The sequence below is a fragment of the Hymenobacter mellowenesis genome, assembly GCF_030581005.1.
GTDB classification, from domain to species: domain Bacteria; phylum Bacteroidota; class Bacteroidia; order Cytophagales; family Hymenobacteraceae; genus Hymenobacter; species Hymenobacter mellowenesis.
Map to the genome: position 1 here is coordinate 1 of NZ_JAUQSX010000013.1, position 57,671 is coordinate 57,671.

General features: G+C 63.1%; 45 protein-coding genes (1 of these 45 running past the window's edge). 31 read left to right on the forward strand and 14 right to left on the reverse strand.

Annotated features, from left to right (window positions below; all coding sequences use genetic code 11):
* From Q5H92_RS20820 to Q5H92_RS20835, 4 genes are all read right to left on the reverse strand, one after another.
* The coding region (locus Q5H92_RS20820; RefSeq protein WP_305013488.1) for a sensor histidine kinase at positions 1-1,996 on the reverse strand (1,996 nt) is incomplete at its 3' end.
* A 113-nt stretch (positions 1,997-2,109) separates the two neighbouring features.
* On the reverse strand, positions 2,110-2,232 hold the full coding sequence (locus tag Q5H92_RS20825; protein WP_305013489.1) for a hypothetical protein: 123 nt from the start codon (positions 2,230-2,232) through the stop codon (positions 2,110-2,112).
* Positions 2,233-2,304: 72 nt separating this feature from the next.
* Positions 2,305-3,495, reverse strand: coding sequence for a PQQ-dependent sugar dehydrogenase (locus Q5H92_RS20830; protein ID WP_305013490.1), 1,191 nt, complete (start codon positions 3,493-3,495; stop codon positions 2,305-2,307).
* A 68-nt stretch (positions 3,496-3,563) separates the two neighbouring features.
* Positions 3,564-5,693 carry a sigma-54-dependent Fis family transcriptional regulator gene (locus tag Q5H92_RS20835; protein ID WP_305013491.1) on the reverse strand — a complete coding sequence of 710 codons (2,130 nt, stop codon included), beginning with the start codon at positions 5,691-5,693 and terminating at the stop codon, positions 3,564-3,566.
* 223 nt (positions 5,694-5,916) lie between these two features.
* Here Q5H92_RS20835 and Q5H92_RS20840 point away from each other — a divergent pair, with 223 nt between their 5' ends.
* From Q5H92_RS20840 to Q5H92_RS20860, 5 genes are all read left to right on the forward strand, one after another.
* Entirely contained in the window at positions 5,917-7,281 is a 1,365-nt protein-coding gene (locus Q5H92_RS20840; protein WP_305013492.1) for a TolC family protein, read from the forward strand.
* Positions 7,282-7,448: 167 nt separating this feature from the next.
* A complete protein-coding gene (locus Q5H92_RS20845; protein WP_305013493.1) occupies positions 7,449-7,898 on the forward strand; it encodes a universal stress protein in 450 nt (149 codons plus the stop codon).
* Between the two features lie 57 nt (positions 7,899-7,955).
* The gene (locus tag Q5H92_RS20850) at positions 7,956-9,062 is read left to right on the forward strand and encodes an HlyD family secretion protein (RefSeq protein WP_305013494.1); all 1,107 of its coding nucleotides are present in this window, start codon (positions 7,956-7,958) and stop codon (positions 9,060-9,062) included.
* 151 nt (positions 9,063-9,213) lie between these two features.
* Entirely contained in the window at positions 9,214-10,782 is a 1,569-nt protein-coding gene (locus tag Q5H92_RS20855; RefSeq protein WP_305013495.1) for a DHA2 family efflux MFS transporter permease subunit, read from the forward strand.
* Positions 10,783-11,038: 256 nt separating this feature from the next.
* On the forward strand, positions 11,039-13,327 hold the full coding sequence (locus Q5H92_RS20860) for a GH92 family glycosyl hydrolase (protein WP_305013496.1): 2,289 nt from the start codon (positions 11,039-11,041) through the stop codon (positions 13,325-13,327).
* 257 nt (positions 13,328-13,584) lie between these two features.
* Here Q5H92_RS20860 and Q5H92_RS20865 read toward each other — a convergent pair whose 3' ends face one another.
* The 3 genes from Q5H92_RS20865 to Q5H92_RS20875 form a co-directional block, all read right to left on the reverse strand.
* Positions 13,585-14,622 carry a hypothetical protein gene (locus tag Q5H92_RS20865; RefSeq protein ID WP_369811169.1) on the reverse strand — a complete coding sequence of 346 codons (1,038 nt, stop codon included), beginning with the start codon at positions 14,620-14,622 and terminating at the stop codon, positions 13,585-13,587.
* Positions 14,623-14,776: 154 nt separating this feature from the next.
* Positions 14,777-16,201, reverse strand: a complete 1,425-nt coding sequence (locus Q5H92_RS20870) for a TonB family protein (protein ID WP_305013497.1) — start codon at positions 16,199-16,201, stop codon at positions 14,777-14,779.
* Positions 16,176-16,583: a BlaI/MecI/CopY family transcriptional regulator gene (locus Q5H92_RS20875; RefSeq protein ID WP_305013498.1), complete on the reverse strand. Its 408-nt coding sequence runs from the start codon at positions 16,581-16,583 to the stop codon at positions 16,176-16,178. Before Q5H92_RS20875 ends, Q5H92_RS20870 begins: the two co-directional genes overlap by 26 nt.
* 311 nt (positions 16,584-16,894) lie before the next feature.
* On the opposite strand from Q5H92_RS20875, the gene Q5H92_RS20880 reads away from it, so the two are divergent.
* The 6 genes from Q5H92_RS20880 to Q5H92_RS20905 all read left to right on the forward strand — a co-directional run bounded on the left by Q5H92_RS20880 (position 16,895) and on the right by Q5H92_RS20905 (position 27,302).
* Complete coding sequence (locus Q5H92_RS20880) at positions 16,895-18,898, forward strand: T9SS type B sorting domain-containing protein (protein WP_305013499.1); 2,004 nt, start codon at positions 16,895-16,897, stop codon at positions 18,896-18,898.
* Positions 18,899-18,956: 58 nt separating this feature from the next.
* Positions 18,957-20,609, forward strand: a complete 1,653-nt coding sequence (treF, locus tag Q5H92_RS20885) for an alpha,alpha-trehalase TreF (RefSeq protein ID WP_305013500.1) — start codon at positions 18,957-18,959, stop codon at positions 20,607-20,609.
* Positions 20,610-20,869: 260 nt separating this feature from the next.
* On the forward strand, positions 20,870-21,424 hold the full coding sequence (locus Q5H92_RS20890) for an RNA polymerase sigma factor (protein WP_305013502.1): 555 nt from the start codon (positions 20,870-20,872) through the stop codon (positions 21,422-21,424).
* Positions 21,421-23,214 (forward strand): hypothetical protein, encoded by a 1,794-nt coding sequence (locus Q5H92_RS20895; RefSeq protein ID WP_305013503.1) that lies wholly within the window; start codon positions 21,421-21,423, stop codon positions 23,212-23,214. The genes Q5H92_RS20890 and Q5H92_RS20895 overlap by 4 nt, the downstream gene beginning before the upstream one ends.
* A 966-nt stretch (positions 23,215-24,180) precedes the next feature.
* On the forward strand, positions 24,181-26,193 hold the full coding sequence (locus tag Q5H92_RS20900; protein WP_305013504.1) for a DUF7619 domain-containing protein: 2,013 nt from the start codon (positions 24,181-24,183) through the stop codon (positions 26,191-26,193).
* Between the two features lie 284 nt (positions 26,194-26,477).
* Positions 26,478-27,302: a porin family protein gene (locus tag Q5H92_RS20905; protein WP_305013505.1), complete on the forward strand. Its 825-nt coding sequence runs from the start codon at positions 26,478-26,480 to the stop codon at positions 27,300-27,302.
* Between the two features lie 197 nt (positions 27,303-27,499).
* Here the strand turns inward: Q5H92_RS20905 and Q5H92_RS20910 are convergent, their stop codons facing one another.
* Positions 27,500-29,500, reverse strand: a complete 2,001-nt coding sequence (locus Q5H92_RS20910; protein ID WP_305013506.1) for a vWA domain-containing protein — start codon at positions 29,498-29,500, stop codon at positions 27,500-27,502.
* 384 nt (positions 29,501-29,884) lie between these two features.
* Between Q5H92_RS20910 and Q5H92_RS20915 the strand changes: the two genes are divergently transcribed.
* Both Q5H92_RS20915 and Q5H92_RS20920 read left to right on the forward strand, forming a co-directional pair.
* Positions 29,885-30,574: an RNA polymerase sigma factor gene (locus Q5H92_RS20915; RefSeq protein WP_305013507.1), complete on the forward strand. Its 690-nt coding sequence runs from the start codon at positions 29,885-29,887 to the stop codon at positions 30,572-30,574.
* On the forward strand, positions 30,561-31,778 hold the full coding sequence (locus Q5H92_RS20920; RefSeq protein ID WP_305013508.1) for a TonB family protein: 1,218 nt from the start codon (positions 30,561-30,563) through the stop codon (positions 31,776-31,778). Before Q5H92_RS20915 ends, Q5H92_RS20920 begins: the two co-directional genes overlap by 14 nt.
* Positions 31,779-31,846: 68 nt before the next feature.
* On the opposite strand, the gene Q5H92_RS20925 is transcribed toward Q5H92_RS20920, so the two are convergent.
* The 3 genes from Q5H92_RS20925 to Q5H92_RS20935 all read right to left on the reverse strand — a co-directional run bounded on the left by Q5H92_RS20925 (position 31,847) and on the right by Q5H92_RS20935 (position 35,701).
* Positions 31,847-32,926 (reverse strand): proline iminopeptidase-family hydrolase, encoded by a 1,080-nt coding sequence (locus Q5H92_RS20925; RefSeq protein WP_305013509.1) that lies wholly within the window; start codon positions 32,924-32,926, stop codon positions 31,847-31,849.
* A 188-nt stretch (positions 32,927-33,114) separates the two neighbouring features.
* Positions 33,115-35,385, reverse strand: coding sequence for a M28 family metallopeptidase (locus Q5H92_RS20930; RefSeq protein ID WP_305013510.1), 2,271 nt, complete (start codon positions 35,383-35,385; stop codon positions 33,115-33,117).
* A 139-nt stretch (positions 35,386-35,524) separates the two neighbouring features.
* A complete protein-coding gene (locus tag Q5H92_RS20935; protein ID WP_305013511.1) occupies positions 35,525-35,701 on the reverse strand; it encodes a hypothetical protein in 177 nt (58 codons plus the stop codon).
* 152 nt (positions 35,702-35,853) lie between these two features.
* Between Q5H92_RS20935 and fumC the strand changes: the two genes are divergently transcribed.
* The 8 genes from fumC to Q5H92_RS20975 all read left to right on the forward strand — a co-directional run bounded on the left by fumC (position 35,854) and on the right by Q5H92_RS20975 (position 41,669).
* Positions 35,854-37,254 carry a class II fumarate hydratase gene (gene fumC, locus Q5H92_RS20940; protein WP_305013512.1) on the forward strand — a complete coding sequence of 467 codons (1,401 nt, stop codon included), beginning with the start codon at positions 35,854-35,856 and terminating at the stop codon, positions 37,252-37,254.
* A gap of 217 nt (positions 37,255-37,471) precedes the next feature.
* A complete protein-coding gene (locus Q5H92_RS20945) occupies positions 37,472-38,062 on the forward strand; it encodes a Crp/Fnr family transcriptional regulator (protein ID WP_305013513.1) in 591 nt (196 codons plus the stop codon).
* A gap of 64 nt (positions 38,063-38,126) precedes the next feature.
* On the forward strand, positions 38,127-38,714 hold the full coding sequence (locus Q5H92_RS20950) for a DinB family protein (RefSeq protein ID WP_305013514.1): 588 nt from the start codon (positions 38,127-38,129) through the stop codon (positions 38,712-38,714).
* Between the two features lie 110 nt (positions 38,715-38,824).
* A complete protein-coding gene (locus Q5H92_RS20955) occupies positions 38,825-39,418 on the forward strand; it encodes a GNAT family N-acetyltransferase (protein ID WP_305013515.1) in 594 nt (197 codons plus the stop codon).
* Positions 39,411-39,812 carry a diacylglycerol kinase family protein gene (locus Q5H92_RS20960; protein ID WP_305013516.1) on the forward strand — a complete coding sequence of 134 codons (402 nt, stop codon included), beginning with the start codon at positions 39,411-39,413 and terminating at the stop codon, positions 39,810-39,812. Before Q5H92_RS20955 ends, Q5H92_RS20960 begins: the two co-directional genes overlap by 8 nt.
* Positions 39,813-39,903: 91 nt before the next feature.
* Positions 39,904-40,362: a DUF6970 domain-containing protein gene (locus Q5H92_RS20965; protein ID WP_305013517.1), complete on the forward strand. Its 459-nt coding sequence runs from the start codon at positions 39,904-39,906 to the stop codon at positions 40,360-40,362.
* A gap of 93 nt (positions 40,363-40,455) precedes the next feature.
* Complete coding sequence (locus Q5H92_RS20970) at positions 40,456-40,953, forward strand: DinB family protein (protein WP_305013518.1); 498 nt, start codon at positions 40,456-40,458, stop codon at positions 40,951-40,953.
* A gap of 92 nt (positions 40,954-41,045) precedes the next feature.
* Positions 41,046-41,669 carry a thioredoxin family protein gene (locus Q5H92_RS20975; protein WP_305013519.1) on the forward strand — a complete coding sequence of 208 codons (624 nt, stop codon included), beginning with the start codon at positions 41,046-41,048 and terminating at the stop codon, positions 41,667-41,669.
* Positions 41,670-41,838: 169 nt separating this feature from the next.
* Here the strand turns inward: Q5H92_RS20975 and Q5H92_RS20980 are convergent, their stop codons facing one another.
* Together Q5H92_RS20980 and Q5H92_RS20985 are read right to left on the reverse strand one after the other, a co-directional pair.
* The gene (locus Q5H92_RS20980; protein WP_305013520.1) at positions 41,839-42,672 is read right to left on the reverse strand and encodes a DUF4382 domain-containing protein; all 834 of its coding nucleotides are present in this window, start codon (positions 42,670-42,672) and stop codon (positions 41,839-41,841) included.
* A 121-nt stretch (positions 42,673-42,793) separates the two neighbouring features.
* Positions 42,794-45,817, reverse strand: coding sequence for an AsmA family protein (locus tag Q5H92_RS20985; protein ID WP_305013521.1), 3,024 nt, complete (start codon positions 45,815-45,817; stop codon positions 42,794-42,796).
* 364 nt (positions 45,818-46,181) lie between these two features.
* On the opposite strand from Q5H92_RS20985, the gene Q5H92_RS20990 reads away from it, so the two are divergent.
* From Q5H92_RS20990 to Q5H92_RS21000, 3 genes are all read left to right on the forward strand, one after another.
* Positions 46,182-47,528 carry an OmpA family protein gene (locus tag Q5H92_RS20990; RefSeq protein ID WP_305013522.1) on the forward strand — a complete coding sequence of 449 codons (1,347 nt, stop codon included), beginning with the start codon at positions 46,182-46,184 and terminating at the stop codon, positions 47,526-47,528.
* A 92-nt stretch (positions 47,529-47,620) separates the two neighbouring features.
* Entirely contained in the window at positions 47,621-48,667 is a 1,047-nt protein-coding gene (locus Q5H92_RS20995; protein WP_305013523.1) for a PorP/SprF family type IX secretion system membrane protein, read from the forward strand.
* A gap of 68 nt (positions 48,668-48,735) precedes the next feature.
* Entirely contained in the window at positions 48,736-50,016 is a 1,281-nt protein-coding gene (locus Q5H92_RS21000; RefSeq protein ID WP_305013524.1) for an SUMF1/EgtB/PvdO family nonheme iron enzyme, read from the forward strand.
* Between the two features lie 74 nt (positions 50,017-50,090).
* Here Q5H92_RS21000 and Q5H92_RS21005 read toward each other — a convergent pair whose 3' ends face one another.
* A complete protein-coding gene (locus Q5H92_RS21005; protein ID WP_305013525.1) occupies positions 50,091-50,792 on the reverse strand; it encodes a ComF family protein in 702 nt (233 codons plus the stop codon).
* Between the two features lie 221 nt (positions 50,793-51,013).
* On the opposite strand from Q5H92_RS21005, the gene Q5H92_RS21010 reads away from it, so the two are divergent.
* From Q5H92_RS21010 to Q5H92_RS21040, 7 genes are all read left to right on the forward strand, one after another.
* A complete protein-coding gene (locus tag Q5H92_RS21010; protein WP_305013526.1) occupies positions 51,014-51,427 on the forward strand; it encodes a carboxymuconolactone decarboxylase family protein in 414 nt (137 codons plus the stop codon).
* Positions 51,424-51,801 (forward strand): hypothetical protein, encoded by a 378-nt coding sequence (locus tag Q5H92_RS21015; protein ID WP_305013527.1) that lies wholly within the window; start codon positions 51,424-51,426, stop codon positions 51,799-51,801. Before Q5H92_RS21010 ends, Q5H92_RS21015 begins: the two co-directional genes overlap by 4 nt.
* A 268-nt stretch (positions 51,802-52,069) precedes the next feature.
* Positions 52,070-53,083, forward strand: coding sequence for an ATP-binding cassette domain-containing protein (locus Q5H92_RS21020; protein ID WP_305013528.1), 1,014 nt, complete (start codon positions 52,070-52,072; stop codon positions 53,081-53,083).
* The gene (locus Q5H92_RS21025) at positions 53,076-54,452 is read left to right on the forward strand and encodes an HlyD family secretion protein (RefSeq protein ID WP_305013529.1); all 1,377 of its coding nucleotides are present in this window, start codon (positions 53,076-53,078) and stop codon (positions 54,450-54,452) included. Before Q5H92_RS21020 ends, Q5H92_RS21025 begins: the two co-directional genes overlap by 8 nt.
* A gap of 129 nt (positions 54,453-54,581) precedes the next feature.
* Positions 54,582-56,138: a TolC family protein gene (locus Q5H92_RS21030; RefSeq protein WP_305013530.1), complete on the forward strand. Its 1,557-nt coding sequence runs from the start codon at positions 54,582-54,584 to the stop codon at positions 56,136-56,138.
* 158 nt (positions 56,139-56,296) lie between these two features.
* Positions 56,297-57,067, forward strand: coding sequence for an exodeoxyribonuclease III (locus Q5H92_RS21035; RefSeq protein ID WP_305013531.1), 771 nt, complete (start codon positions 56,297-56,299; stop codon positions 57,065-57,067).
* 186 nt (positions 57,068-57,253) lie between these two features.
* Positions 57,254-57,671, forward strand: the beginning of a protein-coding gene (locus Q5H92_RS21040) for a DUF4175 family protein (protein ID WP_305013532.1). It continues 3,152 nt past the right edge of the window; the window shows 418 of its 3,570 coding nt (coding positions 1-418); the start codon lies at positions 57,254-57,256; its stop codon lies beyond the right edge, outside the window.

The window sequence follows — 57,671 nt, forward strand, 5'->3', positions numbered from 1 at the left end:
TCAGGGCGCCAGTGGCCGGAATCGGGGCGCCGGCCGGGGCGGCGGGGGCCGATGCGCCGGCCGACGCCCCGATTCCGGCCGGCAGCGTGAGCACGGCGGCAGTGCCCTGGCCGGGAGTGCTTTCCAGGGCCAGCCGCCCGCCCAGCACCCGCGCAAACACCACGCTCAGCCGCAGGCCCAGCCCGGTCGAGGTCGGCGCATGGGCCGGCCGCGGCCCCACCTCGCCGCTGAGCAGCTGCGGAATCCGCTCCGGGCTGATGCCCTGCCCGGTATCCGTCACCCGAATTTCCACCGTCACCGGCCCCGGCGCCCCGGCGGCCAGCGTGATGGTGCCGCCCGCCGGCGTAGCCTGCAGGGCATTGCTGACGAGGTTGCGCAGAATGGTGCGCGCCATGTTCACGTCGGCGCGGGCGTAAGTGGCGGCGCCGGGGGCCAGCACCAGCTGCACGCCCGCCGCCTCGGCGCCCGACTGGTACAGCTCGGCTACTTCGGCCAGCAATTTCCCAACCTCCACATTTTCAATGGTCGGCACCAGCTCGCCGCGCTGCGACAGGGCCCAGCTCAGCAGGTTGTCGAGCAGGGCGCGCAGGCCCTGGGCCGCCTGCCGCACGCGCCCGCCCAGGCCGGCCAGACGGGCGGTATCCTGCCGCTCAATGTAGCGGGTCATCAAATCGGCCAGGCCGCTGAAGGCCACCACCGGGCTGCGCAGGTCGTGGGCTACCAGGGCGTAGAGGCGGTCCTGCTCGGCGCGGGTGGCGGTCAGCTCCTCGTTTTGGCGGGCCAGCTGGGCGCGGCTGCGGCGCAGGCGCCAGCCCAGCACGCCCGCCACCAGCAGCCCAGCAATGGTCACGCCCAGCACGGCCATGGTCAGGAGCAGGTATTGGCGCTGCTTGCGGGCCGCCAGGGCCTGCAGGCGGGCCTGCTGGCTGAGGGCGCGCACGCGGCTGCGCTGCCGCTCGGTGTCGAACTGCACCTGCAGGCGCAGCAGCGCCTCGCGCTGCTCCGTGGTTTGCAGGCTATCGAGCAGGTGCTGCTCGCGGCGGGCCAGCCGAAACGCTTCCTGCCCCCGGCCGGTGGCCGCCATGTAGTCGGCCAGCAGCTCGTAGCCCTGCGCTTCCAGGCCGGGGGCCTGCAGCTGCCGCGCCTCGGCAATGGCCGTGCGGATGAGGGGCGCGGCCAGCGCCCAGCGGCCCTGCTTGCCATAGAGCACGGCCAACGAGAGCCTAGTCTGGGCGATGCCGAACCCATCGCCGAAACGCTGGTGCAGCTGCAGCGCCTGCCGGTGGCAGTACACCGCCGAGTCGTCGCGGCCGGCCAGCTCGTGCACCACGCCCATGATATTCAGCACCGTAGCCAGCTCATTTTTGGATGATTGGCGGCGGTAGAGCGCCAGGGCTACCCGCGCATACCGCTCCTGCAGGCGCGGCACCGAGTCGGGCACCGGCCCGCCCGCCCGCAGCCAGCCGGCATACAGCATGGCCATGTGGTTTTGGGCCATGGTTAGCTCGGCAGGCGTGGCCGCGTAGCGCCGCATGCCCGCCATGGCCTGCCGGAAAAACCGGTCGGCCTGGGCAAACTGCCCTTCCTGCGCCGCCACCCGGCCCAGCCCCAACCAAGCCTGCACGGCCAGCCGGGCGGCCCAGGGCCGGCGCTCGGCCCAGCGCACCACTTGCTGGTAGTGGCGGCTGGCGGCCACGTAGTCCTGCTGAAGCAGCATGGTGGCAGCCAGCGCGTTGAGGCATTCCAGCTCGCCGCGCTCGTACCCCAGGCGGCGCGCCAGGGCCAGCCCCTCGCGGCCGTAGCGCAGGCGCTCGGCCGCGTTGCTCAATTCCGACTGGCGGCAGAGGCCCAGCAGCAGCAGCACCCGCGTGGTGTCGGGCGGGGCGGTGGCCAGGCGCTGCCGCAGGCTGTCGACGGCGGGCACGCCCCCGTGGCCCGGCCAGACCACTGCCAGAAACATCAGGAGCAAAAGCAGCGGCCGTAGGCGACGAAGCATCGGAATGAGAGATACCTGCAATATGCCGCTTCCTTCCCGATTTCTGAGCCGACTCAAACCAAAAGAGCCCGATGCGTCAGACGCATCGGGCTCTTTTGGGGGTTTCGGGAAACCTATTTCTTCTGCGTTTTCACGGTCTTGCCCGAGGGCTTGTCCTTGATTTCGGTTTCGTTTTTCTTCTCGTCGCGCTTGGTGGCGGGGTCGGTGTGCTTCGGGGTGTTGGTGGTATTGGCCATGATGTGGAATTGCTATGGTGAAGGAACAAGCGGGTGTACGGCTGCCTGCGCCCGGCGGCTATTGCCTGGTGGTTATTTCTTGTAAGCCACCCGGTAAATCACGCCATTGTCGTCGTCGCTCATCAGCAGTGAGCCGTCGGTAGCCTGAATGAGCCCGCAGGGCCGGCCGAACTCCGACTTGTCGTTCTCCACCAGAAAGCCGGTGATGAAGTCCTCGAACTTCTCGGGCTTGCCTTGCGCATCGAAATGCACCCGCACCAGCTTGTAGCCCGAGGGCTGGGCCCGGTTCCAGGAGCCGTGCATGGTCACGAAAGCGTCGTTTTTATACGCGGCCGGGAACTGACTGCCTTTATTGAAAACCAGGCCCAGCGGGGCCGAGTGGGCCTTATACACCAGCAGCGGGCGCTGGTTTTTGGCGTCGAACTGCTCGTAGGTTTCGCCGGTCTTGGGCTTGTTGGCGGGGTAGTGCTTGCCGTCGGCAATGATGGAAGGCCAGCCGTAGCTGGCGCCGGGCTTTATCTGATTCAGCTCCTCCATCTGGTCCTCGTCGCCAAGCCAGTCGATGCCGTGGTCCATACCGAAGAGCTGTCCGGTAGCCGGGTGCCAGTCGAAACCAATCGTATTGCGCAGGCCCTTGGCGTAGATGCTCCGGCCCGAGCCGTCGGTTTTCAGCACCAGCAGGGTGGCGTTTTCGGGGTTGTCCTCGTCGCAGGCATTGCAGGTGCTGCCTACGGAGAGGTAGAGCTGGCCATCGGGGCCGAAGTGCAGCGTGCGGTTGGCGTGCTGGCCGGCGTCGGGCAGGTCTTTGTAGAGGACGCGGGGTTCGCTCAGGCCGCCATCGGGCAGCACGTCGGCCACGTACACTTCCCGAATGGCGCTGAGGTACATCTTGCCATCCTTCAGAGCTAGCCCGTGCAGATGCGGCTTCTGGGCCACCTGGCGCACTACTTCGGCCTTGCCGTCTTTGTTGGCGTCGCGCAGCAGGGTGATGGTCCCGCGTACCCGGTTGCTCACGTAGAGGTCGCCGTTGGGGGCCTGGGCCAGCATGCGGGGCATGTCGAGGCCCTCGGCGTACTTGCTGATGGTGAAGCCGGCGGGGACCTTCAGCGCGGCCACGCGGGCGTCGGTGGCGGGCAGCTTGTTGGGCAGGTAGATATTACCCGTCATCTTGAAGGGCGTGGCGGCCAGGGGCACGTTTTGGGCGGCGGCGGGCAGGGCGGCCAGCAATGTGGTGGCGAGGGCAGCGTGTCGAATAATGGACATGGATGTTGATAAGACGTTTGGACTCTTCAACTTCCATTTTCAGTCTGAGGTTGCGCGGTACAAGTATCCTACCCCACGCCCACCATGCGCCGGATGCCCAACTTCTTCATGCGGGCTTCCAGCGTTTTGGGGTTGATATCCAGCAGCAAAGCGGCGCCCTGCGCGCCGCTCACGCGCCCGCCGGTTTGCGTGAGAGCCGCCAGAATGTGGTCCCGCTCCTGCTCCTTCAGTGTCTTAATGCCCGTGGTAGTTGGCGCCGCCAGGGCCGCGGGCGCGGCCAGCATCAGCGGCGCACCGGCAAAGCCCGCGAACTCCAGAAACGGACCCTGGCTCACGATGATGGACTGTTCCAGCACGTGTTCCAGTTCGCGGATATTGCCGGGCCAGCTATAGGCTTGCAACGCCGCCAAATCGGCCGGCCGCACTTGCCGGATGGGCTTGCCCAGCCGTTTGCTCAGGCGCTGCACAAAGTGGCGCAGCAGGGGCTCAATATCCTCACGGCGCTCCCGCAGCGGGGCCAGCTCGATGGGGAAAACGTTGAGGCGATAATACAAATCGGCGCGGAATCGGCCGGCGGCCACTTCGTCGGCCAGCACGCGGTTGGTGGCGGCTATCACGCGGGCATCGGAGTGCAGCACCTTGGTGCCGCCCAGCCGCTCGAACTCCCGCTCCTGCAGCACCCGCAGCAGCTTGGCCTGCAAATCGAGCGGCAACTCGCCGATTTCATCAAGGAAAATGCTGCCGCCGTTGGCCAATTCAAACTTGCCAATGCGGCGCTCCACGGCACCCGTGAAGGCGCCTTTCTCGTGGCCGAATAGCTCGCTTTCAATGAGCTGGGCGGGCAGGGCGGCGCAGTTGAGCTTGATGAGGGCGCGGGCGTGGCGGGGCGTGGCGTTGTGCAACTCGCGGGCCACTAGCTCCTTGCCGGTGCCGGTTTCGCCCGAAATCAGCACGGTCGTATCCGTCGGGGCCACCAGGCTGATGCGGCGCTCCACCAGCTGCAGGGCCGGGCTGCTGCCGATGAAGGTACCCGAATCGGCCCCAAACCGGGCCGAGGTATTGATTTCATCCACCAGATAAGTCCGCTCCTGTTCCACCTGGGCCTTCAACTCTTCAATCTGCTCGAAGGCGAAGAGGTTGTCCAGCGCCAGGGCAATCTGGGGCGTGAGCGACACCATTGTGGCCAGGTCCTCGGTGCGAAAGCCCGTGGAATTCGACGAGGACAGGATGAGCACGGCGGCGCCATCGGTGCGCCGCCAGATGGGCACAATGAGCATGGCGCGCGTGCCGTATTCTTCATACACCCGCCGCATGAGCGGGTAGCGCCGGGCCAGCTCCCGAAAATCATCGGCCGAGTACAGCCCCGGCGACTGCAGCAGCTCGGTCATTTGCTGGTACATGGCGGATATGTCCAGCTGGTTCAGGCCGTGCTGGCGGTGAGGGTCAAGGGCCTGAAGCGGGGCGCGGGGGTCGTTGTGCCGCGAAAACTCGGCAAAGCCCTCGAACGGCTCCTGCCGCCCGGCCCGCTGCACCCGCAGGCCGAAGTAGTCGAAGGGTATCACCTGGCTCAGGCTCTCGGCCACGGCCCGAAACAGTGGGACGCGCTGCTTCACGCTGAGCAGTGTGTTGGTGATGTTGAGCTGCAGGGTGCGCTCTTGCTCGCGGCGGGCTACTTCCTCGAAGGCCAGCGTGTTGGCCACGGCTACGGCGATGAGGGAACCTATTTTTTCCAGCAGCTTTTCGTCGGCTGCCGTGAGGTTGGGGACGCGGCGCGACGCCAGCGTGAGGAAGCCCGTGAGGCGGCCCGCAATGTGCAGCGGCACGGCCGTGAGGTGCTTCACACCCAGCTTTTCAAACTTATTGTAAGGAGCGTAGTGCGGGTAGTTGGCCATGTACTCCTTCGGCGTGAACTGCCGCACGCGCGGGTCGGCCACGAGCACTTCGATGGGCGTGCCGGCGATGGGCGAAAACTGCTCCATGCCCTCGGGCACGGGCGGGGCCTCGTCCACGCCGTAGTAGTCGCGCAGGAATAAGCGTTTGTACTGCAGCGTCTCATCGAAAATATTGATACCGATGAGGTCGAACGGAAAAATGAGCCGCAGCTTGGTCGTGACCACCTTAAAGAGCTGGTCCTTGTCTCGAATCGTGGCGATGGCCTCGTTGAGGTGTAGCAGCAGGGTTTCGTCGGTGGTGGGCATAAACAGCGGGTTATACTTTCCTTAAATAACAGGAGCTAAATCCGGGTGATTCCTGCTATTTAAGGAATTATATAGACCCTTTTCGGTGGGCAATGTTTTAATTTGAATTGACTTTATTTTTTAACATGCTGATATACAAAATATTACAGCCATTTTAATTTGATTTTAATCAGCTGGCACGCCTTTCGGTAAGAGCGGGGCACACTCTATGCCACTTGGCCTTATGTTTTCTTCTAAATCTTTCAAGGGCTTGGCCGGTTTGTCGCTGTTTGGCAGCTTGCTGTTGGCCCAGCCGGCGTTGGCCCAAAACCAGCCCGGCGTGCCGGCTGCCGCGCAGGCCATTGGCCTGGCCAGCGACTCACTGACCCTCGGCGCGACGCTGCAAGCCGTGCTCGACGCCAACCCCAGCATCACTAACCTCACCGAGCTGGCCGCCGCCTCCACGAGCCGCCTGAGCCAGTCGCGGGCCGGTTTCCTGCCTCAGGTGACCGGCACGGCCACCTACACCCGCATCGACCCGGTGGTGAAGTTGCCGTTTGGGGGCGAAACGCTCCAGTTTGCGCCGAATAATAACTATGATTTCCACGTCACGGCGCAGTACCTGCTGTTTGATTTCGGCAAGAACGACGCGACCGTGAAAGTGGCCGAATCGCAGGTGCAAACGGCGCAGGACAACATTACGGTGGCCCGCCGCGACCTGGCATTCAATGCCGCGCAGGTGTACTACAATATCCTGTTCATGCGCGAAAGCATTAAGGTGCAGGACCAGCAGATTGCCTCCCTACAGGCCCACCGCGACGAAATGAACAAGCGCGTGCTGGCCGGTGTAAGCACCCGTTTCGACGTGACGACTACCGATGTGCGCATCACCCAGGCCCAGAACACCAAGCTCGACCTGCAAAACCAGCTCCGCAACCAGCAGGTGCAACTGGCTCGCCTGCTGCACAAGCCCAGCCAGGCCGACATTCCGGTGAAAGGCCGCCTCAGCTACGAGCCGCAGCCGGTGAACATTGAGGCCGAAGTGACCAAGGCCAGCAACAACCGCCCTGAAGTGAAGCTGGCCCGCGACGCCGAAAACACGGCCGCTCTGCAGGCCCGCCTCATCGAGAAAAGCAACATGCCCAGCCTCGGCGCGGGTGTGCAGGCGGGCGGCAAAAACGGCTACATCCTGCCGGATATCGACCGGATTCGCTTCAATACGGTAGGCGTGCTCCAGCTCTCCGTGCCGATTTACGACGGCAACAAGAACAAGAAGCAGCGCGTGGAAGCCGCCGCCAACGCCCGCGCCGCCGTGGCCCGCACCGCCGACACGCAAGAGCAAATCCGCGCCGATGTGCGCCAGGCCGTCAACAACATGGATTTCAGCCAGGCCCGCCACGAAAATGCCCAGCAGCAGGTAGCCCAGGCCACCGAGGCGCTGAGCAAAGCCCGTGACCGGTACCGCTACGGCGTGGGCCAGAACCTCGACGTGCTGGACGCCGAAACCCAGCTCGCCCAGGCCCGCCTGGCCCTGGTGCAGGCCGAATACAACTACACGCTGGGCCAGTACCAGCTGCGCCGCGCCACCGGCGAGCAGATTTGGCAATAAGGTGAGCTGGAACGAAGAAAGTAGAACGTCATGCTGAGCGCAGCCGAAGCATCTCTACCGAGCGAGTAATTCAGATTTACTACTGAGGTAGAGATGTTTCGACTCCGCCACGCTTCGCTCAACATGACCGTCTTTTTCCCTTCTGATAAAATCCTCCAACTTAGAAAATGAACCTCTCCACCATCCTTTGTCCGCTCGATTTCTCGGCTGCGTCGGCTGGGCTGGTGGCCTACGCGGCGGCCCTGGCTGTGGCCACGGGCGCCGAGCTGCGGCTGCTGCACGTGTGCGAGCCGCAGGAGGACCCCACCGGCCAGCAGCCCGATGCGAAGGTGTTCGGCTCCTGCAAAGGCCGGATGCAGGACCTGCGCAACGCCGCCGAAGCCGCCGGCGTGACGCTTGTGCACACCGGCATGGTGCGCGGCGAAGCGGCCCCGGAAATTGTGGCCGAAGCCGAGCGCCAACAGGCTGATTTAATTGTTATTGGCGCACACGGCCAAACGGGCCTCACCCGCTTTTTGATGGGCACTACCGCCGAAATCGTACTTCGCACCGCCCGGTGCGCCACGCTGTTGGTGCGAGCACCGCTCCAACCCGAAACTGCTGCGGCTCAAGCTTAATTGAGCCACTGCCCCTCTCCTTTTTTCGTAAAACACCGCCCCCGAATACTTACCAAGATGGCCCAGACCGAAACTCCCGTTCAAAATGCCCCCGCTCCTTTCCCCAACGCGGCCTCGACCGACGCCGAGCCCATGGAGGAGCCCAAAAAGCGCAATCCGCTTGTCCTGATTATCGTGGCCATGCTGCTGCTGGCTGGTGGCTACTATGGCTACACGCGCTACCAGTTTGCCAAAGCCCACGAAAGCACCGACGACGCCCAGGTAGAAGGCGACGTGTACCCGGTATTGCCCCGCGTGGGCGGCCCGGTGCTCGAAGTGAAGGTGGACGATAACCAGCCCGTGAAAAAGGGCCAAGTCCTCGTCACCCTCGACCAAGCCGACTACCAGCAGCGCGTGAACGCCGCTGAGGCCGCCCTCTTCGCCGCCCAGGCCCAGGTAACGGCTGCCCGCGCCGGCGTGGGCACCGCTACCGCCAACGTGCGCACCGCCCAAACCGGCATCGGCGTGAGCCAGGCCAACCAGGAGCGCTTGCAGAAAGACCTGAAGCGCAGCGAGATGCTGCGCAAGCAGGACATTATCCCGCAGAGTGAGTACGACGCCGTGCAGGCCAATCTGAAAGCCACTGCCGCCCAGCGCGCCACCGCCACCGACCAAGTGAGCGTGGCCCGCCAGCAGGTGGCCGCCGCTCAGCAGCAAATCGCCGTGGCCCAGGCCGTGGTGAAGCAGCGCCAGGCCGACCTCGACAACGCCAAGCTGCAGCTGAGCTACACCACCATCACCGCCCCGCAGGATGGCATCATCAGCAAGAAAAACGTGCAGCCCGGCCAGGTGGTCGGCCCCGGCCAGCAGCTGTTCGGCATCGTGGGCAGCGCCCGCACCTGGGTGGTGGCCAACTTCAAGGAAACCCAGTTGGAAGACATGAAAGTGGGCCAGCCCGTGAAACTGGAAGTGGACGCCTACCCCAAAGAGGAGTTCCAGGGTCACATCGAGTCGCTTTCGGCCGCTACCGGCGCCCGCTTCGCCCTGCTGCCCCCCGACAACGCCAGCGGCAACTTCGTGAAAGTGACCCAGCGGATTCCGGTGCGCATCGCCTTGGATAAGGTGGACCCCCAGCACCCGCTTCGCGCCGGCATGAGCGTGAATGCGGTGGTGCAGGTGAAGTAGTTGAATAGGCTACGGGCCATGTGGCCGTCATGCTGAGCGCAGTCGAAGCATCTCTACCGGGGAAGTAATCCAAACCGGACCAACGAAGCGGTAGAGATGCTTCGGCTGCGCTCTGCATGACGGCCTTTTTAACTCTAAAAATAACTAGTTAATGGAAACCGGATTTACCAAGTGGATTATCGTTGTAACGGTGGTCCTCTGCGTGTTGCTCGAGCTGATTGATACCAGCATTGTGAACGTGGCCCTGACCCAGATGATGGGCAACCTTTCGGCCACGCAGCAGGAAGTGACCTGGGTGGTGGCCGCCTACGGCATCGCCAACGTGATTGTGATTCCGATGACCGGCTTTTTGGCCGAGCAGTTCGGGCGCAAAAACTACTTTTTCTTCTCCGTGGTGCTGTTCACGCTGGCCAGCATGGCCTGTGGCCAAAGCACCAACCTGTGGGAGCTGGTGGCTTTCCGCTTCATCCAGGGCATTGGCGGGGGCGCTTTGATGGCAACTTCGCAGGCCATTCTGATTGATACCTTTCCGCCCAAGCAGCTGCCGCTGGGCCAGGCCCTGTTTGGCATGGGCGTAATTATCGGGCCCACCATCGGCCCCACGCTGGGCGGCTACATCGTGGACAACTACGACTGGCCCTGGATTTTCTACGTGAACGTGCCGGTGGGCATTCTAGCCGCCATTTTCACGCTGCTGTTTATCCGTGACCCCGAGCGCATCAAGAACGCCATTCCCCGGCCGCTGCGCGAGATTGACTGGGCCGGTATCTTCCTACTGATTCTGGGCGTGGGCTCGCTACAGCTGGTGCTGGAGCAGGGCGAAACGGAGGACTGGTTTGAAAGCGCCTACATCAACAGCTTTGCGCTGCTGGCAGCCATTGGCCTGCTGGGCTTCATCTGGCGCGAGCTGACGGCCAAGGCGCCAATTGTGGACCTGCGGGTGCTGGGCAAGAGCCGCAACCTGGCCGTGGGTTCGGTGCTGTCGTTCGTGCTGGGCTTCGGCATGTTTGCCTCGGTGTTCATTCTGCCCATTTTCACGCAGCGCATCTTGGGCTTCACGGCCGCCCAAACGGGCTACATGCTGCTGCCCGGCGCCCTGGCTTCCGGCTTCATGATGCCCGTCATCGGGAAGATGTTGCAGGCCGGCGTGCCCCAGAAGGTGATGATTCCCACGGGCTTCCTCATCTTCTTCGGCTTCACGTTCTGGATGGCCAACGTCATTTCGCCCACCGCCGGCGAAGATGACTTCTTCTGGCCCCTGATGGTGCGCGGCTTGGGTATGGGCCTCATCTTCCTGCCCATCACCACCATGAGCTTGGCGGGCCTTAAGGGCAAAGACGCCGGCCAGGCCGCCGGCCTCACCGGTATGATTCGCCAGCTCGGCGGCTCGTTCGGGGTAGCCATTGTGGGCACCTACTTGGAGCGCAGCATTGCCCAGAACCGCATCAGCCCGCTGGCCCATATCTCGCTCTACGACTCGGCCACGGTGCAGCGCATTCAGGCGTTCACCCAGAATTTTATGGCCCACGGCTTCACCTTTGAGCAGGCCCAGAAACAAGCTTATTATGCCCTCGAAGGCATTCTGATGAAGCAGGTGTCCATCATCACCTACTCGCAGGTGTTTGCCATGATTGGCTTGTTCTTCGTGATTTGCCTGCCGCTGGTGCTGCTGATTAAGCGCGTGAAAATTACCGGCAAAATCAGCATGGACGCGCACTGAGTTCGTCTGTCATTCCTTTTGTCATTGCGAGCGGAGACGAAGCAATCCGTCCTGTTCTCAGCGACCAGCCTATCAATGTGACCAAGCCCCGACACTGCGCAGTGTCGGGGCTTTTTATTTGTGCCACAGGCTGACAAAAAGTAAGAACTTCAGGCTGAGCGAAGTCGAAGCATCTCTACTGCGCGGCTAATCAGATTTACTATTGCAATAGAGATGCTTCAACTTCGCTCAGCCTGACGTTCAATTTTCTCTTGAAATGCTAAAACCATTTATCGCCCTCCTGGCGCTCGTTCTGATAACCAGCATCACGCGCGCCCAATCACCGGCCCCCACCGCCGACCCCGCCCAGTGGGTGAACCCGCTCGTCGGCACCGACTCGAAGCCGGACCTCTCGAACGGCAACACCTACCCGGCCATCGCCCTGCCCTGGGGCATGAACTTCTGGATGCCCCAGACCGGCAAGATGGGCGACGGCTGGGCCTATCAATACAGCGCCGACAAGCTGCGCGGCTTCAAGCAGACCCACCAGCCCTCGCCGTGGATGAACGACTACGGCCAGTTCGCCCTCATGCCCATCACTGGCCGTCGAGTGTTCGACGAAGACGCCCGCGCCAGCTGGTTTTCGCACAAGGCCGAGGTGGCCGAGCCCAATTACTACCGCGTGTACCTCGCCGACCACGACGTGACAACCGAAATAGCGCCCACCGAGCGCGCCGCCCGCTTCCGCTTCACCTTCCCGCAAACCGACAGCGCCTACGTGGTGATTGATGCGCTGGACCGCGGCTCCTACGTGAAGGTGCTGCCCGGGCAGCGCCGGGTCATCGGCTACACCACGCGCAACAGCGGCGGCGTGCCCAAGAACTTTCGGAACTACTTCATTCTGGAATTCGACCACGACTTCACCAGCACGGCCCTGTATCAGGATAAAGCTCTGGCGCCGGGCGTGCTGGAAGTAACAGCCAAACACGCCGGGGCTGTGGTGGGCTTCAAAACCCGAAAAGGAGAAAAGGTGAATGCGCGGGTGGCCTCGTCCTTCATCAGTCCCGAGCAGGCCGAACTGAACCTGCGCGAAATCGGCGAGCAGGACTTTGACGCCGTGCGCCGGCAGGGCCGCGCCGCCTGGAACAAGGCCCTGGGCCGCATCGAGATTGAGGGCGGGACCGAGGCCCAGCGGCGCACGTTCTACTCCTGCCTGTACCGCGCGCTGCTGTTTCCGCGCAAGCTGTACGAGCGGGATGCCGCCGGTAACATCATGCACTACAGCCCTTTCAATGGGCAAGTTCTGCCGGGCTATATGTACACCGATACCGGTTTCTGGGACACGTTTCGGGCGCTGTTTCCCTTTCTGAACCTGTTGTACCCGGACGTGAACGCCGAGATTCAGCAGGGCCTGGCCAACGACTACCGCGAAAGCGGCTGGCTGCCCGAGTGGGCCAGCCCCGGCTTGCGCGACGTGATGGTGGGCAACAATTCGGCCTCCGTGGTGGCCGATGCTTACCTGAAAGGCATTCGGGGGCAGGATATGAACCTGCTCTACGAAGCCCTCACGCACGGCGCCAACAACGCCGGGCCGCTCGACGCCGTGGGCCGCAAGGGCGTGGCGTACTACAACAAGCTCGGCTACGTGCCCTACGATGTCAAAATCGACGAAAACGCGGCCCGCACGCTGGAGTACGCCTACGACGACTTCACCATCTACCAGCTGGCCAAGGCGCTAGGCAAGCCCAAAAAGGAAATCGACCTTTACGCCCGCCGCAGCCAGAACTACCGCAAGCTGTTCGACAAGGAAACCGGCCTCATGCGCGGCCGCAACCAGGATGGCACGTTTCAGAAACCCTTCAACCCCTTCAAATGGGGCGACGCCTTCACCGAAGGCAACAGCTGGCACTACACCTGGTCGGTGTTTCACGACGTGCAGGGATTGGTGGATTTGATGGGCGGCCGGCAGAAATTCGTGGCCGCGCTGGACACCGTTTTCACCCTGCCGCCGGTGTTCGACGAATCGTACTACGGCGAGGTCATCCACGAAATCCGGGAGATGCAGATTGCCGGCATGGGCAACTACGCGCATGGCAATCAGCCCATTCAGCACATGCCCTACCTCTACAACTACGCCGGCCAGCCTTGGAAAGCCCAATACTGGGTGCGCGAGGTGCTCAACCGCCTCTACCTGCCCACCTCCGACGGCTACTGCGGCGACGAAGACAACGGCCAGACTTCGGCCTGGTATGTGTTTTCGGCCCTGGGCTTCTACCCCGTGTGCCCCGGCACCGACCAGTACGTGCTGGGCGCCCCGCTCTTCCCCAAAGCCACCCTGCACCTGCCCTCCGGCAAGGACATCGTGCTGAACGCGCCCAACAACTCTGCCGAAAACCGCTACGTGAACAGCCTGACGCTCAACGGCCAGCCTTATGACAAGAACTGGCTCAGCCACTCGGAATTGCTGCAGGGCGCCACGCTGAACTTTGACATGAGCGCCACGCCCAACAAGAGCCGGGGGACAGGGGCGGCTGCGGCGCCGTATTCATTTTCGAAGGCGAAGTGAAAAAGCGTTTTTATGGGCTAGGCGAAAGAATCGTTCGGTCCGGTCCGACGGCGCAGCCGACCGACCGGTTAAAGCAGGCACGTCATGGTAAACAACGACGACCGGTCGGACGGCTGCGCCGTCGGACCGGTGGCCCAGCTCAATAAAGCAAAAAGCCCCGGCACTGCGCAGTGCCGGGGCTTTTTGGTAAAAGAGCGTGTCTGGTGTCGACAGGACGGATTGCTTCGTCGTGCCTCCTCGCAATGACAGGCGACAACCTACTGGTACTGAATGTACAGCGGCTTGGGCGTGAGCTGCGTGAGCACCTCGGTGGGCGTCATGATGTGGTGGGGAGCCGGGCGGGCGTCGTACTCGTAGAAGAGCTTGAAGCCGGTGTACTGCACGGGCTCCACTTGGATGTAGTCGTGGTAGGAGTCCTTTTTCAGGGTGGGTTCGCCGTGGCCGTCCATGTGCATCACCACCTGCACGCGCGGGTCGAGCTTGATGTTTTTGTAGTTGGTGAGCATCTTGCGGGTGAAGCGGTGGACCGTCAGCACCTTGGGCGGGAGCTTGTTTTCGCTCACGATGCGGGCCAGGAAGTTGATGGTGAAGTTCACGTCCTTAGCGTCGAGGGTGCCGATTTTCTGGTTCGGGCGCACGCCGGGCATGGTGGCGAGCGAGAACTCGGGGTCGATGCCCAGATGCACGATGGGGTCTTTGAGGTATTGCTCCAGCTTGGGCAGCTCGGCCTGCAGGGTGCTGTGGCCGGGCTGCACGTCTAGGAACAGGATGCAGTTGTGCTCCTTGGCCCAGCTCAGCACCTCATCGATGGTGGCTTTGGAGTTCATCAGGCGCCATTTGCCGTCTTTGCCGGCGGTGCCCTGGGCCGTGATGGTCACGTTGTGCAGGGCGGCCTGCACCGGGATGCTGGGGTCGGCGGCCTGCCACTCCTTCAGCACGCCCGCGAACTTGCGGAACATCTGGTCCTTGGGCTCGCGGCCCAGAATGCCCATGCCCTTCGAGCGGATGTTGCCATAGAACGCCACGATGCGGTGGCCCGGCAGGATGGCGCCCGGCAGCTGCCCGGTTTTCTTGGCAATGCTGTCGGCCTTGAGCGAGTCGCGCTGCATGGCCAACCGCTTGATTTTGATGGTATCAACCGGCGCGGGCTGGGCGGCCACGCTGTCGCCAGTGGCGCCGGTGGCCCCTTTTTCGCCCTCGTTGGGGCTGGTTTTGCAGGCGGGCAGGCTGGCGGCGGCCAGCAAGCTCAGGGAGGCGGCCACGAGCGCGGCACGCGGCGTTAGGGAAAACAGCACTGAATTAAAACGGATTAGAAGGCCTATACAGCCCGCAAGTTAGCCCATTTTGCCGGGTTGGCGCTGGACTTAACGCAGAAAGGCTCCGGCCATTGGCGGAGCTTTTCCAGCGGTTTCTCGGTTGATTTTTATCGAAATGGTCAGCTTGGCCCTCCTAGCAGCCCGCGCTGGCGGGTTTGGGCGACCAGCCGCCGTACCAGTTAAAAAGCTGCAGGCCGACGGTTTTGGCGGAAGAATTTGTCACAAATCGCACGGGCACGGTGAAGCTCACGGCCACCGCTTTGCCGTCCTGCTTGCCGGGCACGAAGCGCGGCAATGTTTGAATGGCGGCCAGCACGGCCGCGTCGTAGGCCGGCGAAAGGCCTTTTACGATTGCCGCGTCTTTCACATCGCCGTTTGCCATCACCGTGAACGAGGCGAATACGGCACCCTCTTTGGGGTTGGCGGCCAGGGCATCGGAGTAATTGATGTGGCTCTGCAGGTACTCCACGATGGCGCGATTGCCGCCCCCGCCGGGCAGCTGCGGCATTTGCTCCACGTAAGTGTAGACTTTGTCCAGCGTGGGCGCCTCGTTGTGGCCATGCAGCACGACAGTGGGCGGCGGCGGCGGGGGAGGAGGCACCAGCGCAGCATCCTGGGCGGCGCTCGGTGCGGCCGGCTCGGCAGGCGTAGCGGCTTTCTCGCAGGCAACGGTGAACAACAGGGCGCTGAGCAGCGGCAGCGCCAGCCACTGTTTCCAGCGGCGAATGGGGGAGGTTTTCTGTATCATGGCAATGCGACGTAGGGTTTGGGAATGGGAAAAGGTGTGCGCAAGCGGGACGGAGAAACCAAGGCGGTTGGCCACTTGCCGGGCCAACAGGTGGGTGTAGGACTGAGCGGGCGAAAAGGCCGGCGCCTGGCGGGCAGCGTGGCGCAGGGCGGCGTCATCGGCCAGATACTCGTGGGTGAGGGCCAGCGCCCGGCCGCACAGGTGCACGAAGGGATTGAACCACAGCCCGGCGCGCAGCAACTCCAGCAGCAGGCGGTCGAAGGTGTGGCTCTGGTGGGCGTGGGCCAGCTCGTGGCGCAGCACCTGGTCGGCCTCGGCCGGGCTCAGGGCCAGGGTTTCATCCCAGAAAATGAGGCGGCCGAACGAGCTGGTGGGCAGCTGGCCGTGGGTGGGCACTAGCGTGTAGCCGGGGCGCTTTTCGCGGGCCAGCCGGCGCGTGCTCAGCCACAATTGCCCCAGCTCCAGGGCCAGCCGGCCCAGCATGAAAACCGCCCCAGCCAGGTAAATCAGCAGCAGCACCTGCGGCCAGTTGAGGGCCGTAGCGGGCGCCTCGCCGGGCCCGATGGCTACGGTGGGCAGCAGCACGGCCGCCACGCCCGCCAGCGGGACCGGGCCGGCGCTCCAGCTGGCGGGCAGGGCCACGGGCAGTAGCGGCAGGCCGGCGGCCAGCAGCGGGCCCAGCACCAGAAACCAGCGGTTGTAGGCAAAGCTGCGCTCCTGGCGCAGAGCCAGGCGATAGCAAAGCCACCACGCGCCCAGCAGCACCGTGCTGAGCACCATCCAATTAAGCAGGCTGAGTTGAGTCATCATCGGTGGGTTTTTGGGGTTGGGAAGCGTGGCGGAGGAGTTCGTCGAGCTGGGCGGCGTCGAGGTTTTCTTCTTTGGCAAAGAAGGAAACCAGCCGGCTGAAGGAGTTGCCGAAGTGCCCGCCCAGCAGCTTGCGCAGCGAGAAGCGGCGGTAGTCGTCCTGCTGCACCAGCACGAAGTAGCGGTGAGTGCGCCCAAACGCTTCGTGGTCGACAAAGCCCTTGGTTTCGAGGATGCGGATGATGGTGGAAACCGTGTTGTAGGCCGGCTGCGGGGCCGGCAGCTCGGCCAGCACATCCTTCACGAAGGAGGGGCCAAGCCGCCAGAGCACCTGCATCACTTGTTCTTCGGCGCGGGTGAGTTCGGGGAAAGCGGAGGAGTCCATACGGGAGGTATTATGAGGTTGATGTAAACGTACAACTAATTTTTTAGTTTAAAAACTATTCTGTTAGTTGAAAGAAAGTTTAGTGCTTACCCGAAATAGTTTATCAAATCCAATAGGGGTTAAAAAGCAATATTGAAAAGCCTAATGCTCAACCTTCAATATCTTGAAATTCAATGAATTTTCTTTTCATAGAGCAAAAAACAAAGTCCTGCAGATATATTTATCTGCTTTCCACTGTCAGGTGAGTAGCTCACTTTTGTCGCGCCGCTCTTTCCGTCTTAACTATACGCCATTCCTTTCTACTCGCTCGAATGTTTCTTGGCTTCGTCGTTTCCAGGTCGAAAAAGGGGGAGAAGTGCGGGCAGCTGGCGGTACTTTTCCTACTGCTGTTACTGGCTGCCCTGCCCGCCCCGGCCCAGAGTTGGGAGCTGCTGGACCGGCTTGAAGCCGAGCAACAGGCCAGCGGCATTGTCGGCTCGGGGCTAGCGCCGAATGGCGATGTGGTGGTGGCGGGGGTGGCGTCGGGCACGTTCCGGCTGGGGCCCACGCTGCGGGCGGGCGACACGGGCTATACGCAGGGTTTTGTGGCCCGGCGCAGCCAGGCCGGCCAATGGCTTTGGGCCACCACCATCCGCAGCCCCAACGGCACCGGCGCCCACCGCGTACTGGTGCTGCCCGACAACGACGTGCTGGTGCTTGGCACCTTCACCGATGGCTACGCGGGCGCCTCGTTTGGCACCTTGCCTACCTTGTTCGGCGACGGCACCTACGACGGCTACGTGGGCCGCCTCAACGGCGCCACCGGCCAGTGGCGCTGGGTGGCCCAACTGGCCGGGCACGGCGGCTTCACCCACGTACGGCCCAACGGCCTGGCGCTGCGCCCCAACGGCGAGCTAGTGGTGGTGGGCAACTACGACGGCGAGCTTCACCTGGCCGGCCTGCCGCCGCTGGCGTCGAGCCGGCCGGGCGGGGGCTTTGGCACCGTCAACTACAACGTGTTTGTGGCGCGCCTGAACCCGGCCACCGGGCAGTGGCTGCAAGTATTTGGAGCCGGCGGCCTGGGCACCGACGACGCCACCGACGTGGTCAGCCTGCCGGGCGGCGACATTGCCCTGGCCGGCAGCCTGCAGGCCCCGCTCACCCTGGGCGGGCTGCCCGCCATTGGCGGCGCCGCCACTCCGCGCGCCTTCGTAGCCCGCCTCGACCCGGTGAGCGGCAGTTGGCGCTGGGTGCAGCAGGCCCAGGCCGATGTGAACACCGAAGGCCAGCGCCTGGCCCAGTTGCCCGCCGGCGACCTCGTGCTCAGCGGCAAATACGCGGGCACGGTGCGAATGGCCCCGTTTGCATTGGGCCCGGGGCCGGGTCCGTACGGTACTTTCGTGGGCCGGCTGCGGGCCGATACCGGACAGTGGCAGTGGGCGGCGGCGGGCGGCGGCACGGGCCGGCCCATGGGCCAGGGCGGCCTCACGGCCACGCCCGGCGGCGATGTGCTCATCACGAGCACGTTCTCGGAAACGGGCCGGTTTGGCGCCCTGCCGCCGGTAAGCAGCCGGAGCAAGGACCCGGATATTTTTGTGGGCCAGCTAAGCGGCAACACGGGCCAGTGGCAGTGGCTGGGCCTGGCGGGCGGCACGGGGGGCAGCCGTTCTTACACGTTTGCCGGCGATGACTTTGCGGGCAGCGTGCACGCGCTCAGCAACCAGCAGCTGCTGGTGACGGGCACCTTCAGCGATGTAACCTACCTGGGGCCGGCCATCGGCCCCCTCGCCACCCGGCTCAGCGACGGCTTCATTGCCCGCATCACGGTGCCCGCGCCCTGCCCCGATTCGCTGGCCCCGGCGCCGGCCGGGCTGCGCGTAGTTGCCGACTCGACCGACTGTGCGCCCGGGCGCACGCTGCGGGTAGCCGGCGCGCCTGCGGGCAGCGGCCTGACCTGGAGCACCGGCTCGACAGAGCCCACCATACGGGCCGTGGAGGCGGGCAGCTACTCCGTGCTGGTGAGCACGCTGGCAGGGTGCCGCTTCCGGCTGCGCTACACCCTAACGGCGGCCAGCCTGACGCCGCCGGGGCCTATCCCCAATATTATCACCCCCAACGCCGACGGCCGCAACGACCGGTGGAAAATCGCCGGCCTACCCGCCGGCACGCACCTGCAGGTGTTCAGCCGCTGGGGCCGGCTGGTATACGAATCGGCGGACTACGCCAGCGACTGGACGGCGGCTGGCCTGCCCGCCGGCACGTACTATTACGTGCTCAGCCACCCGCAGCTGTGCCCGGCACCCCGGCTCAAGGGCTGGGTAGAAGTGGTGCGGTAGCCGCTGGCCGGCGGGCGCGGCGCGGCATCTAAAACCAGTTGACCGCGTAAGCCGGGTTATGGTCAAATCATTACTCTGCGCACTACTGGGGATGCTGAGCACCCTGGCTATCCAAGCTCAGACCGAAACCGCTGCATCTAAAGCCACCCCTGCTACCTCAGCAGCGCCCACGGCACCGCCCGCTACGCCGAAGCCAGCCTCGCCCCGGCAGCTGTTCCCCGGCTTGTTCGAGGCGGTGCAGCTGGGCCGCGTTTTCCCCGACAACAAGACCTTTGTGGACGCCGCGCCCCGGCAAGCGCCGGCCACCATTCTGGCCGCGTGGCGGCGCGAGAAAAACCGGCCGGGCTTCCAGCTGAAAGCCTTCGTGACGGCGCATTTCGACTTGCCGGCCGAGGGTGCGATGCCGTTTCAAACCGATGTGCAGGCCGGTCTGCGCCACCACCTCGACACGCTGTGGGCGGTGCTGGCCCGGCCCGCCGCTCCGGCCGTGGACGCGGCCGATTCGCTGGCCGCGTTTCGCTCGCTGCTGCCGCTGCCCCGGCCGTATCTGGTGCCGGGCGGGCGGTTTCGGGAGGTGTATTATTGGGACTCGTACTTCACGATGCTGGGCCTGGCTGAGGCCGGCAAAGGGCCGCTGCTGAAGGACATTACCGACAACTTTGCCTTCCTCATTGGCCGCTACGGCTTCGTGCCAAACGGCAACCGCAGCTACTACCTCACCCGCTCGCAGCCGCCATTTTTTGCCAACATGGTGCAGCTGCTGGCCCGCGAGCGCGGCAACGGCGAGCTGCTGCGCTACCGCCCGGCCCTCGAAGCCGAGTACCGCTACTGGATGCAGGGCGCCGAAACCCTGAAGCCCGGCACCGCCGTCCGTCGCGCGGTGCGCCTGCCCAGCGGTGCCCTCCTCAACCGCTACTGGGACGACAGCGACCAGCCCCGCGAAGAGTCCTACGCCGAGGACGTGGCCGCCGCCAAGCTGAGCAAGCAGCCGCCCGCGCAGTTTTACCGGAATGTGCGGGCCGCCGCCGCGTCGGGCTGGGATTTCAGCAGCCGCTGGTTTGGGGCCGGGGGCGGGCTGGGCAGCATTCAAACCACCGATTTGGTGCCCGTGGATTTGAATTGCTTGCTTTATAATCTCGAAATGACCCTGGCCGAAGCCGCCCGCGTGGCCGGCCAGGCGGCGCAGGCCCGCACCTATGCCACCAAGGCGACCCAACGCAAAACCGCCCTGCTGGCTCTTTGCTGGGACCCCAAAGCCGGCTGGTTTCAGGACTACAACTGGCGGCGCCGCCAACGCGCCGGGGTGCGGACGCTGGCGGGCGTGTTTCCGCTCGCGTTTGGGCTGGCTACCGCGCCGCAGGCCAGCCGCGTGGCGGCGGGGCTGAAAGCTAATTTCCTGAAACCGGGCGGGCTGGTGAGCACGCTGGCCACCACCCGGCAGCAGTGGGACGCGCCCAACGGCTGGGCCCCGCTGCAGTACCTGGCCATCGAGGGCCTGACGCGCTACCAGCAAACTGCCCTGGCTGACACCGTGGCGCGCCGCTGGGTGCGGCTGAACAGCCGCGTATTCACGCAAACCGGCAAGCTGCTGGAGAAGTACGACGTGGTGAACGTGAACCGCCCCGCCGGTGGCGGCGAGTACCCGCTGCAGGACGGTTTCGGGTGGACCAACGGGGTGCTGCTGAAGCTGCTGAACCGGGAGAAGCGGTAGCGGAAAGGACAGGAGGGTAAAAAAAACGTCATGTCGAGCGCAGCCGAGACATCTCGCGTGCCGAAGTAATCAAAACCGATTCAACGATTGAGTTACTACCACACGCGAGATGTCTCGACTGCGCTCGACATGACGTTCTTTCATTATCCACCTAACCAGCCCAGCTCTAAAAAATATTTCGCCCCGCCCCAGCAGCCTTTTTCGGGAGTAACTTGTCTGCCGGGCAGCACCCGGCCGGGCTGCGCTGCTTTCCCGATGTAATGCCCCTTTCTACGGAGCTGGACGACCTGCTTGCCCGTTGTGGCCGCCACGAGCCGGCGGCCCAGCGCGCTCTGTATGCCCGCTACGCCAGCCGCATGCTGGGCGTGGCGCGCCGCTACGTGCGCTCGGTGGCCGAGGCCGAGGACATTCTGCAGGATGCTTTCGTGAAGATTTTTACGCGGCTGCAGGACTTCCGGGCCGACGGCTCTTTTGAGGGCTGGGTGCGCCGCATTGTGGTGACGACGGCCCTCAACCACTGGCAGAGCGGGCAGCACCGCCGCCAGCAAATCCTGCTCGACGACGCGCCTGAACCACTTTCGGCCGATGCCGACGCCTTCGACCGCCTAGGCGTGGCCGAAGTGCTGGCTTTGATGGAAAAGCTGCCCGATGGCTGCCGCCTCGTCCTCAACCTCTACGCCGTGGACGGCTACACCCACGGCGAAATCGCGGAATTGCTGGGCATTCAGGAGAGCACCTCCAAAGCCCAGCTCAGTAAGGCCCGCAAACAACTTACCCGACTGCACCAGCAGCAGTCCAGCTATTTGAGATTATGATGCCCGAACCGGAAGAAAACCGCCTCGACCAGACCCTGCGCGATAAATTTGAAGATTTCAGCCTGGAGCCCTCCGCGCCGGTGTGGGCCGGCATTGAGCAGCGCATTGGCGCGCCCAGCCCCGCGCCGGGCGGGCGGCGGCGGCCGCTACCCTTGCCTCTGCTGGTGGGGCTGGTGGCCCTGCTGAGCGGGCTGGCCGGCTGGCTGCTGCCGCACGGCGCGGCCCCAGCGGCGTCAGTTGCTACTTTGCAGACAGTCGCTTCGCCAGGCTCCTTGGCCACTTCGGTGGCAGCTCAGCGGGCGCTACGAAGCGAAAAAAACCATGCCTCGGCTGGCACTTTCGGCCGTCGGGGTTTGGCCCTACCAGCCACAGCTGCCACGCACTTGCTGGGCACTGCGCCTGCTACGGCGGCGGCTAATTTCGGCGCCTCAACCGGCAACGTCCGTCCGGCCTCTTCAGTCCCTGGCCGGGCACACCAAGCCCACGGCATTGGTCTTCCCGTCGCCGTTGCTGGTGCGATAACGGGTAAGCCAAAGCCCGTTATTCTCCCGGCTGTTTCGCCCTATGATGCTGCTGTAACCCGCGAAACGACTGCTCAGGTACCGGCCGCGACGCTCGCGCCAACGACCCCTGCTGCCGATGCTACTCCGGTCACTCTGCGGCCGTTGGCCGAGCTGGAACGGCAGGTGCTGGTGCAGTTGCCCAGTATTGCCACCCTGCAGCCGGGAACGCCCCCCACCGGCAGCCGCCCGGCACTGCTGGCAGGCCTGCGCGCCGAACGCGCCGAGCTGCTACGCCTGCAGCGCCACACCGACAGCCTGCTGCTGTCACTCGGCGACCTGCCCGGCGCCCCGCTGATGGCGGCCGCCCTGCCCCCGGCTACTCCGGCCGATACCACCCGCCCGCGCCCGCTGAAGCACCGCTGGAGCCTGCTGCTGGCCAGTGCGCCCGAGCAGAACACCCTCACCCTGCAAGGGCCCGAAGGCGATAGCCTCACGGCCCTGCGCCGCAACCACGAAACTGGCCGCGCCGGCTTCAATGCCGCGCTGCTGGCCGAGTACCGCCTCTCGCCGCGCCTGAGCGTGGGTGCCGGCGTAGGCTACAGTACCTACGGCGCCGACCTGCGCATTACCAACAAAACCACCGACGTGAGCGTGACCTACAACACGACAACGACGACGACCACTAACGCCTATACCAGCGCCCACCAGACGTACTCCGTTCGCATTATTCAGATTCCGCAGCCCTCGCCGGTGTTCAACGCCAGCGGGCAGGTCATTCGCTACGACACGGTGTATGTGCCGCGGCAGGACACCGTGCGCACCACCACCGTGCAGCACGACACCGTGCGCACCACCAGCCACGTCACCACGCCGCTCATCAGCAAGAAGGAAACGCTGACCACGAAGCTGTTGCAGCCCAATTACCGCTTCTTCACGGTGCCCGTGCTGCTGCGCTACCGGCTGGCCGCGCCCGGTACCAGCCGCCTGTGGACCGACGTGGCCGTGGGTGCCCAGCTGCAGTTCTTCCTGGGCGGCACGCAGGTGGTCACTTCTGACGGCGAGAACTTCCGCACCGAGAAAATAACCGCTGGCAGCGGCCCCTTCCGCGTCCTCAACGTGGGCCTGACGGGCTCCCTGGCTCTGAACTACGCCCTCACCAACCGCCTCAGCCTGAGCGTGGCGCCCAGCCTGCGCTGGCAGGCGCTTTCGCTGTACAAGCCCGAAACGGGGCTGCGGCAGCAGCCCACGGCCACGGGGCTCATGTTTGGGGTGCGGTTTCAGCTGTAAATAATTATTTGTAGAAAACCAGCAGCCTTTTCCCGGGGTGGCTGGTCTGCCTTTTTGAAACGCGGTGCCGCGCTCCGGCCGGAGCGGCATTGGCGGTTTTTTTTGCGCGCGGCCACGCTTTTGGCCCATTCACCACCGCTACTACTTTCTGAGCTGATGAAAATACTACGCCATTGCTACCTGCTGGTAGCGCTTCTGTTTGCGGCCGGCCTGGGGTCGGTGCGGGCACAATCCATTGCCTGGACCCGGCTGGCCCAAACGGATATTGACACGATGAGAGTTGGGAATAGCAGCCTTTCGGCTACTGACGCCGGTGGCAATACCTACGTCTACAAGACAGCATATCATTACACATTGAATTTGGGAAGCTACACCCTGCATAGCCCTTCCTACTATTTCGCGTCTGCGCTGATTAAATACGACTCCACGGGCACGGTAATCTGGGCAAAAAATCTATCCGGCATCAGTGTATCGAGTATGGCCGCCGATAAGCGCAACGGCGGGATATACTTGAACATTGGCGGCTCAAATGGTTCAACATGGGACGGTGCCGCTTTTCCCTACCAAAACCAGACAGGGTACGCCAAATGCTCGCCTGCGGGGGTATTGCAATGGTTTCGTGCCGTTAGCTTCACGAATAGCTCTATAGAGAATGTGCAAACGGACCTCAACGGCGATGCTTACTTCACCGGCTTACTTGACCTAGGCAATTCTTTGAACGGGATTACGGTGACCGATATATCAAATTTCGTCTTTAAAGTAAACAGCGCCGGCGCTGTGCTATGGACGAAAACCTTTCATGTCAATTCTATCCCCAGGTCTTCGCCAGGGCTTAGCCGGTTTGCTGCCAAGCCCTTTGGCGGATTCCTAATCAGTTTTTCCTTATCAACTGTCCAGACGACCACCCTGTACTTAAACCAGGGCACGGCCACTCCCCTCATCACGGCCACGCCGCAAGATAATGTGGTGATAAACAGCTTTGACGCGGCCGGTAACCCGCAGTGGAGCATACTAGCCGGCAATCCGAACGCCAACATCACGGACATGGCCACCGATACGCTAGGCAATTTCTACATCACCGGCGGCAGCCAGCGCAGCGTCCGGTTGGGCACCACCACGGTCGGGCTGGGTTTTTTTCTGGCCAAATACACGGGCGCGGGCCAACTGCTTTGGGCCCGGGGCGAACAGCAAACGGCGGGCGTCACCAGCAGCAATAACTACGCGGTGGGCTGGTCGTTGAACCCCACCAATGACGGCGTCACCCTGTTGGTTCAGCTCACTGCGCCGCTCTATCGCTCTTCCATGCTGGATTCCCTCGTGGTTAGCTCAGAAGACAATATCGTACACTACAGCCCATTGGGGGTTCCGCAATGGCTCCTAACGACATCTACCCCCCCTGGTAGTTCGGGCGCGTCGTACACCGGGTTTTATGCATTCTCTGACCTGCACACCGATGCCCGGGGCAACCTGTACGGCACCGGCCGGATAGACACCGCGCCCCGACTGCCCGGGGTGCTCGGCAACCCCGTGGTACTGTTTGGCCCGCACACCACAGTGGGCAGCGGCAACGTCACGTTCCGCATCAATGCGCAGGCGAATACCTTGCGGGGCCTGGTTTATTTTGACCAGAACAGCAACGGGCGGCAGGATGTGGGCGAAAACAGCTTTCCGCGCTCCGTGACCGGGGTGCTCACCCAAGGCAGCGCCACCAGCTACACCGCCGTGGCTTCCGATGGCCAGTTGCAAACATTCGCCACGCCGGGCGCCTACACCCTGAGCCTCGCCGCCTTGCCGCACTACACGGTTTCCCAACCCGGCAGCGGGCGTTACACCGGCACCTTTAGCGGCCGCAACCAGTTGGTGGTCAACCAAACTTTTGGCTTGGCCCCGGTGGCCAACCAGCCCGATTTGCGGGCCACCCTCACGCCCTACACGTCGGCCCGGCCCGGCTTCGTGACGCACTACCGCCTGACGCTGGAAAACGTGGGCACCACCACCCTGCCGAGCGGCACGGCCACCCTGGTGCTCGACAGCCGCATGACCTACATCAGCAGCACGCCCAGCGCTGCCCGCACCGGCCAAACCCTGACGTGGACCTACGCCAGCCTGGCCCCGTTCGGGCGCAATGAGTACGACGTGCTGTTCAGCCTGCCCACCAACGCCACGCCCGGCGCGGTGCTGAACACTGCCGCTAGCGCCCCGGTGACCGGCGATGTAGCGCCCACCGACAACGCGGCCACCCTAGCCCAAACCGTGGTGTCTTCCTACGACCCCAACAGCATTGAGGTGAGCTACGAGCGCCTCACCCCGGCCCAGGTGGCCGCCCAGCAGCCACTCGACTACACCATTCATTTCCAGAACCTGGGCACGGCCTCCGCCGTCAACGTGCTGCTGAGCGACACGCTGGATTTCCGCAAGCTGAACCCGGCCACGCTCATGCTGATAGCGCAGTCGCACAACTGCATCTGGAGCCTCACCAGCCTCAAGCCCAATACCGGGCTGCTCACGGTGCGCTTTCTGAACATCAACCTACCGGAACGCAATCTGGATGTGATTCGCTCGCAGGGTTTCGTGCGATTCCGGGTGCAGCCACGTACCACGCTGGCCGTGGGCGACATCGTGCCCAACACCGCCGGCATTGTGTTCGACTACAACGCACCGGTCATCACTAACACGGCCACCACCACGGTGATGCTGACCTCGGCCACGCTGGCCAACCACACGGCCGCCGCCTGGAACGCCTACCCCAACCCGGCCACCGACGCCGTGACCATCGCGGCCGACCTCAAGGCCGCCGGCCCCGTGCGGCTGGACCTGCTCGATGCCCTGGGCCGCACCGTGCGCCAGCAAACGCTCACGGCCCCGGCCGGCCCGCTGCGCCAGACGCTGGATTTGCGTGGCCTTGCGCCCGGCTTCTACGTACTACGCCTAACGCCGCCCACCGGCCCGGCCAGCAGCCAACAGCTGGTGCGCGAGTAACTGTCTACCCCAGTTTTTTTTAAGGCTACAAAGCCGGGTCGCTAGTGGAGCGGCCCGGCTTTTTGCGTTTCGGGGGCAAGGGGTTGGTCGAGGCGGGCCGGCGGCTGGTCTGCAAAGTGGGGGGCTTGGTCGGCGTGGCGGGCCGAAGTGGTTTGCCGGGCGGGAGGCGGATGTGTGGTTTGGCACGGTTTTGTAATGTATCCTGTCATCGGCCACCACGCCGGGCGAGTTGCCCGCACCAATGGAAGAGCCGGTTTCTTTCACCTCCCAAACCTCTTCTGGTTATGAAATTTTCACGCCTTTCGGGCGGCCTGGCCGCGGCTTGCCTTTTGATTTCTGCCTTCGCCGGCTCAGCCTCGGCCCAGGGTGCCCGCGACGCCTACGGCAACCCCAAAGCGGCGCCTTCGCCCCGCCCCATGGGCAGCACCAGCCGCCGCGCCCCCAGCTACAGCAAGCCTTCGTATTCGAACTCCAACTCCAGCAGTTCCGGCGCCAATTCCAGCGTGCGCTTCGGCTTCCGCGGTGGCCTGAACGTAGCTGATTTGCAGGGTGATGCCGTGCAAAGCTTCACCACCTTGGCCGGCTACGCCCCCGACGGCGCCATCGGCAAGTCGATGCGCCCCGGCTTCTACGCCGGCATCTACGCCACGCTGCCGCTGGGCCCCAGCTTCGCCATCGAGCCGGGCATCACCTACTCCGAAAAAGGCGCGGTGCTCACCGGCACGCTGCCCTTCCCGGCCCTTGATTTCCTGAACGCGAAAGTGACCGGCACGGCCCGCCTGGCCTACGTCGATGTGCCGGTGCTGGCCAAGGTGTTCGTCACGCCCGGCTTCTACCTCTACGCTGGCCCGCAGGCCTCCTTCCTGGTGAGCGGCAAGGCGCGAGTGGATGCCAGCGTGCTCGGTTTCTCGGCCTACAAGCAGGACTTCGACGTCTCGAACCAGCTCCGCAAAGTTGATTTCGCCGCCGTGGCCGGCCTCGGCTACCAGTTCGACAACGGCCTCGGCATCAGCGCTGGCTACGACTACGGCCTCACCTCGCTCGACGCCGGCAACCGCTTCCAGGCCTACAACCGCGTGGCCAAAGTTGGCCTGAACTACTCCTTCTAACTAACGCGGACTAGCCGCCATCCTATTCCACTTATTCCTTCCGGTTTATTGCCCGGGTAAGCATCCGAAATATGTTATACAAAAGGCCCCGCTGGTAGCTCAGCGGGGCCTTTCTGGTTTGTAGCGTGGACTCTGCGAGTCCGCGCATGGTTGGCGCCATTCGAGCGAAACGCGGACTCGCAGAGTCCACGCTACGCCTACCTTTTTCCCACCGCACCGCTGCCGCTCAGGCCCTCGGCCAGACGCACGAGGCGCACCAACTCGGCGCGGTAGCCGTCGGCATCGGTGCCGCGGGCGTTGTTGGCCAGCTGCTCGGTGGCAGCCCAGGTGGCGGTGCCGCGCTGCTCGCTTTGGCGCAGCAACATGCCGAACTGCGCCACGGCGGCGGCAAAGCGGAAGTCGGGCGTGGCTTTTTCGATGCTGGCCGGAGTGCCGGTCAACGCCTGTGAGAGCAGCTTGCTAGTGCTGCCCTGCGGCTCTTTGTAGCGCAGCTTCACCGTCAGCACGTCGTTGGTGATGAACTGCTGCAAGGTAGCCGTAGTGGTTTTAGTGGGCTGGTATTTGAGGTCGTCAACTAGTGGCTGCGAAGCACCCACGGGCACGATTTCGTAGAGGGCCGTCACGGTGTGGCCGGCGCCCAGTTCGCCGGCGTCTTTGCGGTCGTTGTTGAAGTCTTCGGCTTCGAGCATGCGGTTTTCGTAGCCCACGAGGCGGTAGTTGGCCACGCGGGCGGGGTTGAATTCGACTTGCAGCTTCACGTCCTTGGCCACGGTGAAGAGCGTGCCGCCGAACTGCGCCACCAGCACCCGGCCGGCCTCGTCGAGGTTGTCGAGGTAGGCGTAGTTGCCGTTGCCTTTGTCGGCCAGGGTTTCCATGCGGCTGTCGCGCAGGTTGCCGCGCCCGCAGCCCAGCACCGTCAGAAACACGCCGCTTTCGCGCTGCTCCACAATGAGCTGCTCCATGGCGGCATCGGAGCTTTCGCCCACGTTAAAATCGCCATCCGTGGCCAGAATCACGCGGTTGTTACCTTCTTTGTTGAAGCTCTGCCGGGCCGTGGAGTAGGCCAGGCGCAGCCCCGCGCCGCCGGCCGTGGAGCCGCCCGCCTGCAGCCGGTCGATGGCATCGAGGATGACCTGCGGCTGCGAGCCGGACGTGGGCGGCAGCACCAGGCCGGCTGCCCCGGCATACACCACCAGGGCCACGTGGTCCTGGGGCCGCAGTTGTTTCACCAGCAGCTTCAGGCCGGCCCGCACCAAGGGCAGGCGGTCGGCCCCGTACATCGAGCCCGAGACATCGACTAGGAACACGAGGTTGGCGGGCGGCAGCTTGGCGGTTTCGATTTTCTTGGCCTGAATGCCGATGCGGGCCAGCTGGTGCGCGGGGTTCCAGGGGCACACGGCCAGCTCGGTGCTGATGCGGACGGGGTCGGGCGAGGTGGCGGCCGGGGCGGGGTAGTCGTAGCGGAAGTAGTTCAGCATTTCCTCCACCCGCACGGCGTCGCGCGGGGGCAGCTGGCCTTCGTTGAGGAAGCGGCGCACGTTGCTGTAAGAGGCGTTGTCCACATCGAGTGCGAAGGTGCTGAGCGGGTCTTTTTTGACTTCGAAAAACTTGTTTTCCGGCGTGTGGGCGTAGGTGTCGCCGGCCCCGGCTTCGGGCTGGGCGGGCATGATGGGCATGGCGGGCGCGCTGTTGGGCCACATCCGCGCCGTGTAGGCCACATCGGCCGCGTCCTGCGCCATTTTCATCTTGCGCTTGGACGCGGCGGCGGGCGCCGCGCTGCGTTCGGCCTTGTTTTCAATGCCATAAGCCGCTACCGACACTTCGTTCAGCTGTTTAATTTCCGAAAACAGCGCCACGTTTATCACCCGCGCGCCGCCGACTTGGCGCTCTACCTTTTTATAGCCCAGGGCGGTGAAAACCAGCGTGGCACTGGCGGCATTGAGCACCCAGAGCGAGTAGCGGCCATCGTGTTCGGTGGCGGCGCCCTGCTGGGTGCCTTTGATGAGCACCGTGACGCCGGGCAGGCCCTGTTTGGTGCGCGCATCCAACACGATGCCCGTGAGGGTGCGGTGGCGGATGGTATCGGCGGGTTCGGGGGCGGCGGTGGGCGCGGGGCTTTTCGCCTTTTTCTGGGCGAGGGCGGGACTCAGCGGGGCCAGCAGGCTCAGGAGCAGCGGTAGCAGCAACAGGTTTCTCATGGCGGCAAGGGGGTTTGGTGAAACGTGCTGACTTGATGCGGGCGGCTGACGGATTGCACACGGGAGGTTGGGAGAATTTCGGGCGGCGCGTCCGGCAGAACCTCACCCCCAACCCCGGTTCGCTTAATGCGCGAAGCCAAAAGAGAGGGTACCCTGACGAGTTCGTAGCGTGGACTCTGCGAGTCCGCGCCTGGGCGAACGACCTACCGCGCCTAACCATGCGCGGACTCGCAGAGTCCACGCTACAATCCGTGCATCTCCGTGCCCCCTCTTTTTTGGCTTCGCGCATTAAGCGAACCGGGGTCAGGGGGTGAGGTTCCCGGCCGCGCAGCAAGGCACTCCCCGCCCCCAAATCCCCCACATTTGCCCTAACTTCCGCCTCCAATGTTCTTCCGCCGCGCCAAACCGTCCGCTGCTGCCGCCCCGCTCTCCGACCAGGAGCTGCTGGCCCGCTACCGCGCGCACGGCGACGTGGCCGACCTCGGCCAGCTCTACGACCGGTATCTGCCCGAAGCCTTTGCCGTGTGCCGCCGCTACCTGGCCCCGCCCGACGAAGACGCCCAGGATGCCACCATGCAGCTGTTTGAGCACCTGGTGAAGGTGCTGCGCACCCACGCGCCCGACAACTTTCCGGCCTGGCTGCACACCACCGCCCGCAACCACTGCCTCATGCAGCTGCGCGCCCGCAAGCGCGCCGGCCCCAGCGCCGGACCACTTATTGTTACCCTGCCCGACGCCACCGATGTGGAAACTGCCGGGGCCCGGCATCTGCAAGGCGAGGACGCCGCCGCCGAGGACGCGGAGGAAACCGAAAACCGCCTGCAAAGCATGGAGGCGGCCCTAGCCCAGCTACCCCCGGCCCAGCGCCGCTGCCTCGAATTGTTTTACCTCGAAAAGAAAAGCTACCGCGAAATCACCCTCGAAACCGGTCTCGAACTGAACCTGGTACGCAGCCATTTGCAAAACGGCAAACGCATGCTGCGCCGCCAGCTGGAGCCGCTCGCGCCGGCCCGGCCCACCGCTCCGCCCCCACTTTCTGCCCCCAACAACAACCCGCTCCATGTCGCCCGCTGATTCGCCTTTTGCCCAGCTGCCCGCCCCCGGCCCGCACCCGGCCACGGCGGAGCTGCGCGCCTACGCGGCCGGCCAACTGGCACCGGCCGACGAGCACCGCATCGAGGCCCACACCCTCGACTGCGAGCGCTGCGCCGAGTTGGTAGAAGGCTTCGCGATGAGCGACGGCCCCACCACTGACCGCGCCGTGGCCGAGTTGCGCACCCGCCTGCAAGCCCGCCTGGGCCAGGCCGAACCCGAGCCCGCCGCCGGCTGGGCCTGGCCGCGCATTGCGGCGGCGGCGGCGCTGCTGGCCGTGGTCGGCACTGGTATCTGGGGCTGGGAGCAGTACGAAACGGCCGCGCCCGCTACCACCGCGCGGGTCGAAACAGCTTCCGAGCCGGCAGTACCCGCCACCATAGCTTCGAAACCGGCCGCCCCGGTGGCTTCTTCAGCTACCGGGCCGTCTTCTGTAGCTTCCGCCTCCCAAGCCACTAAAACTGCCGACCAAGCCGCCTACGCCGCCGTATCATCAGCGGCCGTTAGCCGCGCCGACGCCAGACGCGCAACCGCCAGGGCGCGCTTTGTGCCGCCCACGGCCGCGCAGGTTGCGGCCCTGGAGCAGGCCGAGGATGCCAAAGCCGCGAATGCCGTAGCCATGGCCGCCCCGCCCCCAGCCGCCCCCGCAGCCAGCGCAGCCCAAGCCACTCAGGCCGCAGCCGTTTCGGACGATAAGTCCCGGGAACCGGAGCTGGCCCGCGCCGACTTCGCGCCGGCTGCCAAAAGCGAAAGCGCCCCGCCCAGCCGCCCAGCCACCGACTCGATGCTCTCCCTCAGCGAAGTGACCGTGGCCGCCCCCGCAGCGAAAAAGATGAAAGCCCTGATGCCCGCCGCCGCGCCCGCCATGGTGCCCAACACGCCCATGCCGGCGGGTTTCGCCATCAAGCCGGCGCCGGTGGGCGGCACCCCCAGCTTCCGCGACTACCTGCGCCGCGAGGCTTCACAGTTTGAGCCCGAAAAGGAGGCGCGCATCAGCGGCCTGGTGCGCGTGCAGTTCACCGTGGGCGCCGACGGTCAGCTGAGCAACCTGAAAGTAACCCGCGGCATGCGCGCCGACTACGACGAAGAAGCCCTGCGCCTGGTGTGCGACGGCCCCAAGTGGCAGCCCGGCATCGCCGGCGGCCGCCGCGCCCCGCTCGTCATGGAATTCACGGTGCCGTTTTAATGTAGCGTGGACTCTGCGAGTCCGCGCATGGGCGAATTCGTTCGATGCGCGGACTCGCAGAGTCCACGCTACAGCTCGGCGCCCGGCTTCACGGTGCCGGCGTCTACTGCTTTCAGGAAGGTGAGCAGGCCTTTGAAGTAGGTTTGCTGGTCGTCGTACATGCTCAAGTGGCTGCCTTGGGGGCAGATGAGGGCGTTGCCGCGCTGCACTTTTTGGGCAATCATGCGCATGTGGGCGGGGTCCATGGTGTCGTACTTGCCGCCGATGCTGAGCACGGGCACGCTGAGCTTGGGCAGGTCGGGCACGCGGTTCCAGTTCACCAGCTTGCCGGAGGCGCCAAACTCGCTGGGGCCCTGCATGGTGACGTAGAGCGAATGGTTTTGCTTGCTGAAGGAGCGGGCAGCGGGCTCGGGCAGCTGCGGCAGGCGGCACAAGTGCTCGGCATAAAAGTTGGGCTCCAGCAAAGCCATATAGCGCGGATTGTCGAAATCTTTCTTTGCTTCAATCTGCCGGATTTCGGCCAGTACTTCCGGCTTGAGCTGCGGGGCCAGCACCTCGTCGGCATACTTGTTATAAGCCGGAATGCTCATCATCATATTCGAAATGATGAGGCCCTTGAGGTTTTGCTGGTACTTGAAGGCGTACTCGGCCGCCAGAATACCGCCCCAGCTGTGGCCCAGCAGGTAGAAATTGGTGTTGTCGAGCTTCAGGGCTTGGCGCACCTGCTCCACCTCCTCCACGTAGCGCGGCAGGCTCCACATGGCGGTGTCTTTGGGATTGTCGGAATTGCCGCAGCCCAACTGGTCGTAGTAAATGAATTCGATGCCTTCCTTGGGCAGAAAATTCTCGAAGCACTCGAAATACTCGTGCGTAGCGCCCGGCCCGCCATTGAGCAGCAGCACCTTGATTTTGGGGTTGTTGCCGAACTGCTTGGTCCAGACCTTGAACTTACCCTTGGGCGTGCTGATGGGAATGACGCGCACGTTGCCGTCCTGCACACCGGTTTCGGGGTTTTCAAAGTAGCTGGCCAGCGTGCCCGAAGCGGCGGCCTCTTTGGTTTCGGAAGTAACGCCGGGCTGGTTGCAGTTGGTCAGGTACGTGGCGCCGAGGGCCAGCGCGGCCAGCCGGGAGAGGGTAAAAAGTTTCATTAAAGGGGAGAGGCTGAGTAGAATTTTAAAGAAAAATCAAATTACACCGGTCATGCTGAGCGCAGTCGAAGCATCTCTACCTCAATACCAATTAATTACTTGCGCGGTAGAGATGCTTCGACTGCGCTCAGCATGACGTTCTTTTAATTCAGCATGACCGTTCTGGATTTTGCAGCCGAACCTGCCGCTTACTGCGCCGGCCCGGGCGCGGCGACGGCCGCCGCCCGGCTCACCTGCGCCGAAAACCGCTCCACGGCCGCGGCGGTGCGCTTTATCTGCTCGTCGGCTTCGGCCCACTTGCGCTCCTCCACGGCCTCGCGGATGCCGGGCAGGGTTTTCACGCCGTAGCCGGTGTAGAAACCGGGAGCGTAAATCTGGTGGCGGTACCAAGGGCGCCGGGGGAGGCCCTCGGTGCTCAGCAGCAGCTGCTCAGCCTGGTAGAGGAGCTGGTCGAGCTCTTTTTGGCGGCCGGCAGGCAGGGTGGAGTTGGCTTTGCGGGCCTGGGCGTAGGCCTGGGCGCTTTGCTCCAGCTTGAGCAGGGCGTTGTCGAGCGGGGCGAAATTGAGGTAGGGCACGGCCTCCTTTGCCTTGGGCGGAAGCAGGGTTTTGGTGGGGTCGGCCACGGCTTCGTAGCGGTTTTCGGTCAGCAGCTTGGCTTGCTTGTCGGTTTCGGTGCGCATAGTTTCGGCCAGCTGCTTCACCTCGGTGCCATATTTGGCCACGGTGTTGGAGAAGTTCTGAAACTCGAAAGGCAGCACGTCGGCATCGGCCAGGCGCAGCACGCAGCGGCCCATAGTTTGGGCCAGGGCCACGCCGTAGGCAAATGTGGGGTCTTTGAAGCGGGTGAAGTCGTCGAACGAATCGAAAATCGAGTGGTACTCGCCGCCCTGACCCTCGCCGCCAAAGCCCACGTTCATCGATGGCACGCCCAAATGCTGGATGTAGGGCGAATAATCAGACCCCGCGCCCAGCGCCCCAATGCGCAGGTCGGGCCGGTCGCGGGCATCCTTCTGGGCGTCGGGGCTGCCCTCCACCAAGTCATAAGCCCGGCGGCGCTCGATGATGGACATCCCGGCCTTCTCCGGGTCGGGCACGTCGCGGCCCACCTGGTTGAAGAACTTCTCCAGCGTGTGCGAGCCCGACACGCCCAAGAAGCCCCGGTCGCTGTTGTCGGTGTTCAAATACGCTACCACATGCTCCTGAATGGCCTTGGCGTTGGTTTCGGCCCACTCCGTCGAGCCCAGCAGGCCGGGCTCCTCGCCGTCCCAGGCGCAAAACATGATGGTGCGCTTCGGGCGCCAGCCGGTTTTCACCAACTCGCCCAGGGCGCGGGCCTCTTCCAGCTCGGCTACCATGCCGCTGAGCGGGTCGCTGGCGCCGTTCACCCAGGCGTCGTGGTGGTTGCCGCGCATTATCCACTCATCAGCCAAAGTGCTGCCTTTCAGGGTGGCGATGACGTTGTAAATCGGTTCGGTTTTCCAGTTGAAGGCCAGCTGCAGATGCACTTTGGCCGGCCCGGGCCCGAGGTGGTAGGGGATGGGCAGCGCCCCGCGCCAGTCGGCCGGCGCCATGGGGCCGGCCAGGGCGGCCAGCAGCGGCTGCGCGTCGCCGTAGGAGATGGGCAGACACGGAATCTGGGTGAGCGTGGTGGCCTTGCTGAGGTCGAGGCGCTTGGCGTTTTTGGTCGAGCCGTAGCCGGGCGTCAGCGGGTCGCCGGGGAAGGTGGGCATGTCCATTACCGAGCCGCGCTGGGCGCCGGTTTCGGGCTTGAAGGGGCCTTTGGGGTACACGTCGCCCTGGGCGTAGCCGTCGTCTTTGGGGTCGGAGTAAATCAGGCAGCCAATGGCGCCCTTCTCGGCTGCCACCTTGGGCTTGATGCCGCGCCACGAACCACCGTATTTCGCAATCACGATTTTGCCTTTTACGTCGATGCCGCGGCGCTCCAGCTCCTCGTAGTCCTTCGGCACGCCGTAGTTCACAAACACCAGCTCGGCCGTCACGTCGCCGTCTTTCGAGAAGGCGTTGTAGGTGGGCAATTGCTCGGCCGTCTGGCCCGAAGTGGCGTCCTCGGCCACCGGCTTTTCGGCCAGGCCGGCCACGTAGCGCGTGGGCGCCACCAGCTCCAGCGCGCGCAGCTTGGGCGTCGGAAACAGCACGTACGACACGTCGATGCGGGTTTCGTAGCCCCAGCTTTTGAACAGCGCGGCCATAAATTCGGCGTTGTCCTTGTCGTAGGGTGAGCCCACGTGGTGCGGGTGGGCGGCCATGCGCTTCATCCACTGGCGCAGGTTGTCGGCCTTGAGCTGGGCATCGAACTGCTTTTCGAGCTGGAGCTCGGTGGCGGCGCTGGCGGGCTCGAAGCCCAGCAGCGGCCTGGTTTCGGGCGGCGCGGTTTGGGCGCGGGCGGTAGCGGTGGCCAGCAGCGCGGCGACCAGCAAGTAGGAGTAGCGTTTCAGCATATGTTCTATTGAAAAGCAGGAGCCCGGGCGCTGCTTTTCAGCTCCTAAGCCCGCACAAGGTAGCACCGTCCCGCCACCCGGCCGCGCATAAAAAAGGCCGCCCGAAGGCGGCCTTTTTTATGCTTGGAGAGCATCCGGACTAACCGCTGTAGCCGCCACCGCTCTCAGGCTCGGTGGCACTGCCGCCGGGCTTGGTGGGGGTGGGCAGGTCGGTTTCGGTGGCTACTTCAATGTCGCTGTAGTCGGGGGTGCCGTCGCCCTGCACGGGGACGGGCGGCTCGTGAGAAGGGTCGGGGGTGGGAGTGGGCTGGTTCATAAATTCAAACAAGTTGGGTTGCTTAGGTGTACGGCATTGCGCGGCGCATGGCTGCCGCGCGCCGGTCGGGGCCGGCCGGGCTGCGTACTTTTGCGCGTGGCCGCCACCGCATTGGCCGCTTATTCACTTCTCCATCAATCCACCAACCCCGCATGGATTTCCGCACCGAAAAGGACACCATGGGCACTGTGCAGGTGCCCGCCACCGCCTACTGGGGCGCCCAAACGCAGCGTTCCATCGAGAATTTCCCCATTGCGCAGGACATCAACAAGATGCCCAAGGAAATTATCGCCGCCTTCGCCTACCTCAAGAAAGCCGCCGCCCTCACCAACCGCGACGCCGGCATTCTGCCCGCCGAAAAGGCCGACCTAATTGGCAAGGTGTGCGACGAAATCCTGGCCGGGAAGCTGGCCGATTCGTTTCCGCTGGTGGTGTGGCAAACGGGCTCGGGCACGCAGTCCAACATGAACGTGAACGAGGTGATTGCCTACCGCGGCCACGTGCTGCAGGGCGGTAAGCTCACCGACGAGAAGAAGGTGCTGGCCCCTAACGACGACGTGAACAAGAGCCAGAGCTCGAACGACACGTTCCCGACGGCCATGCACATCGCGGCCTACAAAATCCTGGTCGAAACCACTATCCCTGGCATCGAGAAGCTGCGCGACGCACTGAAAGCCAAGTCGAAAGACTTCATGCACATCGTCAAAATCGGCCGCACCCACTTCATGGACGCCACGCCGCTCACGCTGGGCCAGGAGTTTTCGGGCTATGTGTCGCAGCTCGACCACGGCCTACGCGCCATCAACAACACGCTGGCCCACCTGAGCGAGCTGGCCCTGGGCGGCACCGCCGTGGGCACGGGCATCAACACGCCCAAAGGCTACTCCGAGAACGTGGCCAAGCACATTGCCGACCTCACCAAGCTGCCCTTCATCACGGCCGAAAACAAGTTTGAGGCCCTAGCCGCCCACGACGCCATCGTGGAAGCCCACGGCGCCCTCAAAACCGTGGCCGTGAGCTTGATGAAAATTGCCAACGACATCCGCATGCTCAGCTCGGGCCCGCGCGCCGGCATCGGCGAAATCGACATTCCCGACAACGAGCCCGGCTCCAGCATCATGCCCGGCAAGGTGAACCCCACCCAGTGCGAAGCCATGACCATGGTGGCAGCCCAGGTGATGGGCAACGACGTAGCCATCACCGTGGGCGGCTCGATGGGCCACTTCGAGCTGAACGTGTTCAAGCCGGTGATGATTTACAATTTCCTGCACTCGGCCCGCCTCATCGGCGACGTGTGCGTGAGCTTCACCGACAAGTGCGCCGTGGGCATCGAGCCCATCAAGGCCAACATCAAGAAGCACGTCGACAGCAGCCTGATGCTCGTGACAGCCCTCAATCCGCACATTGGCTACTACAAAGCCGCCGAAATTGCCCAAACGGCCCACAAAAACGGCTCCACGCTGAAGGAAACCGCCCTCAAGCTGGGCTACGTGACCGAGGCCGAGTTCGACGAGTGGCTGAAGCCCGGCGAAATGGTGGGCGAAATCAAGTAGCTATCAGAACGAGTACCCCGAAGCTCTGCTTCGGCTCGTTGAACGATGCGGACGCGAGCCGGAGCGGAGCTTCGGGGTACAGGTTCAACATCCGTAAGGAAAAGAAGTCCCGGCCGCTAAGCCGGGACTTCTTTTTTGCGACAACGGGGCTGCTTGCTTGGAATTAAGCTTCGCGTATCAATATTGAAGGCAGTTTCGTTTTCATCCAACCTTTCTGATGGCTTCTGCCCCTGCCTTTGCCGCTGAGGCCCGCGCGATGCTGGCCGACTGGCTCAGTAGCACTCCTTTTCTGCCGACAGCCGAAATAGCCGATTTTGTGGCGTGCTGGACCCGGGAGCTACGGGTGCCGCGCCATGGATTTCTGATTGCGCCGGGCCAGACCGAGCAGTACCTGTACTTCGCGCATCACGGCGCGCTGCGCATTTTTTACCCTACGACCAGCGAGGAAATCTGCGTGGGCTTTGTGCACGCGGGCAATATGGTATGCGCGTTTCCGTCCTTCGCCCTGGGCCAGCCTTCGGAATACGCCATTCAGGCGCTGCGGGCCAGCGGGCTGATTGCCATTGCCCGCCACGATTTTCAGGCCTGTGTGGACCGCAGCCCCGGCCTGGCCAAGCTGTGGCGGCACGAGTTGGAAAAAACACTCGTGGGCCGGATGGAGCACGAAATCGACCTGCTTCTGCCCGAGCCGGCCCAGCGCCTGGCGCGGCTGCGGCAGCGCAGCCCCCACATTTTCCAGTCGGTACCGAAGAAGTACCTAGCCTCTTACCTGCGCATGACGCCGGAAACGCTGAGCCGCCTGCGGTAAATCTTGATTTCAATCAAGAGGCCGGAAAGCGGTGGGCCGGACCTTTGGCAAAAATTCCAACGCCATGAATCCCACTGCCTTTCTGACCGAGCTGGACCGCGCCGTCCGCCAGCTTGTGGCCACCGTGCAAACCGAACTGGAGCCCCTGGCGCCAGCCCAGCTCAACCAGCAGCCCGCCCCAAATGCCTGGAGCGCGCTCGAGTGCCTGGAGCACCTGAACCGCTACAGCCGCTACTACAACCCACGTTTCGCGCAGGCGTTGGCCCGGCCCGACACTTCAACCAATGGGGACGTGCGCTACAGCTGGGCAGGGCGCAAATTCCTCGACATGATGGCCCCCACCAATACCAGGAAAGTCAAGACCTTCAACTACATGAACCCCGGCGGCAGCCAGCTCGGCCGCGAAGTGGTGGCCGAGTTTTGCGCGCACCAGCAGCAATTGCTGGCACTACTGGCCCAGGCCCGCCGCGCCGACCTCAACCGCAAAGCCGTGCCCGTAGAGTTCCTCCGGCTGCTGAAAATGCGGCTGGGCGAAACGTTTGAGTTGCAGGTGCTGCACGAGCAGCGCCACGTGCAGCAGGCCCTCCGGGCCGTGGGCGGCGCCCCGGCTTCGGTAGCGGCCGCCTCAGTGCCTGATGGAGCGGCGGCCTAAGACCTGGCCGAAAACCGGTCTTTGTTGCGCGGCCTGGGTAAGCTAAAAGAGGGACCCGCCTTCCAGCGAAGCGTGGGCTTTTCTTTTTTCCCAGCATCTTTGCCGCCCTTATGGATTTCTCCGCTCCCATCGTGCTCGAAAACAGCCGCGCCCGCCTGCGCCCGCTGGAAATTGGCGATTTTGAAGCCCTCAAAGCCGTGGCTTTCGATGCCGACCTTTGGAAATACACCCTCACGCGGGGCGACGACGCGGTGAGCCTGGCCGCCTACATTCGTCAGGCCCTGGAGGCGCGGGCGCAAGGGCTGCGCTACCCCTTCGCCATCATCGACCGCGAAACCGGGCGGCTGGCGGGCTCCACCAGCTACTACAACGTGGTGCCCGCTGACCAGCGCCTGAGCATCGGCTACACTTGGGTGGGCACCGAATTCCAGCGCTCGGGCCTGAACCGGGCCTGCAAGCACTTGCTGCTGTGCCACGCCTTCGGGCAGCTGGGCTACGAGCGGGTAGAGTTGGAAACGGATTCGCGCAACCACAAGTCGCGCACGGCCATGGCCCGCATGGGCGCCACCGAGGAAGGCACCTTGCGCAGCCACCGCCCCACGCAGGGCGGCATCCGGCGCGACACGGTGATATTCAGCGTTATCCGACCCGATTGGTCGGAGCTGCGCCAAACCACTTTCCAGCAGTACGAAGCCCGTGGCTGAGCCCAAAGTCCCTGACCGGCTGCGGCCGCCCGAGGGCCTGTGGCGCCGGCGCGTGGCCAGCTTCGGCCACGCCTTTCGGGGCGTGTGGTCGGCGCTGGGCTCGGAGGTGCATTTGCGCTTCCATGCCTTTGCCACGGTAGTCGTTATCGGGCTGGGGTTTTACTACGGCATTTCGCGACTGGAATGGGCGCTGGTGGCCATTTCAGTGGCCTGCGTGTGGTCGGCTGAGCTGATGAATACGGCTATTGAGGCGCTGACTGATTTGGCCTCGCCTGAGTACCACATACTGGCTGGCAAGGCCAAGGACGTGGCTGCTGGGGCCGTGCTGCTGGCCGCATTCGGGGCGGTGGTGGTGGGCGCGCTGGTGTTTGGGCCGCACCTGCTGGGGCAATAACCAACGCCCCGACCTGAACCATTGCCCGCGCGCGGCGTAACCATAGCGGTTTGGCCACTGTTCGCGTCAGCCTTTACTTCCATCCGAGCCCATGCGCCTGATTTCCTTTGCTGCTTTGTTGTTGCTGACCACGGCCTGCGCCCACCAGCAGGTAAGCGTGACTAACCCCACCACGCCGCCCGAAAACGGCCAGGTGAGCGGCCCTGCTACGCCCGCGCCCACCAGCGCCAATACCGTGGACGCCGTGCCGGCCCGCGTGGCCGAGTCCGACACCACGGCCCGCCCGCCGTGGCTGAAGGCCCGCATTGCCGAGGTGCTGGCCGAGCGCAAGCGCAACCCCATCACCCGCATCCTGCGCTACGACTACGAGGGCCAGAAGGTGTATTACATCTCAGCGCCCTGCTGCGACCAGTACTCCAACGTGTACGACACCCGCGGCAAGCTCATCTGCCAGCCCGACGGTGGCATCACGGGCAAGGGCGACGGCAAATGCCCGGATTTTGAAAAGCGTAAATCCAACGAAAAACTGGTCTGGCAAGACCCGCGATAGCGGAGTGCTGGGTTTTGGGTGTAAAATATTGAGGTGTTTTAACAAGGCCTTTTTCAACTCAAAACTCAACATTCAGCACTCAACATTATTAAGATGAATACTTTAGAAAAACTCGGCGCCTTCAACGTGTGGGCCAACGTTACCGTCCTCGACCGCCTCGACGAAATTGCCGCTACCGGCCAGGAAATTCCGGCCGTGGTGCTGCGCCTCTTTAGCCACGTGCTCAATGCCCAAACCATCTGGATTTCGCGCATCAATGGCGTGCCCAGCCCCGTGAAAGTATGGCAGGAGCACGATTTGGCCACCATTCACCGCCTGCACGAGCAGTCGTCGGAGCCGCTGCACCAGTTGATGGTGCACGCCGACGAAACCGAGCTGCAACGCCTGATTTACTACACCAACTCGCTGGGCAATAGCTACGACAGCATGGTGCACGACATCCTGACCCACGCCGTGGTGCACGCCAGTTACCACCGTGCCCAGGTGGCTACCCGCCTGCGCGACCACGGTTTCGAGCCCGTCAATTCCGATTTCATCACCTACTGCCGCGAACTGAGCGCGGCGGCCCAGCACGCAGTGCCCAGCTTATAGCACGTACCGGCGAATTATTTGACTTTCTTGAAAACCCTTCCGGCCCCGGGAGGGTTTTTTAGCTCCATCCATCCGCCAACTCCTTGTTTGCCATGACCGAACTATTGGCTTCCGCCGCGCCGGTGCTATCCGCTGAGCGGCTCAATCAAGCATATTCCTACGCCGGCTACCGTCAGCTCCTCGACGAGCTGATGGCCCGGAACCAGACCACCGGCCCCAACCAATCGGAGCAGCTCGTGCAATACGCCCGCCTGAACATCAAGCGTATGCAGCGCCTCGACAAAACCGTCACGCTACTACCCGAGCTGCAAAAAGCCCTCAACCAGTTGGACCAGGGCTACGAGTGGCTGGTGATAACCGAAGGTTGGTGCGGCGACGCCGCCCAGCTTGTGCCCGTGCTCGAAGCCGTGGCGCGCGCCAGCCAAGGCAAAATCAGCACGCGCTACGTGCTGCGCGACGAGAACCCCGACCTCATGGACCGCTACCTCACCAACGGCAGCCGCGCCATTCCCAAGCTGGTGGTGCTGTGCACCGACACCCTAAAGGAAAAAGCTACCTGGGGCCCGCGCCCGGCCCCGGCCCAGGAGTTATTTATGCGCCTTAAGCAGGCCGAAGTGCCTTATCAGGAGTTCGTGACTGAGCTGCACAGCTGGTACGCCAAAGACCACACGCTCAGCACGCAGCGCGAACTGCTGGCTCTCCTGCACAGCCTTTAGCCCAATGGAGGAGCGGGGCCTGCCTCCGCCCGGCTATTCGCGCCGTTCTAACCAAAGTACTTAACGACTGGGCGAAGGCAGGCCCCACCCCTCCATCGTTCTTTTAAACAAAAGCCCCAGCCTCTAATGAGGCTGGGGCTTTTTACGACACAGGGGTTTCTCAGCCCCCTTAGTTCAGCGCAGTGGTGCCGAGGTCGGTCACGTTGTCGTTGGTTACCACTATGCCGGTGCGGGTCACCACACGGTAAGCAGGCTGCCCGGCCGGGGCCGTGGTGCTCGGAAAAAACTGCACCTGATAGGTACCGGCCGCTAGGCCATTGAGCTGGAACGCGCCCGAGGCATCGGCCCAGGTGCTCACCGTATCGGGGCCGAGGATGGTGGAGCGAATGGCCAGCACCTCCGGCAGGGCCGCCGCCGGATTCACGGTGCCGCGCAGGCCGGCGCGCAGGTCCTGGGCCACCACACGAATGACCGGCTTAAGCAGGTACCGCTCCTTTTTGTCTTTGTTGGGGTTCCAGTTGCCGCGCTCCACAATGGACCTGGCCACATCGAAGTCGAGCAGCAGCTGGAACGTCTGGCGCTGGCGCAGCGTCACTTTGTCGAGTTTCAGCTTCACGCCCGAGGTTTGGCCGCTGGGGGTTTTCAGGTCGTAGCGCTGGCCATCGGTGCCGATGACGTAGCTGTCGGGGCCCAGAATGAGGCGGACTTCCTTGAGGTCGCCGGGCGCAAATTCGTCGCTCACCAGCAGGGCCGAGCGGCCGTTCACATACTCCAGCACGTTGATGGCCTGGGGCGTGAAGCCCAGGGTTTTCCAGCCGTCGGGGTCGTTTTCTTCCTTGAGGTGTACTTCAATCTGGCGTACGTCCAGCACCACGCTGCGGAAGTTGCCGGGAGCGTCCATCAGCCGCACTTCCAGCTTGGAATCGGTGCCGGCATCGTCCGATTTGGAGCAGCCCGCCAAGCCCAGCAGGGCAACGGCGGCGAAGGGCAAAAAGCGCGTCATTTTCATAGAAATGGATAGTTTGGTTAATGTCGGGGCATGAAACGGCCCGGTCAACCAAGAGGTTGCCGGGCCGCTGCTGTCAACAATATTGCCAAATCCGGCCCTTATTGGCCCAGTCCAACTACTTCGTCGAATCGGCCGGTTCCACGGGTTTAGGCTTAGGCTTGGGCTTGTTAAAGAGGCTGTTGAAGCCTTTCGAGATTTGCTCTTTGGCCTTATTGGCCGCGTCGATGCGCTGTTGCTTCTTGTCCAGCTCGGCTTGGGCGGCGGCTTCCTCGGCCGTCTGGCCGGCCCGGCGGATGCTGTCCTCCTTGCTGATGGCGCGGGGCTTCACGCCCAGCAGGTCGAGGGCTTTCTGCTTGGCTACGTTCTGCACAAGCGTTTTGCCCTGGTCCTTCATGCTGCCGCTGGTGAGCTTCACCACGGGCGCCTTCACGGTGCCGCCAATGTTGAGGCCCAGCGTCACCCGGTCGGTGCCCTGGATGTTCTGCACGCCGGTCAGCTGCGTGAGCTTGCTGCTCATGGCCGTGCCCAGCTTGCCGGTAGGCACGTTCAGGGCGGTGATGTAGGAGAGCACGCCGGTCAGGCTGTTCGAGCCGCCGATGTTCATTTTCACGTCGCCAATGGTCAGGTCGAAGGGTTGCACCACTAGGTTGCCGTTCACAATGTTGGCCTGGATTTTCTTGTCTACCACCAGCAGAGTTTTCAGCTCGGGCAGGGTGGTGAGGCTGGCAATCTTGGTCATCACCTCCGACTGGTTCACTGCCGCCCGCACGATGTCAAACAAGCCTTTGCCGCTCAGGGTGGCTAGGTTCGGCATCATATCTGGGCCCATTTCACCGCTCACGCTGAAGTTGGTGCCGAACACGCCCTCCACCTGGCTGGCCAGCGGCACCAGCGTCTTGATGGTGTTGAAGGCCGAGAAAGCTTTCTGAAAGTTCAGGTTGTCGATATTCAGCCCGAAGTTGAATTTTGGGTGCGCCAAATCCTTGCTGCTGTAGCTACCCGTGGTGCCAAACGAAGCGCCCAGCGTGTTGAACTTGAGGTTTTTGAGCGTAGCCGTCTGGTCGTTCACCGTCACCACACCCTGGGCGTTGGTCAGCTTCAGGTTGTCGTAGGTCACGTTATCGACGTGGCTGTTCAGCACAAGGTCGAAGTACTTCGGAATCTGCAGCACGCCATTGGCTGCGGCGGGGGCCTTAGCGCCGGTAGCCGTGGGCTTGGCCGATACCTCGTCCACCATCCACTCGTTCACGTTGAAATTCTGCGAGTTCACGGTCATATTGCCCTTCAGCGACTGCCCCGGCGTGAACAAGTAGCCCAGGTAGTTGCTGATGGTGCCCGAGGCCGCGAAGTCGGAGCTGCCGGCCGTGCCGTTCAAGCTTTGCAGCGCAATCTGGTTGTTGTTGAAGGTGGCGGTGCCGCTGCTGATTTTCACGCCCTGTGGCAGGTCCTTGCTCTTGTAGGTCACGTTGTTGGCTTTCACGGTGCCGCTGGCCACCACGTTCTGGTAGCGGCCGGCTTCCACGTCGGCCATGTTGCCCTTGGCGGCAATGTCGCCGGCCACGCGGCCCGTCACGGTCATGCCCTGCAAGGGGAAAATCTTGGTAATCTTGGTCAAATCCACCGTGCCGCGCACGTTGGTGTCGAACACCGGCTTGTCGATGTTGTGGGCCGTGAGGCGGCCCTCCAGCGGCTCACCTTCCAGCAACATCTTAAACTGCGGCAGATTGATTTGGGTGTCATTCACCTGTCCTGTAGTATTCACCACCGTGCCATTGAGGTTGATATTTTCAATCGGCGCCGGGAATTTGGCCGATTTTACGTAGCCGTTGGTGAGGCGAATGGCCGCATTCACCACCGGCATCTGCGTCTTGGAGTAGATGCCCTTGGCCACGCCGTCCACGAAGAACTGCCCGCGCATGTTCAGGTCCTTCACCGGGTACACCTTCAGAGCTTCGGCCAGGTTCACGTTGGCTTTCACGCGGCCGTCCACCTTCATCGGGTTCAGGCCGTCGATGGCCACGCTGCCGTCCACGGGGTCAGGGCCGAGGTCGAGGTGAAACTGCGGGATGTCCACTTTCACGTCGTTGGTTACGCCCGTGGGGTTGTCCACCTTCATTTTCAGGTTGATGTTTTTGGCCTCGCGCGGCAAATCGGGGTACTTGAAGCGGCCGTTGCTTACCACCAGGTTCACGCCGTAGCCGGGTAGCTGCGTAGTCGTCTGCGTGCCCTTCGCGTAGCCATCGAAGGCCACCTTGCCGCTGGTTTCAATGTTTTTGAACTTCTCCGTAAACACGCCCGGCACCAGGCTGAGCAGGGTTTTGAAATCCGTTTCCAGCGCTTTGAACGTGATGTCGTAGGTAATGTCCGTGGCATTCGGCAGCCCAATGGCACCCGCAAAGCTGAATGGGAAGTCGTTGAGCTTAATCTTGTTGTCTTTAAACGTGTAGAGGTTTTTGTTCAAATCCATGTTCAGCGTCACGTCGGCGTCGAGCTGCTTATCGGTCACGTAGGCCACGCCGCCGTAGGTCATGTCGAGGTCGGCCGCGGTGGTTTGCGACTTCATATCGAACACGTTGCTGGCGAAATCGCCGCTGCCGCTGTGGTTTACGCCGCGCGCCTCCATGCGGAAGGGCAGGGTCAGGTCCTCGTAGCGCAGGTGCGCGTCGGTCAGCTTCCAGCCCTTGATGGCCAGGCTCACCTGGCTGGTGTCCTGGCCCTTGGCGGCGGCGGCCGAGTCCGAAATCACCACGTCCCAGTTGGCACGGCCGCTTTTCAGGCGGCGCAAGCTCAGGTCGGGCCGCTCCAGCTCCACGCTGTTAATCTTGATTTCCTCGCCTTTGATGACCGTCATCACGTCCAGGCCCACGCGCAGGTTGGGCAGGTAGGCCAGCGTATCGCGGCTGAACGAGTCGAGCCCAATCACGCGCAGGTCCTTGATGTCCAAGGTCAAATCGGGGAAGGAGTGGAACACGCTCAGGCCGATGTTGGCCGGGTCGTACTGTACCTGGGCGCGCACGCGCTGGGCTATCTGCTTGTCGGCCAAGGCCCGCAGCTTGTCTTTAAACAAAAACGGCGCCGCCACGGCCGCCAACACCAGCACCACCAAAAACACGCCTATTCCCAACAAAATTTTCCGCATGACAAAAGCTAATAAGGTATTAGAGACAAAGGTAAAACGAACGAGGACTGCGTTTTTTACAATATCGTGAGGCACGTAAAACCGTGTACCGCGCAAATACAGGGCAACCTGCCTGCCCCCGCCAGTGGGTATTGCGGCTGTGAAAAATGGGCACAATTGCCGCTCTGGCAACTCATTCACGTCAGCAAGCGGTGTTGCTGGCAGGTTATCAACGGAAACCCAACAGTGCGGAGATGAAATGACTGACTAAAAACGTTCTTAGTATAAATCAATTCAACGAATTGGATAAATTACAAATTTTTACCAAATTATCATAGAACAAGTTTCGGAAGTATATTTGCTGCCTCTAAATCCCTTTTCTGTTATGAAGCTTCGTTTTCTCTCGCTCGTGGTGCTTCAGGTGGTTTGCGCGGCTGCTGTACAGGCACAGGTGGCCACGATGAGCCTAATGGGCAACGTGCAGTCCGTTGACCGGCAAGCTCTGCCCGGTGCGGCGGTTACGGTCATCCACGTGCCCTCCGGTGTGCGTCACGCCGCCGCGTCCGACCGGGCGGGCCGTTTCCAGATTCCCAACCTGATGGTGGGCGGCCCCTACTTGATACGGGTAGGTGAGGGCGGCTATCAGCCCCAAACGGTTGAGAATATTTTTCTGGAAGCCGGCAAAACCGCCAGCTTCACAGTAACACTCAATAAGTTATCGAACGAATACGGCAAGAATAGAAACAACCGGAACGCCATCTCGACGCCCGACCCCAACGGCACGACCATGACCCTGGCACCAGAAGCGGTGGTGGGCGGCCCCGTGTTGGTGACGCTCACGCCTAACCAATCTCAGCGTGGTGGCGGCAGTGGCATGGCGTACCCGGCTTCTGCGCCGGTGGCGTCGGCGGCCCCAATGGCGGCACCGGCGCCAACCGGTCGGGTTTCCGGAGCCATGCCTTCGACGGCCCCGGTTTCCTCGGCAGCGCCAGCGCCGGTCAATGCTCCCAGGGCAGCGGTTCGGCCAGCAGCAGCGCCAACTGGTACTACCGTGGCGCCCGTTGCAGCACCCGTTGCTCCGGTCACTCCTGTTGCTTCAGAAACCGCCCGGCCCACTGCCGCGCCGCGTTACAGCCGCCGACCCTACACGCCCGGCCGTCCCTACTCCCCTGGCCGACCATACACCCCCAAAAAAGTAACCGACCCCATTGTTCCGGGGCACTTCGATGCAAAGAGCGGCAACTACCTCTACCACACCGGCACGCCCACTACTTTGAAGCTGGCCAACGGCACGAGCATTGCCGGAGTCGGCGTCAATTCGACGGAAAACTACCTGCACCGCTTTCTCGCCGACCCCGCCGCGAAGGTTGACACCCTCGACCTCACCCAAGGCTGGTACAATTTCGACCACGTCTTTTTCAACCCCGGCAAAGCCACCCTCACGCCCGAGTCCATGGGCCAGCTTCGCAACATCGCGGCTATTCTGAAGGCGTACCCCAACGCCCGCATCAAGCTTGGCGGCTACACCGACAGTACCGGCACTTATAAGGTAAACCGGCAGCTCAGCGAGGCCCGCGCCCGTACCGCCTGGGCCAGCCTCGTGGAAATGGGCATCAGCCCCAGCCGCATCGACGCCCGGGGCTACGGCCCCAACTACTCTATTGCGCCCAATAATACCGAAACCGGCCGCGCCATGAACCGCCGCCTCAGCGTGAAAGTGCTGCAAAAGTGAACCGCCGTTTGGGATAGGCGAGCAGCTGCGGGCCGTACCTTCGCGGCGGCAGCCGCACTATTTTAGGAGCTGGCCGCGTTACCCCGGTTCTTATGCCCAAGCGTTTCTTCTCGTTGTTTGTGCGCCTGAAGCACGCCCTGGTCTCGGGCCTAGTGCTGGGCACGGCGCTGGGCGCGCACGGGCAAGACGTTTTTTTCTCGCAGCCCTACGCCACGCGCTTGCACACCAACCCCGCCTTCACCGGCCTGGTGGACGACTACAGCGTGACGCTTACTTACCGCAACCAGCTGCCGCTGCTGGCCGGCTCGTTCCAGACGGCCCAGGCGGCGGCCGACCTGCGCCTCAACCAGCCCGGCCAGCACCACGCCCTCGGCCTGCTCATCAACCAGGACCGCACCGGCTCGGTGGGCTACACCCGGTTTGAAGTGGGTGGGATTTATGCCTACCACACCCGCATCAAGGAAAAGCTGGCCCTGAGCGGCGGCCTGCGCGCCAGCTACGGCCGCCAGCGCGTCGGATATGACAATTTCGTGTTTGGCGACCAGATTCGCGAAGACGGCAGCGTGGCCGGCCCCTCGGCCGAATCGTTGGATTTCCCGCCCGTCAACTATTTCAGCGTGGGCACCGGCGCGGTGCTCTACACCGACCAGTTCTGGCTCAGCCTGGCCGGCCAGCACCTCAACCAGCCCAGCCTGGGCTTCCGGCAGCAGAGCGCGCTGCCGCTGCTGCTGAACCTGTCGGGCGGCTACAAAATTTTTAAGATAAAGCCCGGCCCCGGCATTGCCACCCGCGAGGTGAGCTACACGCCCGTGGCCGCCTACACCCGCCAGGGCGGTTCCCAGCGTGTTGAAACGGGGATTTACTTCACCGCCTCGCCCGTGACGCTGGGGGCGGTGTATCGCAATATTTACGTACCGGGCAGCGTTGGTTCGCAGCACCTGCTGGCCATTATTGCCGGGGTGCAGGCCGGCGGCCTGCGCCTGGGCTACAGCTACGACGTGGGCCTCAGCCGCCTAAGTTCCGATTTGGGCGGCGCCCACGAAGTGACCTTGGCCCTGCGTGCGTTTGACCGATTGGAAAATGCCCATCGGCGTTTAAAAAAGAGAGTTTACCCGACGGCCCCTTGTCCGGCATTTTAATATTTTGTATTATTGCGTCCTAATTGTCTTAGATAACCCCTCAGCCCCATACTCATTTTAACTTTGTTATGAAATTAACCAATTATCTACGCCTCTCCGTGCTTGGCCTGGTAGTCTTGGCAAGCTGCGGGAAGAAAGGCCCGCCCACGGCCCAAAAGCCGGGCAAATATTCCTCTACGACCGGTATTGAATATAATACGGAGAAGGGCATGGCCGTTGCCAACTTCAAGAAAATCCCCGAAGGCCCGGGCCTGGTGTTCATCGAAGGCGGCCGTACCGTCCTCGGCTCGCAGGAAGAAGATGTGACCATGACGCACGACAACATCGAGCGCACGGTGACCATTGCTTCGTTTTACATGGACGAAGCCGAAGTGGCCAACATTCACTGGCTGGAATATTTGCACTTTATTCGCACCGACTCGGCCGAGGAGTTTTACCGCTCGGCTCTGCCCGACACCACGGTGTGGGCCCGCGACCTGTCGTTCAACGACCCCTACGTAACTTACTATCTGCGCTACCCCGGCTTCCGCTACTTCCCCGTGGTGGGCGTGAGCTGGCTGCAGGCCGATGACTACTGCTCCTGGCGGACGGCCAAGGTGAACGAGCGCCTCGCGGCCGGTGGCGACAGCAAGCCCGGCATCGGTGGCTTGTTCGGCAAGAAGAAAAAGGATAAGCCCGCCGGCGAAGGTGCCGCGGGCGCCGAAGGCACGGCTGGTGCCGCTGGCGCCCTGGCTACCGGCAAAAACTCGACCTCCATCGAAAACGGTAACACACTGCCCAACTACCGCCTCCCCACCGAGGCCGAGTGGGAATACGCCGCGCAGGCCCTCGTGGGCACCCAGGAAGTGGGCAACGAAAACCAGGAAGAGAAGCGCATTTACCCCTGGGACGGCAAATCGACCCGCAACGCCTATGGCAAGAAGCAGGGCCAGTTCCTGGCTAACTTCAAGCGCGGCCGCGGCGACTACGCCGGTATTGCCGGTAGCCTGAACGATGGCGCCATGATTACGGAATACATCTACTCGTACCCGCCCAACGACTACGGCCTGTATAACATGGCCGGCAACGTGAACGAGTGGGTGCAAGACGTGTACCGCCCCCTGTCGTTCCAGGACGTGGAAGACCTGAACCCCTTCCGCCGCAACGGCGTGGGTGACCCCGCCGAGAAGTACGACAAGAAAGGTTACCAGTCGCTGATTGACGACCATGTGCGCGTGTACAAAGGCGGTTCGTGGCGCGATGTGGCCTATTGGCTCTCGCCCGGCACCCGCCGCTTCATGGCCGAAGACTCGTCGACGGCAACCATCGGTTTCCGTTGCGCCATGATTAACGCCGGCTCAAACAAGTAAGCTGGAATCTTTAGCAGTAAAAAGGCCGCTCCTGAATCAGGAGCGGCCTTTTTGTTTGGTGTAAAGCTTCGAATTTATCTATCGGCGCAGGCGATGGCGGCAATGCTGACCTCGGCCGCACCAGCCGCCAGCAGCACGCCGCCGCAGGCTTCGAGGGTGGCGCCGGTGGTCAGCACATCATCAACGACGAGGATGCGGCGGCCGAGGATGGCGGCTGGGTTTTCGACCTCGAACACGGTGGCGACGTTGTTCCAGCGCTCGGCGCGGTTCTTTTTGGTTTGGGTGTTGGTGTTGGCGGTGCGGCGCAGGGCGGCGGGGGAGGCAGGCAGTTGCATGCCGGTGGCCAGGCCGGTGGCGAAGGCGGCGGCTTGGTTGTAGCCGCGCTTGGCCAGCTTTTTGGGATGCAGGGGCACGGGGATGATGAGGTCGAAGTCGGCGGCGAGGCCGGCGGCGTGCAGCTCGGCGCCGTAGAGCTGGCCCAGGGCCGTGCCCACGTCGCGCTGGCCTTGGTATTTCAGCTCGTGGAGCAGGTGCTGCACGCGGCCGTGGCGCACGAAGCGCAGGTAGCTCAGGGCGTGGCGCACGGGCAGCTTGCCCCAGAAGCGGCGGCCGAGCGGGTTCTGGTCGGGCGGCAGGCGGTGGTAGTCGGTGTAGGGCAGCTCGGCCCGGCAGCCGGTGCAGAGGTGGTTTTCGCCCGTCATCAGCGGCTCCTGGCAGGCCAGGCACAGGCGCGGGTAGATGAGGCCCACGAAATCGTCCCACAGGGTGCGGAGCATGGCGGTAGGGAAGGGCGAGGTTTTGGGGAGTAATTTTGGGAAAGCAATGTAGCCAAAACCAGCGCATTGTGTTAAACCTCAGAACGGTCATGCTGAGCGCAGTCGAAGCATCTCTGCCGCTTCGTTGTTATCGCACTGATTACTGCTGCACGCGAGATGCTTCGACTACGGCTGCGCCTCCGCTCAGCATGACGTTCTTCTCTTCTCCTATCTAATTCAAAATGTCCCAAGTAACCGAATTCAACGAGTACCGCCAGCGGATGAACGCCACCATCATGGCGGCCGACAACAAGGTCATCAAGCGGTTTTTCAACCTCGACACCAACACCTACGCGGCCGGCGCGCTCGACGTGAAAACCAAGGAAATGCTGGGTCTGGCCTGCTCCATGGTGTTGCGCTGCGACGACTGCATCAAGTACCACGTGGGCAAGTGCTTCGAGGAAAAGCTCACCGACGAGGAGATTTACGAGGTATTTGCCATTTCCAACATCATTGGCGGCAGCATCGTCATTCCGCACTTCCGCCGCGCGGTGGAGTACTGGGAAATCCTGAAATCGGAAGCCGGCAGCGGCGCCCACGACGGCGCGGCCCTGGCCGCCCACAAAGCCGAGCACGACGGCCAGCCCCACGCATGAGCGAGGACCTGAACCACGCCGCGCCGCATGAGGACGAAGCCGACTTCGATGCCCGTTGGGAAACCCTGATGCAGGAAATGGAGGAGCGTTTCGGCAAGCGGCCGGATTTGAACGCGCTGCTGCTACTCATCGGCATTCAGGAGCTGAACCAGGGCCTTACCACCTTCACCAAGGAGCAAAAGCAGGACCTAATGCACATCGCCACCTGCCGCCTCTTTAGTATCAGCGGGCACTACGAGCGCACGCACGTGGACGAGGACGGATGGCCGCACTTCAAGCTGCTGCGGCCGGTGCCTTTTGCTAATCTCAAAGAGCAGGAGCGCATGCTGAAATGGCACGTGCTGGAGTATTTCAACATCAATTACATGGAGTAGCCGGAGTGGCGAAGCCGCCGTTGGCTACGCTGCTTATGGCCTCTAATGCCCGTTTGAAAAGCCGCTTCGCATCGTTTGCAGGGCGGCTTTTTCATGCCCGGCTGGGCGATAAGCGCAAAATTAAAATCAAATTAATACCTCATTAAAAGCCGGTTAATTCGTATAGGCATCTGTAACAAAGCGGTGAGAATGGGCATTTACCTGCTGAATTTTGTAGGCCCGTTTCTTGTGCGGCTACTTCTGCTGTTTCTTTTTTTACTGTTTATCAATGGCTTCATACGCTAGTACTTTGCCGCCGCCCACGCCGTGGCAACGACTGACGCGGATGCTCGACACCGAGCGCAAAACGATTCGTCACATCATTTGGTACGCCGTGGTGGCGGGCGTCGTCAGCCTGTCGCTGCCGCTGGGCACGCAGGCGGTTTTTAATTTGGTTTCGACCGGGGCCGTGTTCGGCTCTACTTACCTGCTCATCGCCGTGGTGGTGGGTGGCGTGCTGCTGGCCAGCATCCTGCTAATCGGGCAGCTCACGATGGTGGAGGCTATCGAGCAGCGCATTTTTGCCAAGGCGGCCATTGAGTTTGCCTACCGCCTGCCGCGCATTAAGTCCGAAGCTTTGGAAGGCCAGAACCCCCGCGAGCTGGTGAACCGCTTCTTCGACGTGCTCACGGTGCAGAAGGGACTCACCAAGCTGCTGATTGACCTGGTGTTCGCGGGTATGCAGATTCTGTTCGGGGTGCTGGTGCTGGCGTTTTACCACCCTATTTTCATCGCGCTGGGGCTGTTCACCATCATCGCCCTCGTGTTCATCTACGCCGTGAACTACCAGCGGGCGCTGCGCACCAGCATTGCCGAATCGGCCTACAAGTACGAGCTGGTGGACTGGCTGGAGCAGGTGGCCGACCGCCTGCCCGACATGCGCGTCGACCACACCCAAAGCGACGACGCCCTGACCCGCACCGACGAGCTGACCGCCAGCTACCTGCACGCCCGCAATGCCCACTTCCAGGTGCTGAAAACCTTTTACGGCTACGGCACGGCCCTGCGCACGCTGCTCACGGCCAGCCTGCTGATTGCGGGCACGCTGTTCGTGGTGTCGCGCCAGATGACGCTGGGCCAGTTTGTGGCCGCTGAGGTGCTTATTGTGCAAATCAGCGCGTCCATTGAGAAGCTAATGACGGGCGTGAGCACGATTTTCGACATTCTGACCGGGGTGGAGAAAATGGCCGCCGTCACCGACCTGCCCCTCGACCCTCACCACGCCGCCATCAGTCATGCTTAACCTCTCGAACCAACACGTCGCCGAGGGGGTCTGGGAAAAAGTACCCCGCAAGTCTCGCCCCGAGTTGCTGCGCATCCAGGGCAGCCGGCGGCTGGGCCGCATCCTGCTGGTGGTGGGCATTCTGTTTGTGATTGCGCTGTTTCTGCCCTGGCGGCAGACCATTGCCGGCGCGGGCACGCTCACGGCCCTCACCCCGCAGGACCGCCCCCAGACGGTGCAAAACCAGATTGCTGGCCGCATCGAGCACTGGAACGTGCGTGAGGGCCAGCTCGTGCGCAAGGGCGACACGCTGCTGACCATCTCCGAAATCAAGGACGAATATTTCGACCCCAACCTGCCCGAGCGTCTGCGCGAGCAGCTGGCCGCCAAGGAAGCCAACGTGGACGCTTACGGCGCCAAAATAGCCGCCACCGACCAGCAGATTGCCGCCCTGAGCCTTACGCTGCAGGTGCAGCTGGAGTCGGCCCGCAACAAGGTGGAGCAGGCCACCAACTACCTCAACATCGACCGCGCCGACCTGGTGGCGGCCCAGAACTTCTACGAAACCACCCGCGCCCGGCTGGCCCGCTACGAGGAAGGCTACAAAAACGGCCTTTTCTCGCTCACCGACATCGAAACCCGCCGCCTCAAGCTGCAGGAAGATTTGGCCAAGGTAACGGCTGCCCGCAACAAAGTGGCCAGTAGCCAGCAAGCCTTGGCCAACGCCCGCATCGAGCTCAGCAACCTGCGCGCCAAGTACGCCCAGGACCTGGCCAAGGCCAATTCCGACCGTAGCACGGCTGTGTCGAGCCGCGCCAGCTCGAAAGGGGAGGTGGCTGCTACGCGCAACAAAATCAGCAACGTGGAGGTGCGCCGCGGCCTGTACGTGGTGCGCGCGCCCCAGACCGGCTACGTGGTGCGCGCGCTGAAAGCGGGTATTGGTGAGACGATTAAGGAAGGCGAATCCATTGCCACGCTGCAGCCGGAGGCGCCGCTGCTGGCAGCCGAAATCTACGTGCGGGCCATGGACGTGCCGCTCATTCAGCGCGGGCGGCAGGTGCGGCTGCAGTTCGATGGCTGGCCGGCCATCCAGTTTTCGGGCTGGCCCTCGGCGGCGGTGGGCACGTTCGGCGGCTTCGTGTCGGTGATTGACGTAGTGAGCAGCAGCGGTGGCAAGTACCGCCTGCTGGTGCGCCCCGCCCAGCCCCAGGCCGGCGACAAGCCCTGGCCCCGGCAGCTCCGCCTGGGTTCGGGCGTGCAGGGCTGGGTCATTCTGGATTCGGTGCCAGTGTGGTACGAAATCTGGCGGCAGCTCAACGGTTTCCCGCCCACCCTGCAGGCCGAGCCCGACGTAACCCCGGTGAAGGGCGACACTGGCAAGGAGAAATAAGAACGAGTAGGGGCGGGGCTTGCCCCCGCCCGCCGTTGAACGTAATCGTCGAGATGGCGCGACTATCCGGGCGGGGGCAAGCCCTGCCCCTACGTCGTTCTGCATGACAAGCGAATTTTATAAATCAAGATGTTATCCGTCATATCTAAATTTTTCTTTCAACTAAATCTTACCAGCCGCGGGCCGCTGCTGTGGCTGCTGTGGCTGCTATTTGCCATCCTCGCCCACCCGGCCCTGGCCCAGGACCCCAACCTGCCCGCCCGGCGCTCCGGCCTCGAGCGCGCCCCGCTGCAAACCACGCAGTTGGAAATCATTCGGCCCGGCGATACGGCCAAGGTGTTTTCGCTGCAAAACCTGGCCGATTTGGTGTTTGCCAACCACCCCATCGTGAAGCAGGCGGCCCTGCTCTCGGACGAGGCCCGCAGCCAGGTGCTACAGGCCCGCGGCGGCTTCGACCCCAAATTGGCCGCTGATTTTAACCGCAAGCAGTTTGGCGGCACCGACTACTACAACGTGTGGGAAAACGAGTTGAAAATCCCCATCTGGCTGGGCGGCATCGACCTGAAAGCCATTTACGACCGCAACGTGGGGACCTACGTGAACCCCGAACACCGCACGCCCGTGAACGGCCTGGCCGGCGTGGGTATTTCGGTGCCCATCGGCGCCGGGCTGCTGATTGACGCCCGCCGCAGCACCCTGCGCCAGGCCAAAGCCCTGCAAAACGCCGCCGAAGCCGACCGCGTGAAACAGATAAACGAAGTGTGGCTGCAGGCCGCCAAGGACTACTGGAACTGGTACTACGCCTTCCAGCAGGCCGCCCTCATCCAGGAAGGCGTAGCGCTGGCCGACCGCCGCTTCCAGGGCGCCGCCCGCCGCGCCCAGCTGGGCGACCAAGCCCCCATCGACTCGGTAGAAGCCCAAATCACGGTGCAGGACCGCCAGGTGCAGGCCGAGCAGCTGCGCGTAGACCTGCAAAACGCCCGCCTCATGCTCTCCAACCACCTCTGGAGCAAGGACGGCCGCCCCACCGAGCTGCCCACCTACGCCGCCCCGCAAACCCCAGCCCGCGACAGCGTGAGCCGCCAGGAGCTGCAGCGCCTCGTCGATTTTGCCGCCGCCCAGCACCCCACGCTCCAGAAGCTGAGCGCCAAGCTCCAGCAATTGAGCATCGAAGAACGGTACCGCCGCGAGATGCTCAAGCCCAAGCTCAACGTGAGCGGCGCGCTCATCAGCCAGGGCAATTTCTACCGCTCCGAGGTGCCGGCCTACTACAATTTCGGGATGGACAATTATAAAGTGGGCGTCGATTTTGCCTTCCCACTGTTCCTGCGCGCCGAGCGGGGTAAGCTCCAATACGCCCGCATTCAGGTGCAGGAAACCACCCTGGAGCGCCAGCAAAGCCAGCGCACCATCGTCACGCAGGTGAATGCCGTGTACAACTCCCTGCAAGCCTACGAGCGCCAGCTCGCCTTGCAGGCCCAAACCATTGCCAACCAGCGGCGCCTGCTGCAAGCCGAGCTGCAGAAATTCGAGCTGGGCGAAAGCACCATCTTCCTTATCAACGCTCGCGAAACCAAGCTCATCGACCTGCGCATCAAGCAGGAAAGCCTGCGCGCCAGCTACGAGAAGTCACGCGCCGAGCTGTACTACTACGCCGGCACGCAGGCTGTGGCGGTGACGCGTTAGGGGAGGAAGAGGAATAATTCAGCACGTCATGCAGAGCGCAGCGAAGCATCTCGCGTGTGTTAGTAATCCTTTCCTTGCGATTGAATTGCTACCACACGCGAGATGCTTCGGCTGCCCTCAGCATGACGTGCTGTTTTCTGGCCGGTTAATTTCGCAGCATGAAAATCGTTTCTTACAACGTCAACGGCCTGCGTTCGGCCGTGAGCAAGGGCCTGCTGGACTGGGTGGCCGAAGCCGCGCCCGACGTACTTTGCCTCCAAGAAATCAAAGCCAGCCGCGAGGCCATGGACGTGTCGGGCTTCGAAAAGTTGGGCTACCAGGCCTACCTGCACCCGGCCCAGAAACCGGGCTACAGCGGCGTCGCCACCTTCACGAAAACGACGCCAAAGGCCGTTGTTCACGGCTGCGGCCAGAGCTGCTACGATGACGAAGGCCGGGTGCTGCGGCTAGATTTTGAAGATTTTTCGGTACTGAACACCTACATGCCCTCGGGCACGAGCGGGCCGGAGCGGCAGGCGTTCAAAGTTGAATGGCTGCACTTTTTTCGGGATTATGTGGCGAAACTGCGGGCCGATGGCAGCACGCCGCCGCTGCTCATTGGCGGCGATTTCAATTGCTGCCAGACGGCCATCGACCTGCACAACCCCAAGGCCAACCAGAACAGCCCCGGCTACACGCCCGAAGAGCGGCAGTGGTTTCAGGACTTCCTGAATGATGGCTTGGTTGATACTTTCCGCCACCACCACGGTGAGGCCACCGGCCACTACTCCTGGTGGAGCTACCGCGCCGGCTCGCGCGGCCGCAACGTGGGCTGGCGTCTCGACCACTGGCTGGCCGACGCCGCCCTGCAACCACGGCTCACGGGTGCGGGTCTGTTGCCCGACGTGGTACACTCTGACCATTGCCCGGCCTGGGTGTCGATAGGGTAGGAGAGTGTACGTCTGTCATCCTGAGCGCAGCGAAGGACCTTATCAAGTTAGAACGATTGGCAGTAATTCAACTGCTACGACCGTGATAAGGTCCTTCGCTACGCTCAGGATGACAGACGCTCTCCGCTTTGATTCTGAACCAAGCACCCCGCCGCTGATGTATCTTTCCCGACTAAGAACTGATTTATGGCGGTGATAATAGAGCAAGGCGCAACGGCCGCCGAGTACCCCGCGCTAACGCGGGTGCGGACGGAGCTGGAGGCCTTCAAGCGCAAATTTTACCTCAACCTGCTGGTGCGGGGCGGGCTGGTAGCCGGCGGCCTGCTGCTGAGCTTTTTCGTGGTATTCAACGGCCTCGAATACTTCCTCTACCTGCCCACGGCGGTGCGGGCCGGGCTGTTGTTTGGGTTCATTGGCCTCACCATCTACAGCTTCGCGCGCTGGATTTGGACGCCGCTGGCGGCCCTCACCAACCTGCGCCGGCTGCTGAGCGACGAGCAGGCCGCCCGCCGGGTAGGGGAGCTTTTCCCCGAAGTGCAGGACCGCCTGCTGAACGCCCTGCAGTTGCAGGGCCAGGCCCGCGATAACGCCCTCATCGCCGCCA

Coding starts and splice junctions, on each gene's coding strand:
- Q5H92_RS20825 (WP_305013489.1), bottom strand. CDS start 2,232: ATGGCCAATACCACCAACACCCCGAAGCACACCGACCCCGCCACCAAG.
- Q5H92_RS20830 (WP_305013490.1), bottom strand. CDS start 3,495: ATGTCCATTATTCGACACGCTGCCCTCGCCACCACATTGCTGGCCGCC.
- Q5H92_RS20835 (WP_305013491.1), bottom strand. CDS start 5,693: ATGCCCACCACCGACGAAACCCTGCTGCTACACCTCAACGAGGCCATC.
- Q5H92_RS20840 (WP_305013492.1), top strand. CDS start 5,917: ATGTTTTCTTCTAAATCTTTCAAGGGCTTGGCCGGTTTGTCGCTGTTT.
- Q5H92_RS20845 (WP_305013493.1), top strand. CDS start 7,449: ATGAACCTCTCCACCATCCTTTGTCCGCTCGATTTCTCGGCTGCGTCG.
- Q5H92_RS20850 (WP_305013494.1), top strand. CDS start 7,956: ATGGCCCAGACCGAAACTCCCGTTCAAAATGCCCCCGCTCCTTTCCCC.
- Q5H92_RS20855 (WP_305013495.1), top strand. CDS start 9,214: ATGGAAACCGGATTTACCAAGTGGATTATCGTTGTAACGGTGGTCCTC.
- Q5H92_RS20860 (WP_305013496.1), top strand. CDS start 11,039: ATGCTAAAACCATTTATCGCCCTCCTGGCGCTCGTTCTGATAACCAGC.
- Q5H92_RS20870 (WP_305013497.1), bottom strand. CDS start 16,201: ATGATGACTCAACTCAGCCTGCTTAATTGGATGGTGCTCAGCACGGTG.
- Q5H92_RS20875 (WP_305013498.1), bottom strand. CDS start 16,583: ATGGACTCCTCCGCTTTCCCCGAACTCACCCGCGCCGAAGAACAAGTG.
- Q5H92_RS20880 (WP_305013499.1), top strand. CDS start 16,895: ATGTTTCTTGGCTTCGTCGTTTCCAGGTCGAAAAAGGGGGAGAAGTGC.
- treF (WP_305013500.1), top strand. CDS start 18,957: ATGGTCAAATCATTACTCTGCGCACTACTGGGGATGCTGAGCACCCTG.
- Q5H92_RS20890 (WP_305013502.1), top strand. CDS start 20,870: ATGCCCCTTTCTACGGAGCTGGACGACCTGCTTGCCCGTTGTGGCCGC.
- Q5H92_RS20895 (WP_305013503.1), top strand. CDS start 21,421: ATGATGCCCGAACCGGAAGAAAACCGCCTCGACCAGACCCTGCGCGAT.
- Q5H92_RS20905 (WP_305013505.1), top strand. CDS start 26,478: ATGAAATTTTCACGCCTTTCGGGCGGCCTGGCCGCGGCTTGCCTTTTG.
- Q5H92_RS20910 (WP_305013506.1), bottom strand. CDS start 29,500: ATGAGAAACCTGTTGCTGCTACCGCTGCTCCTGAGCCTGCTGGCCCCG.
- Q5H92_RS20915 (WP_305013507.1), top strand. CDS start 29,885: ATGTTCTTCCGCCGCGCCAAACCGTCCGCTGCTGCCGCCCCGCTCTCC.
- Q5H92_RS20920 (WP_305013508.1), top strand. CDS start 30,561: ATGTCGCCCGCTGATTCGCCTTTTGCCCAGCTGCCCGCCCCCGGCCCG.
- Q5H92_RS20925 (WP_305013509.1), bottom strand. CDS start 32,926: ATGAAACTTTTTACCCTCTCCCGGCTGGCCGCGCTGGCCCTCGGCGCC.
- Q5H92_RS20930 (WP_305013510.1), bottom strand. CDS start 35,385: ATGCTGAAACGCTACTCCTACTTGCTGGTCGCCGCGCTGCTGGCCACC.
- Q5H92_RS20935 (WP_305013511.1), bottom strand. CDS start 35,701: ATGAACCAGCCCACTCCCACCCCCGACCCTTCTCACGAGCCGCCCGTC.
- fumC (WP_305013512.1), top strand. CDS start 35,854: ATGGATTTCCGCACCGAAAAGGACACCATGGGCACTGTGCAGGTGCCC.
- Q5H92_RS20945 (WP_305013513.1), top strand. CDS start 37,472: ATGGCTTCTGCCCCTGCCTTTGCCGCTGAGGCCCGCGCGATGCTGGCC.
- Q5H92_RS20950 (WP_305013514.1), top strand. CDS start 38,127: ATGAATCCCACTGCCTTTCTGACCGAGCTGGACCGCGCCGTCCGCCAG.
- Q5H92_RS20955 (WP_305013515.1), top strand. CDS start 38,825: ATGGATTTCTCCGCTCCCATCGTGCTCGAAAACAGCCGCGCCCGCCTG.
- Q5H92_RS20965 (WP_305013517.1), top strand. CDS start 39,904: ATGCGCCTGATTTCCTTTGCTGCTTTGTTGTTGCTGACCACGGCCTGC.
- Q5H92_RS20970 (WP_305013518.1), top strand. CDS start 40,456: ATGAATACTTTAGAAAAACTCGGCGCCTTCAACGTGTGGGCCAACGTT.
- Q5H92_RS20975 (WP_305013519.1), top strand. CDS start 41,046: ATGACCGAACTATTGGCTTCCGCCGCGCCGGTGCTATCCGCTGAGCGG.
- Q5H92_RS20980 (WP_305013520.1), bottom strand. CDS start 42,672: ATGACGCGCTTTTTGCCCTTCGCCGCCGTTGCCCTGCTGGGCTTGGCG.
- Q5H92_RS20985 (WP_305013521.1), bottom strand. CDS start 45,817: ATGCGGAAAATTTTGTTGGGAATAGGCGTGTTTTTGGTGGTGCTGGTG.
- Q5H92_RS20990 (WP_305013522.1), top strand. CDS start 46,182: ATGAAGCTTCGTTTTCTCTCGCTCGTGGTGCTTCAGGTGGTTTGCGCG.
- Q5H92_RS20995 (WP_305013523.1), top strand. CDS start 47,621: ATGCCCAAGCGTTTCTTCTCGTTGTTTGTGCGCCTGAAGCACGCCCTG.
- Q5H92_RS21000 (WP_305013524.1), top strand. CDS start 48,736: ATGAAATTAACCAATTATCTACGCCTCTCCGTGCTTGGCCTGGTAGTC.
- Q5H92_RS21005 (WP_305013525.1), bottom strand. CDS start 50,792: ATGCTCCGCACCCTGTGGGACGATTTCGTGGGCCTCATCTACCCGCGC.
- Q5H92_RS21010 (WP_305013526.1), top strand. CDS start 51,014: ATGTCCCAAGTAACCGAATTCAACGAGTACCGCCAGCGGATGAACGCC.
- Q5H92_RS21015 (WP_305013527.1), top strand. CDS start 51,424: ATGAGCGAGGACCTGAACCACGCCGCGCCGCATGAGGACGAAGCCGAC.
- Q5H92_RS21020 (WP_305013528.1), top strand. CDS start 52,070: ATGGCTTCATACGCTAGTACTTTGCCGCCGCCCACGCCGTGGCAACGA.
- Q5H92_RS21025 (WP_305013529.1), top strand. CDS start 53,076: ATGCTTAACCTCTCGAACCAACACGTCGCCGAGGGGGTCTGGGAAAAA.
- Q5H92_RS21030 (WP_305013530.1), top strand. CDS start 54,582: ATGTTATCCGTCATATCTAAATTTTTCTTTCAACTAAATCTTACCAGC.
- Q5H92_RS21035 (WP_305013531.1), top strand. CDS start 56,297: ATGAAAATCGTTTCTTACAACGTCAACGGCCTGCGTTCGGCCGTGAGC.